The following is a 57,259-nucleotide window of genomic DNA, read 5'->3' on the forward strand; positions in this document are numbered from 1 at the left end:
TCGTCCTCGATGCCGCACCAGTCCGACGTCGCTTTCATGAGCTGGTTCATGCCGACGCTCCACCCCGCAAGCGTCAGCGAATATCTCGAATTCGGTGAATATGGCTACGCGCTGAGCCGCTTCACCGGCATGTGGGTCGGCTTCAAGGCGATCTCGGAGATCGTGGAATCCGGCGCCTCCGTCGCGCTGCGCCCGCTACGCGCCTTCCATACGCCGGACTTCACGCCGCCACCCGGCGGCCTGCACTATCGCTGGCCCGATCTGCCGGGGCCGCAGATCGAGGAGCGGCTGGAGGCGAAGAAGCATGCGGTCTACGCCTTCGCAAAGGCCAATCCGATCGACCGTCACATCTACGACATCCCGGACGCCACCTACGGCATCGTCACCACGGGCAAAGCGCATCTCGATCTGATGGAAGCGCTGCGGCTGATGGGTCTCGACGAAGCAGCCTGCCGCAGCATCGGCATCGACATCTACAAGGTCGGCATGGTCTGGCCGCTGGCGCTGCACGACGCAATGGCGTTCGTGAAGGGCAAGCGCGAGATCCTCGTAGTCGAGGAGAAGCGCGGCATCATGGAAAGCCAGTTCAAGGAATATTTTTACGATTTTCCGGGCGAAAAACCCGAGCGCATGGTGGGCAAGCACGACGAGACCGGCGCGCGGCTGATCTCCTGGATCGGCGAATTGTCACCGCGCGCGCTCGCTGGGGTGCTCGCACGCCGACTCGATCCGATGTTCCCAAGCCTCAATCTCGGCGCACGCGCAGCCGGCTTGATGCCTGAGGCCGCGCGCACGATCAACGTCAGCGGTGCGACGCGCACGCCGTATTTCTGCTCCGGATGCCCGCACAACATTTCGACCAAAGTGCCGGAGGGGTCGAAGGCGCTGGCCGGCATCGGCTGTCATTTCATGGCGAGCTGGATGGACCGCGAGACCTCGTCGCTGATCCAGATGGGCGGTGAAGGCGTGAACTGGGCCGCCTCGTCACGCTTCACCGGCAACAAGCACGTTTTCCAGAATCTCGGCGAAGGCACCTATTACCATTCGGGTTCGATGGCGATCCGGCAGTCGATCGCGGCCAAAGCCAACATCACCTATAAGATCCTGTTCAACGATGCCGTCGCGATGACCGGCGGCCAACCCGTCGACGGCCCGATCAGTGTCCACGCCATCGCGCACAGCGTCCGCGCCGAGGGCGTCGCGCGCATCGCGCTGGTGTCGGACGATCCAGCGCAATTTTCGCCAGGCGATCTTCCGGTCGGCGTGTCCATCCATCGGCGCGAAGAGATGGACAGTGCGCAGCGCGAGCTGCGCGATATCCCCGGCGTCTCGGTGCTGATCTATCAGCAGACCTGTGCGACAGAGAAACGGCGTCGCCGTAAGCGTGGACAGATGGCTGACCCCAAACGCTTCGCCTATATCAACGATCTCGTCTGCGAGGGCTGCGGCGACTGCTCGGTCGAATCCAACTGCCTCAGCGTCGAGCCCAAGGAGACACCCTTCGGCCGGAAGCGGCGGATCAACCTCTCATCCTGCAACAAGGACTTCTCCTGCCTCAACGGGTTCTGCCCGAGCTTCGTCACCGTTGAAGGCGCGACGCGCCGGAAGAAGGGCGCAAGCCGGATTGACGCGGTCGGCCACGCGGCCACGCTTCCCCTGCCCGCGCCCGCAACGCTCGACCGGCCATATGACCTGCTCGTCACCGGCGTCGGCGGCACCGGCGTGATCACTGTCGGCGCGCTGATCGGCATGGCGGCGCATCTCGAGCGAAACGGCGTCTCGGTGCTGGATTTTACCGGCTTTGCGCAGAAATTCGGGCCGGTGCTGAGCTACATCCGGCTGGCCGCATCCCCCGATGCATTACACCAGGTCCGGGTCGACCAGGGTGCGGCCGATGCGCTTATCGGTTGCGACCTCGTCGTCAGCTCCTCGCCGAAGGCGTCCGGCACCTATCGAAAAGGCACGCGCGCCGCGGTCAACACCGCCGAGATGCCGACCGGCGACGTCGTCCGTTTCCGCGACGCCGACCTCGCCTCACCCGCCCGCCTGCGCGCGATCGGCCAGGTGATCGGCGACGGCAATCTCGACACCATCAACGCCAACGCGCTGGCCGAGCGCCTGCTCGGCGATGCCGTCTATGCCAACATCGTCATGCTGGGTTTTGCCTGGCAGCGCGGGCTGTTGCCGATCTCGCTGTCGGCGCTGTTGCGCGCGATCGAGCTCAACGGAGTCGCGGTCGAAAGCAACAAGCAAGCCTTTGCCTGGGGCCGGGTCGCGGCCGCCGATCCGGACTTCTTGCCCAAGGTGCATGAAGCGCCCAAGGCCGAGACGCTCGACCAACTGATTGACCGCCGCGCCGACTTCCTCACGGCCTATCAGAACGATGCCTATGCAGCGCGCTATCGAGCACTCATTGCAAATGTTCGGCATGCCGAAGCCAACCTGAATAGCGAGGCATTGACCGAGGCGGTCGCACGCGCCCTGTTCAAGCTGATGGCCTACAAGGACGAGTACGAGGTGGCGCGGCTGCACATGCAGAGTGGTTTCCTCGACGAATTGAAAGGCGAATTCGAAGGCGAATTCAGCGTCCGATATCACCTCGCCCCACCGTTCCTGCCCTCAAGGCGCGACGACCGCGGTCGTCCGCGCAAACGCAGCTTTGGGCAGTGGATCCAGATGCCGCTGGCCATGCTGGCGCGATTGAAGGGATTGCGCGGCACGCCGTTCGATCCGTTCGGCTACACGGCGGAACGGCGCGCCGAGCGGGAACTGATCACCTGGTACGATGGCGTCATCGAGCGGCTGCTCGGCGGGCTCGACGCGGCGCATCTGCCAAGTCTGGTCGCCATTGCAAAAACGCCGACGGAGATCCGCGGCTACGGGCCGGTTAAGGACGCCGCGATCGGGAAGGTGAAGGCCGAGGTCGAACGGCTGTTCGCCGAGCTCGACGCCCCATCACCTGCAAAGATGCAAGCCTACGGTTGACGGAGCGCCGACGAGGCTTCAGCCTCTGGAGCCGAAGGCGCGCCCTGATGGCGCTCCTGCAACCGGGTGACGCCTCATGGATTTCGACCAGTTGACCCTGACCCAGGCTGTGGCCGACCTCCGCGCCGGAAAAATCACCAGCACCGCGCTCACGACGGAAGCTCTCGCCCGTGCCAAGGCCAATGCCGATCTGAATGCTTTCGTCATCCTGCACGAGGCCGGCGCCCTGAAGGCTGCGGCCGCATTCGACGCGAACGACAACAAGTACAAGCCGCTCGGCGGCGTTCCCATCGTGATCAAGGACAATATCGAGGTCGCGGGGCTCCCCTGCAGCGCAGGAACGCCAGCGCTGAAACATTACGTTCCGAGGGCCGACGCGCCGGTGGTCACAAAGTTGCGCGCGGCGGGCGCGGTCATCATCGGCAAGACCAGCATGCACGAGCTCGCCTTCGGCATCTCCGGCTACAACACCGCGTTCAAGACCGGCGCGGAGTTCGGCGTGCGCAACGCCTATGACCGTGCCCTGATCGCGGGCGGCTCTTCCTCCGGAACGGGCGCCGCGATCGGCGCGCGGATCGTCGCGGGCGGTCTCGGCACCGACACTGGCGGATCGGTCAGGGTGCCGGCTGCGCTGAACGGATGCGCGTCGCTGCGCCCGACCATCGGCCGCTATCCGCAAGCTGGCATTGTGCCGATTTCGCACACCCGCGACACCGCGGGCCCGATGGCCGCGACCATGGCGGATGTCGAACTGCTCGACCGCATCATTGCGGGTGGCGAAGCCAATCAGCCAGCCGATCTGAAGCAGATGCGCATCGGCATCGTGCGGTCGATGCTGATCAATCTCGATACCGACACCGATGCCGCGTTCCAGGCGGCGGTCGCGAAACTGAAAGCGCAGGGCGTCACGGTGGTCGAGATCGAAATGCCGCATTTGGCCGAACTCAACGGCCAAATCGGCTTTCCCGTCGCGTTGTACGAGGCCTATGACGACATGGTGGCCTATCTCGCGCACACCGGCACCGGCATCACCATCGACGCACTGGCGCGGGAGATCGCGAGCCCCGACGTCAAGGGCACCTATGACGGCCTCGTGATCCCGCGCAAGCTGCCTGGTCCAGACAATACGCTGGTCGACGCCGCGCCGATCTATGACGCTGCCGTCAGGACCGCGCGCCCCGCCATGCAGGCGCTCTACAGCAGGACTTTCGCCGACAACCGGCTCGATGCCATCGCCTTCCCGACCACGCCGCGCGTGGCGATTGCTTCCAATCCCGACTCCAGCAGCCTCGAAAATTTCGGCCTGTTCATCCAGAACACCGATCCCGGCAGCAATGGCGGAATTCCCGGAATCCAGATCCCGATTGCGCTCGGCGCGGTCAGCAAACTTCCGATCGGGCTCGAACTGGATGGCCCCGCGAGCAGCGATCGCCGCCTGCTTGCGCTCGGCATGGCTCTTGAAAAAGTATTCGGCCGGCTGCCGGCGCCACCCCGATCATGAATAGGGATTGATCAGCTTCTGCTGCTCGGCGCTGTGATGCACGAGCACGTCGATGAAGGTCCTGACCTTCGCCGACAGATGATGCCGGTGCGGATAAACCGCGTTCATCGACATCTCGACGCGGAGTATTGGCTCGCCCGCCTTTCGCGGGCGAGGACACCGGGTGTGTGCTTAAACCGCCGTCGCCTTGGCGAACTCCACGTAGATCTCGCGCAACCGCGCGGCAAGCGGGCCGGGCTTGCCATCGCCGATCTTCTTGCCGTCGATCGCAACCACCGGCTGGACGAACAGCGACGCCGAGGTGGCAAAGGCTTCCTTGGCGGCGAGCGCCTCGGCGACCGTGAAGGAACGCTCCTCGACGCGGAGCTGACGCTCTTCCGCCAGCGCCACCACCGCCTTGCGGGTGCAGCCCGGCAGGATCGCGTTGGAGTTCTTGCGGGTCACGATGACGTCGTCCTTGGTGAGAATGAACGCCGAGGACGAGCCGCCTTCGGTGACGTAGCCGTCCTCCAGCATCCAGGCTTCGCCCGCACCCGCTTCGGCCGCGGCCTGCTTCGCGAGCACCTGCGCCAGCAATGCCACGCTCTTGATGTCACGCCGCTCCCAACGGATGTCAGGCACGGTGATCACGTTGATACCGCTCTTGGCCGAGGCGGCGTTGATGATGTCCTTCTCCGACGTGAACATCACCAGGCTCGACTTGACGTCGCCCTTGGGGAAAGCGAAGTCGCGGCCCTTGTCGGCGCCGCGGGTGACCTGGAGATAGACGAGGCCGTTCTCGACCTTGTTGCGCGCGATCAGCTCCTTCTGGAGCTCGGTGATACGCTCGACCGTCTCGGGCAGCTTCAGCTGGATCTCGCCGACCGAGCGCTCAAGCCGCGCCAGATGCGAGGCATTGTCGACCAGCTTGCCGTCGAGCACGGCCGAGACCTCATAGATGCCGTCGGCAAACAGGAAGCCGCGATCGAGGACCGAAATTTTGGCGTCCGAAAGCGGGACGAATGAGCCGTTGACATAGGCGATCGGATCCAAGGCAGGTCTCCTGGGGGAAAAGGGATTTTGTGCGCTTATACGCCAGTTGCCGCGGCCGATCACCCCTCTATTCGTCATTCCGGGGCGTCGCGAAGCGACGAGCTTTGATACGCAATTGCGCATCTGAGAATCCATAGCCACCAGTCTGGGATATGGATTCAGGGCCCGCGCCAAGAGGCGCGCGTCCCGGAATGACGACAGGGTTAATGCGACAGGATCTTCGACAAGAACTTCTGCGCGCGGTCGCTGCGGGGCTTGCCGAAGAAATCGTCCTTCGGGGCGTCCTCGACGATCTCGCCCCGATCCATGAAGATCACGCGGTTGGCAACCTTGCGGGCAAAGCCCATCTCGTGGGTGACGACCATCATGGTCATGCCCTCATGGGCGAGGTCCACCATGACGTCGAGCACCTCGCTCACCATTTCGGGGTCGAGCGCCGAGGTCGGCTCGTCAAACAGCATGACAATGGGGTCCATTGCGAGCGCGCGAGCGATCGCCACCCGCTGCTGCTGGCCACCGGACAGGTTCGCGGGATACTTTTGCGCCTGTTCCTTCAGGCCGACGCGCTCCAGCAGCTGCATGCCTTTCACCATCGCCTTGTCGCGCGACCGGTCGAGCACCTTCTGCTGTGCGAGGCAGAGATTGTCGATGATCTTCAGATGCGGAAACAGCTCGAAGTGTTGAAACACCATGCCGACACGCGAGCGCAGCTTGGGCAGATTGGTCTTGGGATCGTTGACCTTGGTGCCATCGACGCTGATGTCGCCTTTCTGGAACGGCTCCAGCGCATTGACGCATTTGATCAGCGTCGACTTGCCTGATCCCGACGGGCCGCAGACCACGACCACCTCGCCCTTGGAGACGCTCGTGGTGCAGTCGGTCAGCACCTGGAAGCTCGGGCTGTACCATTTGTCGACGTGGCTGATCTCGATCATGACAGACTCTATCGAATGATGGCGATGCGCGCCTGCAGGCGGCGAACGCCGAAGGACGCGACACAGGAAATGGTGAAGTAGACGATTGCTGCGAACAGATACATTTCGACCAGACGGCCGTCGCGCTGTGCGACCTTGCTTGCCGCACCGAGGAAATCGGTGATCGACAGCACGTAGACCAGTGAGGTGTCCTGGAACAGCACGATGGTCTGCGTGATCAGGACCGGCAGCATGTTGCGGAAGGCCTGCGGCAACACAACGTAGCGCATGGTCTGGGCGTAGGTCAGGCCAAGCGCGTTGGCTGCGGCCGGTTGGCCGCGCGAGATCGACTGGATGCCGGCACGCATGATCTCGGAAAAGTACGCGGCCTCGAACATGATGAAGGTGATGAGCGAGGATGCGAACGCGCCGACGCTGATCGGGCGCGACGCGCCGGTCACCCACTGCCCGATATAAGGCACCAGGAAGTAGAACCAGAAGATCACCAGCACCAGCGGCAGCGAGCGCATGAAGTCGACATAGACGCCCGCGATGCGGCCTAGCACCTTGTAGCCGGACAGCCGCATCAGCGCGATCGCCGTGCCGAAGACAAGGCCGCCGAGTGCAGCAAGCCCGGTCAGCATCAGCGTGAACGTCATGCCCTCATAGAATAGATAGGGCAGCGTGCGGATGATGACCCCGAAATCAAAATTGCTGAACATGGCGCTATTTCCCCGTGATGTAGCCGGGGATCGCGACGTAGCGCTCGAGGAAGCGCATCGCGGTCACGACGACGGCGTTGACGAGGAGATAGAGAAGGGTCGCGGCGGTGAAGGCCTCGAACACCTGGAACGAGAATTCCTGCATGGAGCGCGCTTGTCCGGTCAGCTCAAGCAAACCGATGGTGATGGCCACAGCCGTGTTCTTGATGGTGTTGAGGAACTCGGACGTCAGCGGCGGCAGGATGATGCGGAACGCCATCGGCAGCAAGATGTAGCGATAAGCCTGCAGGGTCGTCAGGCCGAGCGCGGTCGCCGCCATCTTCTGCCCGCGCGGGAGCGATCCGATGCCGGCCTGCAATTGCACGGCGACGCGCGCCGACATGAAGAAGCCGATGCCGATCGCCGCCGTCCAGAACGGCGCATTCGGCAGTTGCTTCAACCACAATCCCGCGGACCTTGGCAACACTTCCGGCAGCACGAAAAACCACAGGAAGAGCTGCACCAGCAGCGGCATATTGCGGAAGAACTCGACATAGGCAAAGCCGAACCAGTTCGCGCCCTTGGACGGCAGCGTGCGCATCACGCCGACGATCGAGCCCATGATCAGCGCGATGATCCAGGCGAGCGCACCCGTCTTGAGGGTCAGCACCAGGCCCGACAACAGCATGTCGAGATAGGTGCCGGTCCCCATCGGGTTCGGCTCGAAGAAAATTCCCCAGTTCCAGTGGTAGTTCACGTGTCCCCCGCGCGAACGCGCCAGTCATGGATGTCCTGGCGCCTATGCAAATGTCCGGCCACTCTCCCTCCAGAATGGCTGGAATATGCTGCCTCTCCCCGCAAGCGGGGAGAGGCGAACAACTCAGCTTACTTATAGTCGTCCGGGTTTGGCGAGTCCGAAGGTTTCGCGAACTCGTTCTTCAGCTCGGCCGAGATCGGGGTGTTGAGGTTAAGCCCCTTCGGCGGAATCTTCTGGGTGAACCACTTCTCGTAGATCTTCTGGCCTTCGCCGGAGGTGTAGAGCGCGGCGGTCGCCGCATCGACCACCTTCTTGAACGGCGCGTCGTCCTTGCGCAGCATGATGCCGTAGGGCTCAGGCTTGGAGAACGCGTCCTTGGAGATGACGTAGTCGTCGGGCGACTTCGAGCCGGCCACGAGGCTCGCGAGCAGGATGTCGTCCATCACGAAGGCGACGGCGCGGTCGGTCTCGACCATCAGGAAGGATTCGGCGTGGTCCTTGGCCGGGATGATGTTGGCGCCGAGGCTTTTCGCAACATTGGCTTCGGTGAGCTGCTTGATGTTGGTGGTGCCGGCGGTCGAGACCACCGTCTTGCCCTTGAGATCGTCGATCGACTTCAGGCCGCTCGACTTCTTGAAGACGTAGCGGCTGGCAGTCAGGTAATGGGTGTTGGTGAAGGCGACCTGCTTCTGGCGCTCGGCGTTGTTGGTGGTCGAACCGCATTCGAGGTCGATGGTGCCGTTCGCCATCAGCGGAATACGCGTCGCCGAGGTTACCGGGTTGAGCTTGACCTCGAGCTTGTCGAGCTTGAGCTCCTTCTTCACGGCGTCGACGATCTTGTAGCAGATGTCCATCGCGAACCCGATGGGCTTCTGGTTGTCGTCGAGATATGAGAACGGGATCGAGGAGTCGCGGAAGCCGAGCGTAATGGCGCCGGTGTCCTTGATGTTCTTGAGCGTGCCGGTCAGCTCCTGGGCCCCGGCCTGGCCGACGGCGAAGGTCGCGGCGAGCGCGAGGCCGATGCTACGGAAATGTTTCACTTTTTGGTCCCCTTTCAGGATGATGCCGGCGGGATGCAAGCACAAATTGGGTTGGAATAGAATGTGACTTTTGGCTGGATCGCGGCTCCGGTTAACGGCTCAGGCCAGCGGGTGTGTTAGCGGTCCCGGCAATTCCCCGAGATCCCAGAACAGCCCGGCCATCACCGTCAAGGCCTCTTCGGTCAATGGCAGCAGGATGTGCTCATTGGGCGCATGCTGGGAGCAGCCGGGATAGGAGTGCGGCACCCAGATCGTGGGCAGGCCCAGGATCTCGGAGAACACGTCGTTGGGCAACGAGCCGCCGAAATTGGGCAGCACCGCCGGGACCCTGCCAGTGGTCTGACGCACCGAATCCGCCGCCCATGCGATCCAGGGGCTGTCGAAATCCGTGCGCGAGGCGGCAAAGCTCTGCGCCGCCCGCACCTCGACCATCGGAAAGCCCTTCTGCACCAGATGCGCGCGGATCGCCTCGATCAGCCCATCGATCTCAGTACCGACCACGAAACGCAGCTGCAGCACGGCATTGGCGTGGCCGGGAATGGCGTTGGCCGGCTTCTCGATATTGCCCGACGACATAGCCAGCACTTCGAGCGTGTTCCAGGCATAGAGTCGCTCGGCCGCCGAAAGACCCTCCTCGCCCCAGTTCTCGGCCAACGCCGGCTCGTCCTCGGTCGGCACCACCTGCACGTCCGCAAGATAGCTGCGGATCTGGTTGGTGAGCCGGGGCGGCTTCAACGCATCCAGCTGAAGGCGGCCGTGGCCGTCGACCAGCGTCGAGATCGCGTTGACCAGAATGGTCGCGGGGTTGGCGAGCACGCCGCCCCAATTGCCGGAGTGATTGCCGCCGTCGCGAAGGTTCACATCGAGATGTATGCGGATGCCGCCACGGCAGCCGAGGAACAGGGTCGGACGGTCGGCGGACAGGCGCGGCCCGTCGGAGGCCATGAACAGATCGGCGTTGAGTGCATCGCGATTGAGATCGCAGACCTTGCCGAGATCCGGCGAGCCGATCTCCTCGCCCATCTCGAGGATGAACTTGGCGTTGAAGCCGAGCTTGCCGCCGCGGGCCTCGCGCACCGCGCGGAGTGCGGCCATGTTGATGCTGTGCTGGCCCTTGTTGTCGGCCGTGCCGCGACCGTAGAGACGCGTGCCCGAAACCGTGGTGCGCCAGGGATCGCGGCCGTCGCGCCACTCGCCTTCCATGCCATCGACGACGTCGCCATGGCCGTAGATCAGCACGGTCGGGGCCGTCTCGCTCTCGTGGTGTTCGGCGAACAGGAACGGCGCCTTGCCGCTGGGAGATTCGACCATGCGGCTTTCGAAATCGAGCGCGGCGAAAGCGGGCACCATCTCCTGTTCCAGATAGGCGCGCAGCTCGACGCTCCGGTTCGGATTCTGGCTCTCGGTCCGGTAGGCGACGCGACGGTCGAGTTCGGCGAGGAACGCGCCGGATTTGAAATCGTCACGGGCGCGGGCGATGGCATCGGCTCTGGTCATTATTTTCTTTTTAGGTTGTCAGACGAAGGAGCATACCCGATACGGGCAGGCCTTCGAAAGTGGCGGGGACTTCGATAGTCTTGGGATTTCGTTCTTGCTCTCTTGAGATTGGCTTGCCAAGCGCGGCAGCGCCGCTGATTTTGGCCTTGCCAACGTCGCGCTATATGCAAGAACTTCGCCAAGTTCGGGCGCAGCTCTATCATTCGAAGAGCGCCCGGTACAGGGCGCCGGGGGACCATCATGGCCAAGCAGATCAGGCTCAATGCATTTGCGATGAATTGCGTCGCGCACCAATCACCGGGCTTGTGGACCCATCCGCGCGACCGCACTGCCGAATATAACCGCCTGCCCTACTGGATCGATCTTGCCAAAACGCTGGAGCGCGGCCGTTTCGACGGGCTGTTCCTGGCCGACGTGCTCGGCGTCTATGACGTCTACGGCAACAGTCCTGACGCAGCCTTGCGCAATGCAGCCCAGTCGCCCTCGAACGATCCGCTGCTGCTGCTGTCGGCCATGGCGGCGGTGACGCAGAATCTCGGCTTCGGCGTCACCAGCAATCTCTCCTTCGAGCCGCCCTATCCGTTCGCGCGGCGGATGTCGACGCTCGATCATCTCACCGAGGGACGTATCGGCTGGAATGTCGTCACGGGCTATCTCGACAGCGCCGCGCGCGGCGCCGGCAAGGACAAGCAGATCGGGCACGACGACCGCTACGAGATCGCGGACGAATATATGGAGGTCGTCTACAAACTCTGGGAAGGGAGCTGGGAGGACGACGCCGTGCTGCGCGACCGCAAGCGCGGCATCTTCACCGATCCCACAAAGGTCCATCGCGTCAACCACGAGGGCGCGAACTGGCGCATCAACAACACCATTCATCTCAGCGAACCGTCGCCGCAGCGGACGCCCGTGCTGTACCAGGCCGGCACCTCGCCGCGCGGACGGAAGTTCGCGGCACAGCACGCCGAATGCGTGTTCATGTCGGGGCCGTCGGCCAAGGTGATCGCGCCGCGCGTGTCGGCGATCCGTCAGGAGGCCGCCGCGTTCGGCCGCAATCCGGCGGAAATCCTGATGTTCTCGATGATGACGATCATCCTCGGGCGGACAGAGGCCGAGGCGAACGAAAAATATGCCGACTATCGCCGCCACATCAGCCCGGAAGGCGCGCTGGCCCTGATGTCGGGATGGACCGGCATCGACTTCTCCGGCTACGAGCTCGATCAGCAGGTGCGTCATGTTCAGAACGATGCCGGCCGCAGCGCACTCGACAACGTCACCCGCGCCGATCCCGATCGCGTCTGGACCGTGCGCGACGTCATCGAGCATGTCGGCGTCGGCGGCGCCGGTCCCGTCGTGGTCGGCACGCCGGAGACGGTCGCGGACAAGATCGAGGCGTGGTTCGAGGCGACCGACGTCGACGGCCTCAACGTCGCCTTCGCGATCTCACCCGGCGATTTCGAGGACATCGCCGACATGCTGGTGCCGGAGCTGACGCGGCGCGGGCGGTACAAGGCGGAGTACGCGCAGGGCACGTTGCGGGAGAAGCTGTTCGGCGAGGGACGTGCGCGGCTAGGTGCGCCGCATCCTGCAGCGGGGTATCGGGTGGGGAAGAAGGGGTAGGCGGAAGATCGCGCCACACCCTCAGTGTCGTCCCGGCGCAGGCCGGGACCCATAACCCCAGGGAGCAATTTGGCGAAGACTGGTTGTTCGGGACCGGCACCACCTGCGATCGATAAATCACGCGGTATGGGTCCTGGCCCCCGTGCGCAATTGCGCACTAGGCCAGGACGACGAGTTGAGACAGCGTGCCCTACACCTTCCCGTCCACCATCACCTCGATCAGCTTCGTCCCCGGCCGGCCAAACGCCGACGCCAGCGTCGCCGTCAGCTCCCGCGGATCGCTGACCTTGATCGCCTCGCATCCCAGCGCCTTCGCCACGCCCGCGAAATCCACCGGCGGATCGACGAAATCCATGCCGACGTAATTATTGTCGCCGTGGAAGGCGAGCAGACGCTGCTTGATGATGCGGTAGCCGCCATTGTTGGCAATGACCACATTGAGCGGCAGCTTGTGATGCGCTGCCGTCCACAGCGACTGGATCGAATACATCGCGCTGCCGTCGCCGGAGAAGCAGACCACGGGACGATCGGGATTGGCGATGCTCGCGCCGACGGAGGCCGGCAGGCCCCAGCCGATGCCGCCGGAGGCAAGGCCGTGATAGCCGAAGCGGTCGCGGTGCGCACGCAGTGCCGTGATCTGGCGGCTCGAAGTGAGGCCCTCGTCGACGAGGATGGCATTGGCGGGCATCGCCTCCACCATTTGCAGCACCAGCCAGTCTGGATCGATGGGGCTGCGGTCTGCGGCCTTGCCGATCTGCTCGACCAACGCGGTGCGCCGTGCGGTCCAGTTCTTCGGCGCGAGCTCGGCGAGACGTTGCCTCGCACGTTGCGCCAGGGCAGCGCCGCCCATCTCCTTCAACACCGGGATCAGCGCACGCAGCGTTTCCTTCAGATCCGCCTTCAGCGCGATCTCGGCACCGTAGTTCTTGGCGATCTCCCAATCGCCGAGGCCGATCTGCACGATGCCGAGGCCCTCGGGCAGCGCATCGACCTCGCTGTAGACTGACATCCGCAGGGGATCGCCGCCGAGCGCGATCAAGAGATCGTACGGCGCAAGCGTGTCGCGCGCGACTTTCTGAACCCGTGCCAGCGCGCCGACGAAGCTCGGGCTCTCCGAGAGGAAGTGCGAGCCGTAGGGCGTCGAGGATTGGTACGCAGCCGCGCCCAAAAGCTCGGCGAGTTCGGCCGCCTCTTTCAGTGCGTCGCTCTTCACCACCTCGTCCATGGTGACGATCACGGGACGCTCTGCCTTGAGCAGCCGCGCGGCGAACGCGTTTAGTGCCTCATCCGATGGCCTTGTGCGGGCGTCGATGCGGGTGGAGCGGCCGAGGTCGATGCCTGCTTCGCTGTTGAGGATATCGCCGGGCAACGAAATGAATACTGGCCCGGTCGGCGGGGTGGTCGCGACTTTTGCGGCGCGGCGCACGATGCGCGGCAGATCCTCGAGCCGCGTCACCTCGACCGCCCATTTCACCAGCGGCTCGGCCATGCGCACCAGCGGGCCGTAGAGCACCGGCTCCATCAGGCCGTGGCCCTGCTCCTGCTGGCCCGCTGTCAGGATCATCGGCGTACCCGTGAACTGGGCGTTGTAGAGCGAGCCCATCGCGTTGCCGAGGCCGGGCGCGACATGGACGTTGCAGGCGACGAGCTTTCCGGAGGCGCGGCTGTAGCCATCCGCGATCGCCACCACCAGGCTCTCCTGCATCGCCATCACATAGGTGAGATCAGGGTGGTCCTTCAGCGCATGCATGATCGGCAACTCGGTGGTGCCGGGATTGCCGAACAGATGCGTGATGCCCTCGTCCTTAAGCAGCGCGAGAAAGGCGGAGCGGCCGGTGATCTTGTTCTTCATGTTTCCTCCAGGAGCGGACGTTGCCGCAAGGACGAAGGCATGATGGCCGAAATCGCGGGAGGCGCCAAGGAAGCACGGTCATGGCTGCGTTGCGTACGCGAGGCGTTACATTTCCTCGCGCCCCAGCTCGAACGGGTCCTCTCCGCCCGCCCGCTTCTTCTTCTTCGAGCGCTGCCAGACCACACCGGGAAAGCCTTTCAGCGGCACCAGCGGCTCGCCGGTATAGGTCCATTCCTGCAGCTCCCCGATCGCGATGTGATAGAGCGGCTGGCGGCCGGTGCGTTCCCTAAACAGCGCACGGGGGATGTTGACCATATGCGGCCCGCGCGGGCGCTCATATGCGATCGGCGTGCCGCAATGCGCGCAGAAGCTGCGTGCGGTCTTCGTTGCCTTATCCTCGTAGCGGGTCAGCGCCGTCTTGCCTGCGGTGATGCGAAACCGTTTCTTCCAGCTTCCGACATAGGTCGCATAGGCAGCGCCGTGGGCGCGACGGCTGGCGGCGGAGTGATCGTGCCAGGCCCAGCGTGCGGGGACGTCGATCTCGAAGGTGACCTTGCCGCAGAGGCATTGGCCCGTTGCGACTCCTGCGGCGGCTGCGGCTTTGGCCATGGTGAATTCCCTGAATTGTCGTCGTGACCACGACAATACATGATTGTCATTCCGGGGCGCGACGAAGTCGCGAGCCCGGAATCCATCGCACGGCATATCTGAAGGCGGAATGGATTCCGGGCTCGATGCTTCGCATCGCCCGGGAATGACAGACGAGAACGCTTACGCGGGCGTCGGCTCGTCATGCACCGGATAATCCGTATACCCCTTTTCCTCGCCGCCGTAGAACGTCGCACGGTTATACGGCGTCAGAGGGTAATCGTGCTGCAGGCGGCGCGGCAGATCGGGGTTGGAGATGAAGATGCGACCGAAAGCGATGAGGTCGGCATGCCCCTCTGCTATGGCGGCGTTCGCCGTCTCGCCCGTAAACCCGCCGGCGGTCATCAGCACGCCGCTGTAGAGCGGGCGGAACAGCAGCATTGCCGACGGCACGTTCTGCCAGTTGACTTCGGCGCGCCCCGAGCCGCTGGAGCGCGGTTCGATGAAATGCAGATAGGCAAGGCCGAGTTCGTCGAGCGCCTTCACCACGTGCGTGTAGAGCGGCATCGGATCTGGCTCGCCGGAATCATTGGCAATGCCGTGGGGCGACAGCCGCACGCCGACGCGGCCCGCGCCCCAGACGTCGATCGCGGCCTGGGTCACTTCGAGCAGAAGCCGCGCGCGGTTCTCGATCGAACCGCCATATTGATCGGTGCGCTGGTTGCTGCGTGATTGCAGGAATTGCTCGAGCAGATAGCCGTTGGCGCCGTGGATCTCGACGCCGTCGAAGCCGGCGGCGAGCGCGTTCTTCGCGCCCTGCCTGAACGCCTCGACGATTCCCTTGACCTCGTCCGTCTCCAGCGCGCGGGGCGTCTCATAGTCGGAGATCTTGCCGTCGGCGGTCATTGCCTTCATGCCTTCGACCCTGATCGGGATCGCCGAGGCCGAGACCGGCAGCTCCCCGCCGTGGAAGGAGGAATGCGAGACGCGGCCCACATGCCAGAGCTGGAGAAAGATGATGCCGCCCTTGGCGTGCACGGCGTCGACCACCTTGCGCCAGCCCGCGATCTGCGTCTCCGAATAGATGCCGGGCGTCGCCGGATTACCGCGGCCGTGCGAGAGCACGGGCGAGGCCTCGGCGATGAGCAGGCCGCCTTGGGTAGCGCGCTGACCGTAATATTCGGCGTTGAGCTGGCGCGGCGAAAAGCTCTCGCGCTCGGCCCGCATGCGCGTCAACGGCGCCATCGCGACGCGATGCGCGAGCTTGTACGGACCAACCTGCAACGCTTGAAACAATGCCTCGAATTTCATGCCGGCCCCGAAATCATCGATGAGAGGACGAGGATCATAAGAGAAAGGCTCGCAGCTCGGAAGCTGCATGGGGGAATGGCTGGCCAGCCAAAAGAGGCGGGGAATAAAAAAAGCCCCGGGCCAGGCCCGGGGCTTTTTGTCTGTTCAGAATTGCAGGTCAGTATTTTGCGACGACCGCGCCTGCGCCGAACTTGTAGTTCAAACCGACGCGCGCGATGTGGCCCGAGAAATTCGCGGTTGAGTCAAAGCCGCGCGCCGGGCCGGGCGTGAACGGGAACAGCGGATTGAAGATCGTGTATTTCTCGCTGCCGAGATCGTAGTAGAGATATTCGAGCTTGACGCTCCAGTTCGACGCAAAATGGTACTCGCCACCGCCGCCGACCGTCCAGCCCACGCGCCAGCTTTCCACCGCGCCGGCGCTACAGATCACATTGAGGCACGGCGTGCCGCTCGCACCCGTGGGATCCACGATCGAGGTCGACGCCTTGACGTGCCCATAGGCAAGACCGCCGGTCGCGTACAGCATCAAGTCGGGCATAACGGCGGCACCGATCCGGCCGCGCACGGTCCCCAACCAGTCGACCTTCTGATCTTGCGTGGTCATGATCGTCGGGAAGACCGGCAAGGTTCGGGTCACCGTTGAGCTACCCTTGATGTCGGTCGCCGCGATATCGGCTTCGACGCCCCACACCAACGAGCCCGTCTGCACATTGTAGCCGGCCTGCAAGCCGCCCATCACGCCACGCGCGTTTGTTGCCAGCGAAGCCGGGACAAGGCCGCCCGCCAGTGCGACGTCGAGCACGCCCGCGGTGAACACCGGATCATGCGGCACGAGATCGTTCGCACCATCGCCCCACCCATACCCGACATTCACGCCGGCGTAGAAGCCCGACCAGTTGTAGGCGACGGGCAGTGGCGACGCCTTGTACGCCGGCGCACGTGCGGTCATGTCGGCCGCGAGCGCGGGGTACGCCGAGGCGACGCCCAAAGCCACAAACAGGATCGGAGCAAAGCGAAGCATTATCGATATTCCAATTCCGAAGATTGACGGTGACCAGAACTAACCGGCCAACATTCGAAATGGGATAGCAAGTCTTGCAAAAGCGCGGACGACGCGCGCTTTCAAAATCGCATGTAGCGTCCGGGCAACAACCTCAAGTCGCTGCAAGCGCTCTGTCGTCGCCGCAAGCAGGACCGATCGCTGAAGTCCGGACGCGATGGCGCGTTAGGCCGTCTTGATCCACACCGCCTTCACGTTGAGATATTCCTCGACGTGCTGCTTGCCGGATTCGCGGCCGTAGCCGCTCATCTTGTAGCCGCCGAAGGGGACGGCCGGGTCCATCGCCTGGTAGCAGTTCACCCACACCGAGCCGGCACGCAGGCGCTTCGCGACCGCATGCGCCTTGCTGACGTCCCGCGTCCACAGGCCCGAGCCGAGACCGAACGTGGTGGCGTTGGCGCGCTTGACCAACTCGTCCATGTCCTTGAACGCGATCGCGGAGATGACGGGACCAAAAATCTCCTCCTGCGCGATCCGCATATCGTCCTGAACGCCCGCGAACACTGTCGGCGACACGAAGAAGCCCTTTGACAGCGCGCCTTCGGTGACGCGGCCACCGCCGGCGAGCGCCCGCGCGCCCTCCTTTTGGCCGATATCGAGATAGCTGGTGACGCGCTCGAGCTGCTGCTCGGATACCAGCGGTCCGATCTGGGTGTTGGGATCGAGACCGTTGCCGACCTGCAGCTTCTTGCCGAACTCGGCGACGCGGCCGACGAATTCCTCGTAGATCGACTGCTCGACGAACAGCCGGGTGCCGGCGCTGCAGATTTGCCCCGAATTGGCGAACACCGCCATGGCGGCGCCTGGCACGGCCGCATCGAGATCGGCATCCGCGAACACGATGTCCGGCGACTTGCCGCCGAGCTCGAGCGAAACGCGCTTGAGGTTGCCGGCCGAGGCGCGGATGATCGACTGACCCGTGACATGCGAGCCGGTGAAGGCAACCTTGTCGACGTCGTGGTGCGAGGCAAGCGCAGCACCCGCGGTCTCGCCATAGCCAGGCACGACGTTGATGACGCCGGGCGGCACGCCCGCTTCCATCGCGAGCTCGGCGATGCGCAGCGAGGTCAGCGGCGCTTCTTCGGCGGGCTTGAGCACGACGGTGCAGCCGGTCGCGATCGCCGGACCGATCTTCCAGATCGTCGCAGTCAGCGGTCCATTCCAGGGAATGATGGCGCCGACGACGCCGATCGGCTCCTTCAGCGTATAGGAAAAGATTTCGCCAGGCAGCGAGTTCTCGATGGTCTCGCCGTGAATCGCGGTGGTCTGGCCGGCATAGTAGCGCAGCATGCCGACGGCGCGCAGGCGATAGGCGCGGGTCCGGCTGAGCGGCGCGCCCATGTCGAGCGTGTCGAGCTGCGACAATTCGTCGAAATTTTTCTCGACGAGGTCGGCAAGCTTCAGGAGCAAGTTCTGCCGCTCGAAGGGCTTGACCCTGCTCCACGGCCCTTCGAAGGCGCGGCGGGCGGCAGCGACCGCACGATCGATGTCTTCCTTGTCGCCCTCGGCAACGGTTGCGAGCAGTTCGCCGGTTGCGGGGTTGTGGGTCTCGAAGCGCTTGCCGGAGGCAGCATCGACCCACTTCCCATCGATCAGCATCTGCTTGTAGGACCCGTTGGCGAATGGATGGCGCGTGATCGGAATAGCCTGCGACACAGCCATGGCTGAACTCCCTGTCAATGATTGATTGGTTCGATCTGGGCGGGATCGTTGGTCGAGAGAATACTGCGATGCCGGACAGGCGTAAAGGAGAGGCGTAAAGTCGACGCGGAACGAAGACCTCCCATGCCGAGTTGTGCGGGGTCGCGCGAGTGCCATGTTATAGCACGACCGAGCCCCCCGGAGACCGATCCATGCCCCACCCCGCGATCGTCAAGGACAATGTTGCCGTGATCACCGGCGGTGCGTCCGGCATCGGATTTGCCGCCGCTTTGGCCTTCGCACGCGACGGCATGAAGGTGTGTATCGCCGATGTGGATCAGGCGCGGCTGGCGGAAGCCGCAATAAGACTCTCATCCGTCACGTCCGCCACAGACGTGATGACCTTCGCGATTGACGTCAGCAAGGCCGAGAGCGTGACGGAACTGGAGCGCGCCGTGCGCGAGCGCTTCGGTCGCACCGACATCCTCATGAACAATGCGGGTATCCAGCCCGGCAGCACGCTGTTCGGCGAACCCGACAACTGGCAGCGCATCATCGGCGTCAACATGTGGGGCATCATCAACGGCTCGCGCATCTTCGCGCCCAACATGATCGCGCGCGGCGGAGCCGGCCTCATCATCAACACCGGCTCGAAGCAGGGCATCACCACGCCGCCTGGCGATCCCGCCTACAACGTCTCCAAAGCTGGTGTGAAGGCTTTTACGGAAGCGCTCCAGCACGAGCTGCGCAACACTGCGGGTTGCCGCATCACCGCGCATCTGCTGATTCCAGGCTTCGTCTTTACGGGCCTTACCGCGAAGGGCCGGACGGAGAAGCCGGCCGGGGCCTGGACCGCCGAGCAGACCGTGGACTTCATGTTGACGCGGCTGGAGGCCGGCGATTTCTACATCCTGTGTCCGGACAACGACGTCCCGCGCGCGCTCGACGAAAAGCGCATGCTGTGGGCCGCCCGCGACATCGTGGAGAACCGCCCGCCACTGTCACGCTGGCATCCGGACCATGCGGATGCATTCGCGAAATTCGTGAAGGGGGATTAGGCTGTTTAATCCTCATGGTGAGGAGCGCGGAACGCGCGTCTCGAAACATGCAGGCCCGGGTGGGGCCTCGATCCTTCGAGACGCCCGCTTGCAGCGGGCTCCTCAGGATGGGTTACACAGGGGGCGCTCTACAGCGTCTCTTGCTGGTGCCCGCAATTCTTGCAGGCGAACTTGATGCGGGTCTGGCCCTTTGGCGCCTGCACCCGGTTCGGGGCGCCGCATTTACCGCAGACGGCCTCGATGCGGGTATCGCCCTGCTTGACGACGACGGTCTTCTTTTCCATCGATTCGCGGATCAGGCGCTCGGCCTCCTCACGCAGGGATTGTTTCGACAAAGCTCGTCTCCGCGATAAATGCGGGCGAGGCTTATCCCACCTGCGGCGAAATCACAATCCGAAACGGCTGCTCAGACCTCGACAATCACGTAGCTGTCCTCGACATGCACCGGAAACGTCTCGGCAACATACGGCCCTTTCTGGAGTTCCTCGCCGCGCTCCACAGCGACCGGATATGACCTTATCTTGACGCGCTTCGGATCGAACCAGGATTGGCCGTTGCGCATGTCGAACTCCCAGCCATGCCAAGGACAGCGCAGCATCTCGCCGACGCGCGAGCGCTGATAGATGCCGGGCTCGGGGGAGGTCAGCCGCGCCACGCAGGCCGCTTTCTCCAGCGGCGCGCCTTCATGCGGGCAGCGGTTCAGCAGCGCGAAGAACTCGCCATTGACGTGGAACACGACAATGTCGCGGCCGTCGACATCGACGACCTTGTTGCCACCAGGCGGGATCTCCGAGGCGGACGCGACGATGTGACGGGCCATACCGTGCAGACCTTCTCAGAACTTGTAGACGGCGCGGGCATTGGTGCTGAAGATCTTCTTTCGCTCGGCTTCTGTCAGCGGCGTCTTGAAGGCAAAGCGCGGATCGTCGAAATCCCAGTGCGGATAGTCCGACGAAAACAAGAGACGATCGATGCCGACCCATTCGATCAGCGAGCGCAGCTGCCGGGCTTCGTCAGGCTCGTCGATCGGTTGCGTCGTGAACCAGAAATGCTCACGGACGTATTCCGACGGCTTGCGCTTGAGATGCGGCACCTCGCTGCGGAAGCGCTCGAAATGCTGGTCCATCCGCCACACCGCGGACGGGATCCAGCCGAAGCCGCCCTCGATGAAGACGAACTTCAATTTTGGAAAGCGCTCCGGCACGCCTTCGATCACGAGACTGGCAAGCTGTGCCGCAATAGTGTGCGCGTTGGACTGGTGCTCCTCGACATAATAGGACGGCCAGCCGCCACCGGTCGGCGCATGCCCGCCATAGCCGCCGACATGGATGCCGAGCGGCAGACCCAGTTCTTGGGCACGCTCGTAGATCGGCCAGTAGCGGCGACGACCCAGCGGCTCGTTGGCGCGGGGCGAGACGTTGATCTGGACGTATTCGCCGATTTTCGCGCAGCGTTCGATCTCGGCAATGGCGAGATCAACACCATCCTGACCGACCAGGATCGAAGCCTTCAGGCGCGGGTCGCGATGCGACCAGAACGCCAGTTGCCAGTCGTTGATGGCGCGCTGGATCGCGGCGCCGAATTCAAGGTTCTGCTGCGAGAAGATGAAGAGATCGAGCACCTGCAAGATCCCGAACTCGACGTCGAGCGGATCGAGATGCTGCTTCTGCATGAAAGCGAGATCCGAGCCGGGCGGCCCGCCCGTCGGCGGCCAGGCATCTCGCCGCGCGATCAGCGGCGAGGAGCGCGGATAGGGCGTGGTGAACAGATAGGGCGTGCGCAGATGGCTGCCATATTCCTTCAGATGCTGCTGCCAGCGCTTCGGCAGGAACTCGTTGAGATCGTCGGGCGAATGCAGGCTCGGATGGACGTCGCAATCGACGATGCGCAAACGCGAAGCGGCGGGCTTCTCGTCTTCCCGCAGCGGGCGGTCGATGACCTCACTCATGCGAAACCTCCAAAGTCAGTTGGCGAGCGACAGCCGCGGAAACGTCTCCAGCGGGTTGTCGACGCACATCTTCGAGATGATGCTGTTCGGCAGGTTCGGCGGGATCGGATCGTCGCCGTCGAACTGCCAGTGCGGATAGTCGGACGCGAACAGGAACATCTTTTCGGAGCCGATCTGGTCGATGATGTCCTCGACGCTTTTGGCGTCGCCCGGCGCATCGAACGGCTGCATGGTGACGCGGAAATTCTCGCGAATGATCGCTGCCGGCTCGCGCTCGACCCAGGGCACCTCGACGCGCACCCCCCGCCAGGTCTTGTTGGCGCGCCACATGAAGGCCGGCAGCCAGCTCACGCCGGATTCCATCAGCACGACCTTGAGGTTCGGAAACTTGCCGAACACGCCCTCATAGATCAGGCTCAAGATCTGCGCCTGAAACGCCTGCGCCTCGACGAAGTAATATTCGTAGCGGTGCGACGGCCAGCCGGCCGAGCTCGGCGCCTGCCGATATTGCGTGCCGGCGTGGATCGCGAGCGGCAGCTTGTATTTCTCGGCGAGTCGATAGACCGGCCAGAAATGCCGCCGTCCCAGCAGCGTCTCGCCCTGCGCCAGCACGAGGATCGAGACGAAGCGGTGATCGCCCGCGCGGCGCTCGATCTCCTCGACCGCCAGATCCGGGTCCTGCATCGGCACCACGATCGAGGCACGCAAGCGCGGATCGCGCGACAGCCACTCAGTAGCGATCCAGTCGTTGATCGCCTTGCAGAAGTCGGCCGCCATGTAGGGGTCAAACACGGCCTGCGCACCATAGAGCACGTTGAGAATCGCGTGGCTGGCACCCAACTGCTCGAATGCGCCCTTCTGCACCATCGCAAGGTCGGAACCAGGCTTGGCGCCATTCGCCGGACGCCAGTCGGTACGGCCCGCCAGCGGCATGGCCGGCGGATAGGAGGTGAGATCGAGCCCGTCGATGGCTCGGCTCACGACCTGCTCTTTCCAGTGATCGCTGAGGTACGGCAGTAGCGTCGTGCGCGTGCCACCGACCGCCGGGTGGATGTCGCAGTCGATCCGCATCGCTGCCATGAGGTTCCTCGCCGAGATCTTGTAATCACATCTTATTGGCGGCGTTCTTGTGCGCCGCCTGTGAAGACTGCCCCTGCCCGTGCGGTTGCGCAAGAGCGCACACCCGCGCGATCCGTCATGGCTCGGTTGCATTTCGCAAGCGCGATATAAAGTTGGCGGAATGTGTTCCAGCGCCAATGCAGCGGAGCGAATTGCTCCGCTGCTTTCTTGCGTATTGCCTATGCTTCTCAAGCCGCCTTCGAGACTTCCATCAGCAGACGTTCCGCCTTGGCATCCTCGATGCGGTTCACCATCCGGCTGCTTTCATGGTTGTCGCGAACCGTCTTGGTCAGGGTGATGCAAGTCTGGATCAGCATGACGATGCCCATGGTGAGATAACCCTTCATCCAGAGGTCGATCGGCAGGAAGAAGATGCCGATGGCGATGAGGAAGGCGGAGGCTGCGAAGGACAAGTATGTGAAAGTCACCCAGGCGCCGCTGTGGGGCTGGCCATTCTGGTTCATGATGGTCTCCTGTTGGTTCGAATGATTGGGTTGGAATCAGGCAGTCGGCGTGCGCTTGGACTTCAACCGTGCCAGCACGTCGTCCGCGGTCGTCTTGAGCCGGGGGCCAAAACCCTGCTCGGCGAGTTTTTCGGCGGTGGCGAGCGGACCGCTGGCGGCATCGAGCTCGACCAGCGCGTCGTCGGCGGCCTGGGCTTCCATCTGCCGCTCACGAAGACGTCTCAAGGTGCTCTCCGCCTCCGGCAGCGTGGATTCGTAGGGACGTGCTGCCTCGATGCCGCTGCGGCGAAGCGAGCGCACCGCTTCCGAGGCACGGGCGACGCGGCGGCCGCGATCGAGCTCGGTGATGCGGGCCTGCGCGCTTGCGACGTGCCGCTTCAGCCGCGCAATCTCGGTTGCGAACAGCGCGCGTGCCGTCAGCGCCGCGTCGCGATCGGCCTCCAGGCCCGCGATGGCTTCAGCGGCATCGTTGGCGAGATCCTCGCGGCCGCCGTCGAGCGCCGCCACGGCGCGGGTCTCGAGATCGGCGATGCGGGCGACAGTCGCCTCGAGCTTGCGGCCTTCTTGCTGGTCCTGTGCGATCGCCAGCGCCAGGGTCCGTTTGCCGCGCTCGAGGGCGGCTGCGGCGTCGCGCATCTGTTGATCTAGGATCAGAAGGGCCGTCCGGTCTTCCAGTTCTTCGCCCGCGGCGGCCACGCTGCCGCGGAAGAGTGTCACTACGGTCTTGAACATCTGAAGCTCCCTGTTATGAGCGTTGCTCACAGATGGTTTGTAGCAACAAACTTGAACATCGTTCAATAAATATTTGAGCGACGCTCAGAAATTTGGCCGCAGATGACTAAGGCATTGGAACGCCGAGAGAAACTTCGATCCGATCTGATCCTGGCAGCGGAACGAATGATCGCCGACAGGGGATTGGCGGGTCTGAAAACCCGCGATCTCGCCCGCGAGATCGGCTGCGCCAACGGCGCCGTCTACAATCTCGTCGCCGATGTGGACGAGCTGATCCTGCGCGTGGGCTCGCGCACTTTGCTTCGGCTCGACCAAGCCCTGAGCACAGCAGAAAGCGCGGGCGAGCCATCGCCGCAGGAGACCCTGGTTCGCATCGCCCTCGCCTATTGCGATTTCGCCGCGGAAAATCTCGAACTATGGCGTGCGCTGTTCGAGCACCGTATGGCAGCCGACAAGCCCCTCCCCGACTGGTCCATCAACGACCAGATGCGGCTGTTCCGCCACGTCTACCAGCCGCTGGCCGCGCTGTTTCCAAAACGCAGTCGGGAGGAGCTCGGCATCACCGCGCGCAGCCTGTTCTCGGCGGTGCATGGCATGGTGACGCTCGGACTGGAGCAGAAGCTGGTCGCGGTACCGCTGCCGGCGCTGCAGAGGGAAATCGCAGGCCTGGTGCGCGCGATGATCGACGGGCTGATCGCGCGGGCGGCGTAGAGGCCGCGAGCACAGCTCAACTGTCGGCGATGCCTGACTAGAATTTCACCTGTCGCGTCGCATGCAGCGCGCTTAGCTTCGCGAGGTTCACGCCTCACTCCGGAGCCTCCAATGCCTCTCCTCATCCGCGGCGGCATCGTCGTCAATCATGATCATTCGCGCCGCGCGGACGTGCTGATCGACGGCGCGACCATCGTCGCGGTCGGGCAGTCGCTCGATGCGCCGACGAGGTGCGAGACCATCGATGCCGGCGGCGCCTACGTCATCCCGGGCGGCATCGATCCGCACACCCATCTCGAAATGCCGTTCATGGGCACTGTCACCGCGGACGATTTCGAATCGGGGACCAAGGCGGCACTGGTCGGCGGCACCACCATGGTGGTGGATTTCTGCCTGCCCGATCCCGGCCAGTCGATGCTCGCGGCCTATCAGGAGTGGCGGCACAAATCCGAGAAGGCGGCCTCCGACTACGGCTTCCACATGGCGGTAACGTCGTGGTCGAAGCAGATCCATGACGAGATGGAGACCGTGGTCAAAACCTACGGCATCAACACCTTCAAGCACTTCATGGCCTACAAAGGCGCACTGATGGTGAACGACGACGAGCTCTACAACTCGTTCGCCCGCTGCGCCCATCTCGGCGCCATGCCCGTCGTGCATGCGGAGAACGGCGACGTCGTCGCCCTGATGCAGGAGGCGCTGATCGCGCGCGGTGTCACCGGCCCCGAGGGACATGCTTATTCACGGCCGCCGGAGGTCGAGGGCGAAGCCACCAACCGCGCCATCATGATCGCCGACATGACAGGGACGCCGGTCTACATCGTGCACACGAGCTGCCGCGAAGCACATGAGGCGATCGCGCGCGCACGTGCGGCGGGCAAGCGCGTGTACGGCGAGCCGCTGATCCAGCACTTGCTGCTGGACGCCGGTGAATATCAGAACAAGGACTGGGATCATTCCGCGCAGCGCGTGATGTCGCCGCCGTTCCGCGACAGGTCGCATCAGGATAGTCTTTGGGCCGGTCTGCAAGCCGGCTCGCTGCAGGTGGTCGCGACCGACCACTGCGCCTTCACCACCGAGCAGAAGCGGTTCGGGCGCGGCGATTTCAGAAAGATCCCGAACGGCACCGGCGGCCTCGAAGATCGCCTCGCGCTGCTGTGGACCGCGGGCGTCACCACGGGACGGCTGACGAAGGAGGAATTCGTCGCAGTGACCTCGGCGAACATCGCCCGCATCCTCAACATCTATCCGCGCAAGGGCGCGGTCGCCGTCGGCTCGGACGCGGATGTCGTGGTTTGGGATCCCAAGGCGAGCAGGACTATCAGCGCGAAGCGGCAGATGAGCCGGATCGACTACAATGTGTTCGAGGGCTTTTCCTGCACCGGCGGACCGGCGGCGACGCTGTCGCGCGGCCGAATCGTCTGGAAGGATGGCGATCTGCGCGCCGAGTCCGGCGACGGCCATTATGTCGAGCGCCCGGCGTTCTCGCCGGTGCATGTCGCCAATTCCACCTGGAAAGACCTGACTGCCCCGCAGGCCGTGAGCCGCGGAGCGGTGTCGCCGTAGAGCTGAGATGCGCACAGGATGCGGCGCCGTGAAGCGCGGCCGGTGGCATGCGCCTTGCCTCTTTAGGGTGCAAATCTCTCAAGAGTGAGGCACCCATGAGCGCATCATCTTTCGACCTAAACCGCCGCGGCGTGCTCGGCGGCCTCGGTCTTGCCGGAATGACCGCTCTCGCTCCGGGCTTCGCATGGGCTCAGGGGCGCAGCGAGACGCTGCTGGTGGTGCAGGAATTGGGTCCGAACTCGCTCGACATGCAGGGCGTCGGCTCCAATCAGACCGTGAACGGGCTGTCCTGGAATTGCTACGATCGCCTGCTGAGCTATGCCTCCAAGACGCTCCCCGACGGCACGCTGTCTTATGACCGCGAAAAGCTCGCACCTGAACTCGCCGAGAGCTGGGAGGTTGCGGCCGACGGCATGTCCTGCACTTTCAAACTGCGAAAGGACGCAAAATTTCACGACGGCACACCGGTCACCGCAAAGGACGTCAAATGGTCGTTCGACCGCGCGGTGAAGGTCGGCGGCTTTCCGACCTTTCAGATGTCGGCGGGGTCGCTGGAAAAGCCCGAGCAGTTCGTCGTAATCGACGACCACACCTTCCGCATCGACTATGTGCGCAAGGACAAGATGCTGCTGTTCAACGTCGCGGTGGTCGTGCCCTTCATCATCAACTCGGAGCTCGCGAAAAAGAACGCGACGGCGGAAGACCCATGGGCACTGGCCTGGCTCAGGAACAACGAGGCCGGCGGCGGCGCTTACAGGATCGAAAGCTGGAAGCCGGGCAGCGAGACCGTGCTGGCGCGCTTCGACGATTGGAAGAGCGGACCTCTCCCGAAGCTCAAGCGCGTGATCGCGCGCGACGTCCCCTCCGCCGGCACTCGCCGCGCCATGCTGGAGCGGGGTGATGCGGATATCTCCAGCGGCTTCGCGCCGCGTGACTTCGAGCAGATCATCAAGGAGGGCAAAGTCAAGGTCTCGGGCGTGCCGATCCCGAATGCGCTCTGGTCCGTCGCGCTCAACACCGCAAAGCCGCCGTTCGACAATGTAAAGCTGCGCCAGGCCGTCGCCTGGGCGATGCCCTATGAGCAGATCCAGAACAGCGCGTTCTTCCGACGTGCCGTTCCCATGTATGGCGGAGCAGCAGACGTCTCCAAGCCGGTCTGGCCGCAGGCGTTTCCCTATGTCACCGATCTCGACAAGGCCAAAGCCTTGATGAAGGAGGCAGGCTTCGAGTCAGGGCTAGAGACGACGTTGTCGCTCGACACCGGCACCGCCACGGTCGGCGAGCCGACCGCGATCCTGATCCAAGAGAGCCTCGCCAAGATCGGAATCAAGGCGGCGATCGAAAAGATTCCCGGCGCGAACTGGCGCACCACGCTGAACAAGAAGGAGCTGCCGCTCGCGCTGAACCGTTTCAGCGGCTGGCTCGATTACCCCGAATACTACTTCTACTGGAATTTTCATGGCAACAACTCGATCTTCAACATCTCCTCGTACCAGAACAAAGAGATGGACGCGCTGATCGACAAGGCGCGGTTCACCACGGATGCCGCCGAGTACGACAAGGCCGTGAAGGATTTCATCGCGCTCTGCATGCGCGATGTTCCCGTCGTCCCGCTTAATCAGCCGATCCACGACGTCGCGATGCAGAAGGCCATCACCGGTTACGAGTTCTGGTTTCATCGCGAGCCTGACTACCGGCAGTTCGCAAAGGGCTAGTTTTGACCCGCGATGCTCACAGGGCGTGAGGCGGCTCGCGCCTGCTCGGACGGGAAACTGCGCGCGAGCCGCGCCTCGCTCACGCGCAGCATCGCCGTATCGAGCTTGCCTTGCCGCGATCCATCCAGGGCACAAGCGAAAATCCGGTAGAATTGCGCGCCATCATAGGCGACCAGCAGCAGGTCGACGCCCGCGTTGATGGCTTCCACGACGGCCTGGCAGACGTCGTGCTGGTAGATCGCGCCCATCACGAGATCGTCGGTCATGACGATACCCTGATAGCCCCATTTGTCGCGAATGATCCCCTCGACGACACGCTTCGAATGCGAGGCAGCGCGGTCGGAATCGACGGCCGTGAGCGTGACATGGCCAACCATGAGCGCGCTGCGCGAATGCGACAGCACCTCCCGGAACGGGAGCCAGTCGGTTGCCTCCAACTCCTTCACCGGCGCGTCGAGGTTGGCGCTGAAATGGTGCGTGTCGGTGCGCACGCGCCCGATGCCGGGAAAATGCTTGAGCGTGCCGCCGACGCCGGATTCCTCCAGCCCGCGCACATAGGCGCTCGCGATCGCGCCGACGACAGCCGGATCGGCCGCAATCGCGCGCTGGCCGATCAACGTGTGAAAATCGAGGCGATTGCGCCGGACCGGTGGCTTGAGATCGAGCACCGGTGCGAGATTGAGGTTGACGCCGAGCCCGGCGAGTTCACGCCCGTGGATGCGGCCGAACTCTGCTGCTTTGGCCTGCTGGTCATCGGGGGCAAGCCCGGCAAGCGTCGCCAGCGCCGGCAGCTTCGTCAACGGCGGCGCAAGGTGCCCGACGATGCCGCCCTCCTGGTCCGCGGCGACCACCAGCGGCGGCAACCCGGCGGCTCGCCGCTTGTCCTGGAGCGCCGCGATCTCGGCACGCAGCGCCTCGGCGGTCCGGCCCCGGATGTTGTGCCGGGTGACGTAGACACCGCCGATCAAACCCTGCTCGGCAAGGCGCGCGACCTCCGGGAAGGAGGAATAACCGACCATGAAGTGAGGCCCGAGCTGACGCGCCTCGGCCGTACTGGCGGCAAGCACATCGTGCTTGCGCAGTTCGAATTTCAGATGCGCCGCCGACATCAGGAGCGGCGGAGCGCACCAGAGCATGACGAGCAGCTTGCCCGCGGTGCTGCGCCAACGCCCGCGGCGCAGCAGCACGATGACGATCACGATGCTTGTGACGACAACCGCGATGTTTCCAGCGCCGCGCAGCACGAGCAGATAGGGATCGTTCTTGTTCGCGGCCGCAAATGCGACGAGAGGCGCGGCAAGCCAGAGCAGAATGAGACCGATGCGGTTGAGGGATTGCATGATGCGTCACGCCCAATGTGATGAACGCATCGCACCTATCAAAGCGATTTGCGCCGCGTAAGGACCAAAAGCGCGCCTGCACGAAATCTGCAAAAGACTCCTGAAACCGTGCAGACGACGATCTCACCTTCTGCACGAACGACGTTCAGACTTCGTGATGCCACCATTCACGAAAGGTCTTCTGGACATGACGAGCCTGGCTACGACGATAGCAGCGGACCTCCAGCCGATCAGGCCCTCCTCCATTCCTGCCAAGCTTGGTCTCGCACTGGCACTGGCCGCGGTCGCCGACTGGCTGTTCTATGGCCCACGGATCGGCCTATCGCTGACGCTCTTTGCGATCGCGACGGCTTGCGTGTCGATGCTGTTCAATCATGCGGCGCTGGACCTGCGACGCGGCATCACCGGGGCGGCCATTCTCGTCGCCGGTCTCGTGCCGGCGACAGAGGAGCTCAATGCGCTGTCCTTCCTGATCCTCGTCGCGGCGCTGCTCATGGCACTGCTGCTCGCGACCAATTCGGAGACAACGGGCTTCGCGGACCGTGCCCGGGCGATACGAAACTTTGTCCTGTTCGGGCCCTTCAGGGTCTTCCCCGAAGCGCTTCAAATCTTCAACATGTCGGCACTCACTCGGAGCATCGCACTCTGGCTTCTGCCTGCAGCGCTGAGCACTGTCTTCATAGCACTGTTCGCCGCAGCCAATCCGCTGATTGAGCAGTGGGTGTTCCTGCTCAATCCAAAGCTCATCCTCGACTATGTCAGCATCCCGCGCGTGCTGTTCTGGACCATGATGCTGTCGCTGGTCTGGCCGTTCATCCATGTGCGCTGGCGGCGCAGAAAGATTGTCACTACGACCATCGCAGATATCCCTGTGCCGCCGCCGCTGCAGTCGCAAGTCTCAGCTGAGTTCATGGGCCCGTCCACCATCCTGCGTTCGCTGATCCTGTTCAATCTGCTGTTCGCGGCACAATCCATTCTCGACGGCATCTACCTCTGGGGCCATGTCGCGCTGCCGGCCAACATGACTTATGCCGCCTATGCCCATCGCGGCGCCTACCCACTGATCGCACCGCCCTGCTCGCCGCCGCCTTCGTGCTGGTGGCGATGCGTCCGGGCGGCCCGGCGGAGAAATCGAAGATCATCCGGCCGCTGGTCTATCTCTGGGTGGGACAGAACGTCCTGCTGGTCGCCTCCTCCATCCTTCGCCTCGACCTTTACGTCGACATCTACATGCTGACCTACGGGCGCATCGCAGCGTTCATCTGGATGGGGCTGGTGGCGCTCGGGCTAATCCTGATCGTCGCCCGTATCGTGCTGGACAAGTCCAACCAATGGCTCGTCGGCGCCAATCTGATCGCGTTAACGATCGCGCTGTATGGCTGCTCGCTGGTGAACTTCGATGCCTTCATCGCCGACTATAATCTGAGCCACAGCAACGAAATGTCCGGTAAGGGCTTGAACATCGACGCCGACTATCTCCTCACACTCGGGCCGCAGGCGCTGCCTGCCCTCGACAAGGTCATCGCTCATCGCCCGGGCGACAACTGCCTTGTGTCGCGGCGCGATCGGCTTGTAGAAGTCCAGCGTCAGGATCTGGCCTGGCGGAGCTGGGGCTTCCGGAATTGGCGGCTCCAGCGCAGGCTGGACGCGCTGGCGAAAGCTCGGCCGGCGGGCTGACGAGGCAGCGGAGAGGTTCTTGGCGCATCGCATTCTCATCGTCGACGACGAAGGCCATATCCGCGAGGTCATCCGCGTCGCTTTGAAGAAAGCCGGCATGGACGTGATCGAGGCGCGCGACGGCAAGGAGGCGCTGAGCCGCTTTGCCGCCGACAAGCCTGACCTGATCGTACTCGACATCGGCATGCCCGAATTCGACGGCCTCGACGTCTGCCGCGAGGTGCGCAAGAGCTCCGACGTGCCAATCCTGTTCCTGTCGGCCCGCGACGAGGAGATCGACCGCATCCTCGGCCTCGAGATCGGCGGCGACGATTATGTGACGAAGCCTTTCAGCCCGCGCGAGCTGGTGGCGCGGGTCAACGTCATCCTGCGCCGTCTCGGTCCGCGCAATGGCGAGGCCAAGCCGGGGCCGTCGGCACTCGCGCAAGGCGGCCTGCTGATCGACCCCGAGCAGCATGTCGCGTCGTTCGCCGGCACGCCGCTAAAGCTGACTGCGATCGAGTTCGGCATCTTGCGCGCGTTCCTGACCCGGCCGACCTCCGTGTTCAATCGCGAGCAACTGATGCGGGCCGCCTACCAGCTCAACATCCAGGTCTCCGACCGCACCATCGACAGCCACATCCGCAACATCCGTGCCAAGCTCGCGTCACTGGCCTGTGACAACGTCATCGAGACCATCCACGGCGTCGGTTTCAAGCTCGGCCGCTGCGAGAAGGAGGCATGAGCGCCGCGCCCGACAAATGGCGGCCGTCGCTTACCCTCGTGATCTTCACGGTGCTGGCGACCGTCGGCGTGCTGCCGCTGGTCGGCCTGTTCTTCTTCCGCCTCTACGACAACCAGCTGATCCGCCAGACCCAGGCCGAGCTGATCGCACAGAGCCGCGTGCTCGCGACGATCTACGCGCAGGAGGTCACAACGCGGCTCGACAGCGGCCTGACGCTCGGCGCCGAGGTGCCGCCGAACGTGCTGCCTGATCCGGGCGACCAGGTCACCCCGATCCGCCCTGCGCTCGACCTCACCGCCAACGATTTGTTGCGGCGGCGGCCCGAGGCGCAAGCAGCAATCCGGCCGGCGCAGCCAGCCTATGTCGATATTGGCGCAAGACTGACGCCGATCATCCGCGAGACCCAGAAGGTGACGCTGGCAGGCTTTCGCATCCTCGATCCCCAGGGCGTGGTGATCGCCGGGCGGCAGGAGGTCGGGCAATCGCTCGCTCATATCGAGGAGGTCGCTGACGCGCTGCATGGGCAATACCGCGCCACCTTGCGCAACCGCGTGCCCGACAAGCCGCCGCCATCGATCTATTCCTTTAGCCGCGGCCTCGGCGTCCACGTGTTTTCGGCAATGCCTGTCATCGTCAACAACCGCGTTGCCGGGGTGATCTACACGACGCGGACGCCGAGCAACATCTTCGACCATCTCTACCAGGAGCGGGCCAAGTTCGTGCTGGCGGGGCTCGCCGTGATTCTCGGCACGATCGCGATTGGCCTCGTATTCTCGCGCACCATCACGCTGCCGATGCGCGAGCTGATCGATCGCGCCACCAGAATAGGCCGCGGCGACCGCGAGGCGTTCAGGCCGCTCCGACATTACGGCACCCGCGAGTTCGCGCAGCTCTCACACAGCTTCCTCGGCATGGCCGAGCAGTTGGCGCGGCGCTCGGATTATATCGCGACGTTCTCGGCCCATCTCACCCACGAGCTGAAATCGCCGCTGACCTCGATCAAGGGCGCGGCCGAGCTGTTACAGGATTCGGTTCAGGGCAAAGCAGGCAGCCTGACGCCGGCCGAGCAGGAGACGTTCATCGCCAACATCCTGTCCGACACAAAGCGGCTGGAGGCGATGGCGCAGCGGCTGCGCGAACTCGCGCGTGCCGAAAGCCTGCCGCAAAACGAGCGTACGGAACTGGCGCCCGTGATTGCCGAACTCAGGAGCCGGTTTCCGGTGAGCTCAATCAAGGCCAGCGGCGGCCTCGACCTGATGATCGGCATGTCAGCTGAGAAGGCACTGATCGTGCTGTCGCATCTCGCCGACAATGCGATGCGGCACAAGGCTGGGACAATCAGGCTGGAGGCGATCGATGAGCGTACGACCCTGCTTCTGACTGTGAGTAACGACGGCGAGCCGATCTCGGCGCCGAACCGCGACAGGATCTTCGATGCGTTCTTCACCACTCGCCGCGACCAGGGCGGCACCGGGATGGGGCTGGCGATCGCGCGCGCGGTGATGGCGAGCCATGGCGGCTCGATCAGGCTCAAGCCGACCGATCAGGGCGCGGCGTTCGAGCTCCAGTTTCCAATGGGCTAGATCGCGAACACCCACGCGGCGACGATGGTGCCGATGGTGACCAAGCCGGCGATGGTCCAGCCGGCGGCGTATTCCAGCTCAGGATGACCGGTCGCCCGCATGATCTCTGCCGGATCGGCGGTATGCTTCTCTGCCATGACAGCCTCGCACGTTACTTTCCGCGTCATATGTAAGTCGCATCAGCCACCATTAGGTTCCATCACGGAAATGCGAGGGATGACGCAGCTTGGTTTGTTCGCTGATCCGCAAGCAGCAGGGCCAGCCGGCCTTCGCTACACGGATGAATTCGTCGAGGCCGCCGTCGAGCAGGCGCTGATCGGCCGCATCGCAGCATTGCCGCTCCAGCGCTTCCAGTTCGGCGCCTTCGAGGGCAACCGCCGGGTGGCGTCCTTCGGTTATCGCTATGACTACACAGCGCAGCGGCTGGCCGAGGCCGAGCCGATCCCGGACTGGGTCCTCCCCGTCGCGCGGCAGGTCGAGGCATGGGCGGGTCTCGCCGGCGGCAGCGTGCGGCAGGTGCTCTGCACCGAATACGAGGCCGGCGTCGGCATCGGCTGGCATCGCGACAAGCCGCATTTCGACAAAATCCTCGGCCTGTCGCTGGGCTCGTCCTGCAAATTCCGCTTCCGCCGCCGTAGCGGCGACAAATGGGAGCGCCACACGCTCGAAGCCCGGCCGCGCTCGCTTTACATGATGGACGGCGAGGCGCGGTCGCAATGGGAGCACAGCATCCCGCCGGTCGAGGCGCGCCGCTATTCCATCACCTTCCGGACGATGAAGCAGTCCTGACCGGCCGGCCAAACAAAAAAACGCGAAAACAACCCCATGCACAGTAGAACGGCGTGTCGTCGCGAGGCTCGGTCCCGCGGGGTAACCGTTCGACGCGTCGGGGCAAAACAGCCGCACCGCGCAAAGGCGCAAGGCCCGGCGAACTTGCCTTCCAATTCGTGTTTACATGCTAAACTGGTTCCACGCGCCGCGCGGGAGGGAAGCCGCGATTGCAGGTCCAGGGAGGCAAGATGAAAGCCGGTCGATTGATCCTCGCCTGCGCCCTCGTCGTCGCAACCGCCTCCGGCGTCGCCGATGCCTCCGACGCGACGCCCGCAAAAGTCTCGGGCGCGACGGCGCTGGCGCTCGCAGGGGTGATCGCGCCGCTGTCCTCTGCCCTGTCCGGCGCCGAGAAGAAGGCAATGGCGATGCTGTTCGCCGCCAACAGCGACATTCCCTACAAGAAGCCGATCGTGGTGACCGCCGATCGAATCGTCTGTCGCGCCGGCAATGTCGACATCACCGTCCGGAACTGCGAAGTCACATTCGGCAAGAAGACCAGGACGGTGAACGGCTCCACGGCCAACGAGATCTTCGCCACCGAAGCACTGGCCGGGATTCCGCCCGACGGCGCCGCGGGATCGAATTTCGAGAGCCTGACCAAGCTGAGCTGCACGATCGACCCCAATGCCATCCGCCGGAAGGACGGCAGCGGGGCGGATTGCACCTTCCAGCCGGGCAATTGAACCACGCGTGGCGGACGGAGCCGGAAGAGAACCGCGGGTGCCGTGAAATCGCCTCATGACCAACTAACTAATAAGGCGAATTGAAAAGACGGGCCAAACGCGCGAGCCCATATCGGGCACGCAGGGCCGACACCGACATGAAGAATTTTCTCGCATTTTTTCTAATTCTGGGCATCACGGCAGCCTCCGCACACGGTCCCCTACCGATGCTGCCGGCCGCGCCGTCCGATCTCGTGCGGGTCGGCCTCACCGACAACGACACCGCCGCGGGCGGAACCGCGCGGCTGTGCGAGCAGGTCACCTTCTCGCGCGGCCTGCGCTACGGCGAGAGCGAAGCCAATGTGCTCGATGTTGCCACCGCCACGACCAAGGCGGATACGCCGCGGCCGGTGCTGCTGTTCGTGACCGGCGACACCTTCACCGGCGACCGCGCCGCGCCGGAGCTGTCGCGCCAGATCCAGGACCAGGCCATGTGCTTTGCCGCCCGCAACGACATGATCGGCGTGCGCGTCAACTACCGGCTGGCGCCCTCGGCGACGTGGCCGGCGGGTGCGACCGACGTGGCGGCGGCGCTGTCCTGGGTCCACGGCAATATCGACCTGTTCAACGGCGATGCCCGCGAGATCGTCGCGGTCGGCTACGGCGCCGGCGCCTTCCATGTCGCCACCCTGCTGGCCCATCCCGAACTCCAGACCGACCGCGCCGACGTCGCGGCTGTCGTGCTGGTCTCCGGGGTCTACCGCGCCGGCAAGGACGCGAGCGACAGCGAGAAGGCCTATCTCGGCAGCGACGCCAGCCAGTACAACAAGCGTTCGGTCTTCCCCGGCATCCTCAATGTCGACGTTCCGATCGTGCTGGCCTGGGCTGCGGATGATTCCGCCGGCATCACGGCGCAGGGCGAAACCCTGAAGAAGACGCTCTGCGGCGCCGGCCATTGTCCGCGTAGCGCGCTGCTGCGCAGCCGCGACGGCATAGCGAGCGCCTTCGGCCTCGACGGCTCCGGCGACAGCCTCGCCGAGCCGACCCTGCTGCTGGTGCATCAGCTCGAGGCGCGCGGTCTGCCGTAGGGGGTTGCGGACACAGCTCCTGCAAGGTCATGGCTCGGCCGGATATCACTGCACCATACCGGGTACGCATCCTTCCGCGGCCACCCGTTCATCACCGTCATCCTGAGGTGGCCGCTTCTTCGGCGGCCCTCGAAGGACGACGGCCCAACTCTCTCCGCGCGGTAGCAGCGGTGGCCGTTCATCGTTCGAGGCCCCCGGCGCGATGCTTTTCGCATCGCGCCACTCGCACCTCAGGATGACGGAGTTAGATGCACAGGGCACGTCAATACGCTTGCCGTTTCCGTTCGGGTGGCAAGAAGCGCGCCATCCGGCCATAGCTTTGACAAACGCTTGACGTAGATCAACTCCTCTTGCTGCGGAGTGAGCCGACCTCGTTGGGGGCCAACGACAAGGTGTTGAGCATGGGCGTCACCGGCAGAATGCTGTTCGTTTCGATGATCGCGTTCGCGTCGCTCGGCGCGATGTCCGAGCAACGCGCCGATCAACCCACCGCCGACAACGAAATCCGCATCGGCAATGTCATGCCGTATTCGGGACCGCTCTCGGAGTTCGGCGCTATTGGCCAGGCGGAAGCGGCCTATTTCGACATGGTCAACGCGCGCGGCGGCATCAACGGCCGCAAGATCCGCTTCATCACCCGCGACGACAATTCCGATCCGACCACCGCGCTGGAGCTGACCCGCAACCTGGTCGAGACGGACGACGTGCACTTGATGTTCGGCTCGTTCGGCACACCGGGCAATCTCGCCGCGCGCTGGTATCTGAACGCGAAGAAGATCCCGCAGCTGTTCGTCGCCTCCGGCGACGAGGAGCTGAGCCAGGCCAAGGCGTTTCCCTGGACCATGGGCTGGCAGCCGTCGTACCGGTCGGAGGGGCGCATCTACGCCAACTATCTCCAGGCCTATTATCCCAGGAAGAAGATCGTGGTGCTCTGGCAGAACGACCAGTTCGGGCGTGCGCTTCTCAAGGGCATGGAGGAAGGTCTTGGCGATCTGAACCGTCTCGTCCTCGTCGACATCGCTTTCGACATTGCCGACGAGCATCTCGACGGACACGTGTCGATCCTCAAGCGCGCCGGCGCCGATATTTTCGTCTTTCTCGGCGTGCCGTCGACGGCGTCCAAGGTGATCAAGCTGGTGGCGGCAATGAAATGGCGCCCGGTCTTCATCGTCAACGACGCCTCCGCCTCGATCGCCAACGCGATGGCGCCCGCAGGCCTGGAGAATTCGTCCGGCGTGATCTCGGCGGCCTTTCTGAAGGACCCGAGCGATCCCGCATGGAAGGACGATCCTGCCATGAAGGACTGGTTCGCCTTCATGGACAAGTACCATCACGTCGAAAGCACCAACAGCAGCGCTGCGCTCTATGGCTATGCCGCAGCCGAGGCGCTGACGCAGGTGCTGAAGCAATGCGGCGACGATTTCTCGCGCGAGAACATCATGCGTCAGGCTGCTTCGCTGAAGAATTATCAGCCGTCGGTCGCCCTGCCCGACATCAGGATGAACACCTCGCCAGCCAGCTATTTGCCGATCAGGCAGATGCGGCTGGTGCAGTTCGACGGCCGTTCCTGGCAACCCTTCGGCGAGGTAATCGAGACGGCGTTTACGGAAGGCGCGGCGCGGTGAGTTGACGTGAGGCGCGTGAGTGAAGCAACAGCGCCGCGGCTAAAACCTCTCCCGCTTGCGGGAGAGGTCGGCGCGAAGCGCCGGGTGAGGGCTCTCTCCGCTTGGGGGCTCTCCCATTGAGGAGACACCCTCTCCCCAGCCCTCTCCCGCAAGCGGGAGAGGTGGCAGACCTTCCTCGCGGCCACAACGGGGGCTCAATCAGGAAAGCCTGTTCGTCCTCACGCCGGCTTCAGCGAGGCCAGCGCGTTCTCCAGCAGCGAGCGTACCCGCGCCGCGTCGCCGGATTTCACCACCGCGGGGTCGAGATAGAGCTCCAGCCCGGGCGCACGCTCGGTGATGATCCCGCTCCTTTCAGCCGCCGCGTCGTTCAGCGCGTCGACCGAATAGGGAATCACTTCGCGGCTGATGCCCTTCATCGTGATCGCGGGCAGCGCGTGGGCGCGGACAATGTCGCTGACCAGCGCGAAGGTTTCGTAGCTCAGCACGATGCCGCCGGGCTCGGCGATCGATTGCAGGCGCGCGGCGAGGTTCGCCTCGGCACCGATGATGGTGTAGTCCATGCGGTCGCTGCTGCCGAAATTGCCGACATTGCAATAGCCGGAATTGATGCCCATGCGGGCCTTGAACGGCAACTCGATGCCAGAGGCGCGCCATTTCGCATTGAGCTCAGTGAGGCGGTGCTGCATGCGCCAGGCCATCTGGAGGCAAGCCTGCGCGTCGGCCCGGTCGCCCTTGGTCTCGGGATCGCCGAAGAAGATCAGCATGGCATCGCCGATGAACTTGTCGACGGTGCCGCCATATTCGTGGGCGACCGCCGACATCTCGGTGAAATATTCGTTGAGGAGCTGCGTCAGTAACTCCGGCTGGAGTCGCTCCGCCGTCGCGGTGAAGTTCTGGATGTCGGAGAAGAAGATGGTGAGCTTCTTGCGCTCGGTGTGGATAGTGACGTCCTTCTGGCCGGAGAAGATGCTCCGGTAGACCTGCGGCGGAATGTAGCGCGAGATCTTCATCGAGAGCGAGGCGAGGAAGTCGTTGGCGGATTCGAGTTCCTTGTTCATGCCCTTGATGCGGCTGGCCTGGCGGCGCTGCAGCGAGAGGAACGACAGGCCGCTGCCGGCGGCGATCAGAAAATAGGCCAGCAAAAACTTGAACGAGAAGATGTTGGCGGCGATCGGCTGGGCGATGATCACCTCCTGGATGCCTCTGACGTCCCCGACCTTCCAGTCCTTCTTCGGGCTCTCGGGGTGGCTGTTGTGGCAGCTAACGCAGGCCGGGCCCATCGTCACCGGAGCGATCAGCCGGACCTTGTCGTTGAACAGCGAGGTCTCGGTCTCGACGATCTTCTGCTCGGGATCGTTGCGAAGCGATTCGAGCGCATCCTTCTCGAACTTGTCGAGCTGGTGCGGGGCGCGGTTCTGGAACGGGAAGTCCGAGACGAAACGGTAGGTGATGTTTTCCTGCTGCGCCCCGATCACCCGCCCGAGTTCCAGCGACAATGTCGCCGGGATCGGGATCGCGCCGGGAACGGATTCGTAGTTGTGAGCGACCTTTGTCGAGCCATTTTGATTGGCGAGGATGCGACCGACCACGTTGGACGCGTAGTAGCTGCGCACGCTGGTAATGACCGAATTGAGATCGACGGCCTGCCGGCGCAGCCCGGTCTTGCTCAGCTCCGTCAGATCCAGCCATACGGCCAGCGGCAGGGCGAGCAGCAGGAAGACGATTGCGGCACCGGTCAGGATACCGCTCTTGCGCTGTTCTTCGGAGATCTCTTGCTTCACTCTTTGGCTCCGTGATGAGCGCTCTTGTCTTGATCTCGGGGGATTTGCGGCACAGAGCCAATAAACGCGCTCCCGCGCAACCCCATTTTATGGTGGTCGCGCCAAGCGGCTTTTCGTTTCATGGCGAATGTTTAAGATCGGCATTGACTTCCATTCACTTCGCCGGGAGATCCACCAAATGACCGAGACCATCCGTATCAAGCGCTTCAATGCGCGCGCCGTCATCGTGCCGATGAACCTCCCGCTCAAAACCTCGACCGGGGCTGTCGCAAAGGCGCCGCTGGTGCTGATCGACTGCGAGACTGACCTCGGCGCAACCGGGCACGCGTATCTGTTCTCGATCACCCCATCGGCCTTGAAGCCGCTGACGGCGATGGTCGCGGAAATGTCGGAGCTCGTCGCCGGCGACGAGCTCCTGCCGTTCGAGATCGAGCGCAAGCTGACCCAGCGCTTCACGCTCCTGGGTTTGGCCGGCCTGCAGCGGCTGGCGCAATCCGGCATCGACATGGCGGCATGGGACGCGCTGGCACGCGCTCGAAGCCTGCCGCTGGCGCGCCTGCTCGGCGGCACGCCGAAACCGGTCAGGGCCTACAATTCGAAGGGGCTCGGCATCATGCCGGCTGGTGCCGCGGTGGAGGAAGCCCACAAGCTGCTGGCCGAGGGCTTTCAGGCCGCAAAGATCCGCGTCGGCCGCCCCGATGCGCGGGAAGACCTGAAGGTGGTGCGCGCGGTGCGCAAGGCCGTCGGCGACGACGTGACGCTGATGTGCGACTACAACCAGGCGCTGACGGTCAGCGAGGCGATCCGCCGCGGCGAGATGCTCGACGATGAGGGGCTGACCTGGATCGAGGAGCCGATCCGTCACGACGATTATGAGGGCAACGCCCGTATCGCGGATGCGCTGCGCACCCCGGTCCAGATCGGCGAGAATTTTGATAGCGCGTTCGCGATGCAATCCGCGCTCTCCGCCGAGGCCTGCGACTACGTGATGCCCGACGTGCAGCGCATCGGCGGCGTCACCGGCTGGCTGCGCGCCGCCGCGCTGGCGCACGCCGCCGGGATCGAGATGTCGACGCATCTGTTCTCGGAAGTCAGCGCGCATCTGCTCTGCGTGACGCCGACCGCACATTGGCTGGAATATGTCGATTGGGCCGATGCGGTGCTCGCGACCCGTTTGCAGATCAAGAACGGCTTTGCGCTGCCGACCGAGGAGCCCGGCAACGGGATCGCGTGGGACGAGGTGGCGGTGAAGAAGTATCTGGTCGAATAGGCCGCGTTTCGTCGCGACGCATCAAAGTGCGGACGTCGGAGCCTGACGATCGCCGAGCGACATGCCGTCCTACGACCGAACAGCGGCAATCATACTCAGCTCGACCGGTGCGCCCCGCGGCAACTCGGCCACGCCGACGGATGTACGCGTGTGACGACCGCGATCACCTAGGCGCTCGATCAGCCGGTCGGAGGCGCCGTTCATGACTTGCGATTGCTGCGTAAATCCAGGCGCCGAGGCGATGTATCCGACGAGCTGCAAGACCTGGGCGATCTTGTCCTCTCCGCCTGCTGCGTGGTTGATGGCCGAAATGCAGAGATCAGCGCAGAGTGCAGCGGCCTCCTGTGCGGCGGCGACATCGACACCTGCGCCGACTTTGCCTGAGTACAGCAGGTCTTCGCCGCGACGCGGCAGCTGACCACTGACATACGCAATTCCACTATGGATGATCACCGGCAAGTAGTTGCCGCCGGGCTTGTTCACGCTACTCATTTCGGTAACCTGCCTTCTTTCCACGTCCCGCTAAGCGATAGAGTTTCGCCGAATGCCAGGTTCGTCGCCGCGGTGAAGGATCGGACAATGGCAGGCGGCGAGTCACGGATCAAGGCTGCGCAGCTTCGCAGTAGGCGGCGGTGCGGATTCAGCCCGACAAGATACGCTCCCGCGAGGTCATGGAAGGACCTGCTACGCGGGCCGAAGAAGGCGTCCCCCTGAGAGGTGCCCGCGCTACCACGTCTCCGCGCCGGGGATTTTCTTGCGCACCGCCCGGCGCTGGATCCAGATGCAGCGACGCACGGATCTGTTGGAGCGGCCGACCGCGGATATTCCTTGGCCGGCCTGCAGCAGTGGCGCCACGTTTTCGCGTAGCGCGCGGCAGCGCTGGAGCTCGGCCTGCCAGTCGATGGTCGCGGCATCAGCGCGCGACGTAATCAGCGCCAGCGCGGCCACCGCAAGACAGCCCACCCGCATCATCTGGAGTTCCTCACTGTGACCCCTCTCCATCGCGCCGGTAGCGGAAGTCGCAATGACCGGCTCCCTGCATGATCGTTTGCGTCCGCGTGAGCTTGATGTCGGAGCCGAAACCTTCCGCGGTCGCGAAGTCGGCGGTGCAGATCAGGAGAAAGCCGAGTTCGGGCTCGCCGAGCGCCTTGTAGAACTCGGCATAGGCGCAGCGCGTGACGTCAAACGCGAATGAATCCTGCGACTGTTCGATGACTTCATAGGCGAGCGCATCGTCGCGGGCGTAGGTTTTGAATGCCGACGAAACCGCCTTGCCGAGATCGCTCTCGTTCTTGGCTTTCCAGAATTCCTCACCGAAACCGCGATAGAGATTGCCGAGCGCCTTGCGCACCAGCGCGTTGGCGCGCACCTCGCCGAGCTCGGCCTGAAGCGCCTTGACGAGGGGCACGAGCACCTGCGCCTGGATCTTTGCTTGCTCGATGACGGAAATGCTCATGGGCGGCCCCGCGTCCGAGACGACGGTAGCACATCAGTGTTGCTATAGGAGATTGTGGCTTGCCGGACCGAGGTCTCGACGAAAAGTCCGTGTACGCTCTTCGAGCTACGCCGGACACGCTTCTCAACGAGATTGGTGGCTTGCCTGGCCGTAGCTCGCGGCGGCAGCCCGCCTGCGCCCTTTGGGCTTCGGCGTGGCATCCTTCTCTCGCTTCGCGAGCGAAGGATGGTGGGCGCGACAGGGATCGAACCTGTGACCCCTACCATGTCAAGGTAGTGCTCTCCCGCTGAGCTACGCGCCCTAGATGTCGTCTAGATCGGGTCGGGTCCCTATAACGGCTCAGGGGAGCCGGTGCAAGGACGGAAGGGGGCCGATTTAGGCCGCCAGCATCTTGTTCACTTCGCTGACCAATTCGCGCAAATGCACGGGCTTGGACAGCACCTTGGCGTTCTTGGGGGCGTCCGAATCCGAGTTCAGGGCGACCGCGGCAAAGCCGGTGATGAACATGATCTTGATGTCGGGGTCGAGTTCCGAGGCCCGGCGGGCGAGCTCGATGCCGTCCATCTCCGGCATCACGATGTCGGTGAGGAGCATCTCGAACGGCTCTTCCCGCAGCCGCTGATAGGCGGCCATGCCGTTATCATGGGACGAGACCTGAAAACCGGCGTTTTCCAGCGCCTTGACCAGGAAACGGCGCATGTCGTTGTCGTCTTCGGCGAGCAGGATCTTTGGCATGGCGGAAAGTCGAATCCCCAGAGGATATCAGCAGAGGTCACTAAGCCCGACGGAGGGTAAATTTGGGGTGAAAATCTTTACCCTCCGCAGCTCGCGCTGCCGGACTCTTGTGAACCGGAATACGGTACGAAGCAATCGAGCCGGACCTGCCGGTCCCCACCTCGCTGCCCGCAGGGTTAAGACATGTTCCAGAGCAGATCTCATCTTTTCGCTTGGCAGGATGGTTGCGATTCCGGACAATGACGACACATAAGAGCCGCCCGATCGGCCGAATCAATGTGTTGAGGCCTGTGCCGGGCTTGTTGGATCGTGCGGCGCCGAGGGCGAAGCCTGATTACCAAGGGACGAAGCCTGACACCAAGGGACGAAGCCTGAGAAGATGACCCGGTTTGACGGCGACAAGTCGCCAGCCTTCGAGATCGTTGAGCCCGCGCAATGGCGCGCGCCGCTTATCTTCAACTCGCCCCATTCCGGCTCGACCTATCCGGACGAATTCCTCAGCGCCTCCAGGATCGACCTGCCGACGCTGCGGCGTTCCGAAGATTCCTTCATGGACGAGCTAATCGGCCATCTCAGCGAGCGCGGCTTTCCGACCGTGCGGGTCAACTTTCCGCGCTCCTATGTCGACGTCAATCGTGAGCCCTATGAGCTCGATCCCCGGATGTTCACCGGGCGCCTGCCGAGCTTTGCCAACACCCGCTCGATGCGGGTGGCGGGCGGGCTCGGCACCATTCCGCGCGTGGTCGGCGACGGCCAGGAGATCTATCGCGAACGTATCCTGGTCGACGATGCGCTGGGACGGATCGAGACGCTGTACAAGCCCTATCATCGCGCGCTGCGCCGGCTGATCAACAAGGTGCACCAGATGTTCGGCACCGTCGTGCTGGTCGACTGCCATTCGATGCCCTCGGTCGGCGTCTCCCGCGACGAGCCGCGCCGGCCCGACATCGTGATCGGCGACCGCTACGGCACCAGCTGCACGCCGCTATTGCCCGACCGGGTCGAGGAGACCATGGCCGGGCTCGGCTATTCGATCGGCCGTAACAAGCCCTATGCCGGCGGCTTCATCACCGAGCATTACGGCAACCCGGCCAGCGGCCTGCATGCCGTGCAGCTCGAGCTCAACCGCGCGATCTACATGGACGAGCGGCGGCGCGAGCGCAGCCCGCGCTTTGCGCAAGTGGCGTCGGACTTCGGCGTGCTCGCCGACGTGCTGGCGACCACGGTCCCGTTCGGCGATCTCGGCCCGTTCCAAGCCGCAGCGGAATAGGCGCGACGTTTTCTTCGAACAGATTGTGTTGGGTGCGATCAGCGCGAGCGCGTTTCGCGGCGCGCATTGAAATGAAAGCCGACGCTGAAAGACATTAGAGGCTGAAAGAAAAAAGGGCCGCTTCTAATGAAGAAGCGGCCCAAGTCTAGGGAGGAAACGCCCAAGGAGGGCAGCAGTAACGCGAGAAGCGCTACCGCACCGCAACAATATGCGGCCGCGACGCACAAAGTGCAAGGGCTTTCGAGCGGTTTCCCATGCAATGAGGACATAGCTCGGTTGCTTCCAGAGAAACCCAGATTCAGTTCCTTTGATAAGGAAATTCAATGGGTTGATAGTCATTTGCATACGAACGAGGCAGATCCGGAACTAAGGTTTCAACTCAATGATCGATATTTGCCCAGCGGGTGGTCTTTGACGAGGCGAACGCTTCCCGCATCCAAAATACCAGGGTGCAAAAGCAAGACAGCGCTGCACGATCCTTCCGATTTGAGCTAGGCAGGAGCGAGCTTCACCCGACTTTCGCTTTTTGAGGATACGCCGTGACGGTGATCGATTTCTCCGCCTTCATCGGACGGCTCGCCACCGCCTCCGGCGAAACCATCCTGCCGTTCTTCCGCACCTCGCTGTCGATCGAGGACAAGAGCAAGACCAAAGATTTCGACCCCGTGACCGAGGCCGACCGCGCCGCGGAGGCGGTGATGCGGCGTCTGATCAAGGCCAACTTTCCCCAGCACGGCATTGTCGGCGAGGAATTCGGCAACGAGCGCGAGGATTCGGACTACGTCTGGGTGCTCGATCCCATCGACGGCACCAAATCCTTCATCGGCGGCTTTCCGATCTGGGGCACGCTGATCGCGCTCCTGCACAAGGGCACGCCGGTATACGGCATGATGCACCAGCCCTTCATCGGCGAACGCTTTTCCGGCGACAGCGGCTCAGCTCATTATAAAGGCCCCTCCGGCGAGCGCCGGCTCCAGGTCCGGCGCTGTACTTCGCTGTCGGAGGCGACGACCTACACCACCAGCCCGCTGCTGATGAACGAGCGCGACCGCGCCATCTTCGGCCGCATCGAGAAGGGCGCGCGGCTGTCGCGCTATGGCGGCGACTGCTACTCCTATTGCATGCTGGCGGCGGGTCACGTCGATCTCGTGGTCGAGACCGAGCTGAAGCCTTACGACATCGCAGCCCTGATCCCGATCGTGACCGGCGCCGGCGGCGTCGTCACCACCTGGGAAGGCAAGCCGGCGCAGGGCGGCGGCCGCATCATCGCAGCCGGCGACGCCAGGGTTCACGAAGAAGCACTGAAACTGCTCAACGGATAAGCGATACAGGAGCCTGCATGACCAACCCGCGCACGCTCCTTCTCGCGGCGTTGCTTCTGTTTCCGACGCTCGCCTCCGCCCAGAATTTCCCGACCAAGCCAATCAAGCTGATCGTGCCGTTCCCGGCTGGCGGCCCCAACGACATCATCGCGCGAGTGATCGGCCAGCGCATGTCGGAGCTATCAGGGCAGCCGGTGCTGATCGACAATCGCGGCGGCCAGGGCGGCGTGCTCGGGACCGATGCCGTCTCCAAGGCTGCACCTGACGGCTACACCATCGCGATCTCCAGCGCTGGCGCGCTGGCGATCAGCCCGAGCATGGAGCGGGTCGCCTACGATACGCTGAACGACCTCACGCCGGTGACTCTGGTTGCGACCGTGCCGGAAATGCTCGTTGTCGCCACCAACATCCCAGCAAAGGACATCGCGGAATTGACCGCGCTCGCCAAGGCGCAGCCGGGAAAACTCAACTTCGCCTCCTCCGGACCCGGCAGCCTGCCGCATCTCGCCGGTGAATTGTTCAAGCTGACGGCGAAGATCGACATCGTGCACGTGCCCTATCGCGGCGCGGCGCCGGCCGTGAACGATCTGCTGGGCCAGCAGGTGCAGATGACGTTTCTGGATCTCCCCGTGCTGCTGCCGCAGGTCAAGGCGGGCGCCCTGCGACCGATCGCGGTCGGCTCGGCCGAGCGCTCGCCGACGGCGCCTGACGTGCCGACCACGGCCGAAGCCGGCTTTCCTGATCTCCGCATCGAGAACTGGTATGGCATGGTCGCGCCAAAGGGCACGCCGAAGGAGATCGTCACCGCGCTGCATGATCTGGCCACGAAGGCGATGGCGGATACTGCGGTGAAGGAAAAGCTCGCCGCCCAGGGCGCAACCCTGGTCGGCGATGAACCGGAGCATTTTCGCACATTCATCGCGGACGAGATGAAGAAATGGGCGAAGGTGATCAAGGACCCAGGCGTGGAGACTGCGAAGTAGCGCAGAACTCACACAGCCGCAGCCCGCAGATGCTCCACCAGCATCTTGGCCGGGCGCGGCAGCGTCTTGAAGCTTCGCGCGCAGATCACGAGTTTGCGGTTGGCCCAGCTATCGCGCAGGCGGACCATGGCGAGCGGCATCAGCTTTGCGCAGCGGCGGGCGGCAGCTTCGGGCACCAGCGCGACGCCGACATCGGCGGCGACCATCTGGCAGATCGCATCGAAGTCGCGCAGGCGCGCGCGGTAATGCGGCCGCATGCCGAGCCGCGCCGCGTGCTTCGAAATATGCACCTGAAGCGCGGTGGCGCTGGTGAGCCCGACGAAGTCGCAAGCGCCCGCCTCCTGGAAATCGATCGCGCGGCGGCCGGCGAACGGGCCGCGCCTAGACGTCACCAGCGTCAGGCGATCCTCGCTGAAGGCGAAGCGCTCGATATGATCGGGCAGCGCGTGCTCGGCGGCGAATCCGAGATCGGCCGCGCCCGCAGTGATCGCGGCCGCGATGTCGGTGCTCTCGCGCTCCTCGATGTCGATGGCGACGTCGCGGTGCTCGCGCAGGAAGCCGGCGAGCGCCTTCGGCAGATGCTCCGAAAGGCCGGAGGTATTGGCGAGGAAGTGCACGCTCGCGCGCACGCCACTGGCAAAGCCAGCGAGATCGCCGCGCAGGGCGCCGATCTGGTGAATGACGAGACGGGCGTGATCGAGCAGGCTCTCGCCGGCCGAGGTCAACTCAACGCCGCGGCGCCCGCGCTTGAGCAGCGCGACGCCGAGCGCATCCTCCAGCCCTTTGATGCGCGCGCTGGCCGAGGCCAGGGCCAGATGCGACCGCTCCGCGCCGCGGGTGATACTGCGCTGGTCGGCGACCGCGATGAACAGTTGGAGGTCGACGAGGTCGAAGCGCATCCGGGTCCCTTCAGCCTTCGCTCCGAACGAAGGCTATCTCCGTAACCTACAGATTGTGCCGACGCGCGGCATCGGTCAATGTGCAGATATGATCGACCCGCTCCTCATTCTCATCGCCGCCGTTTTCCTGCTCGCCGGATTCGTCAAGGGCGTGGTCGGGCTCGGCCTGCCGACGGTTTCCATGGGCCTGCTCGCGGTGAGCATGGCGCCCAGCCGCGCGATCGCCATCGTGATCGTGCCCGCCATCGTCACCAACATCTGGCAGACTTTCGTCGGCCCCCATTTGCGCGACATCCTGAGGCGGCTGTGGCCGCTGATGATCGGCACCGTGATCGGGTGCTGGCTCAATGCCGGTGCGCTCACTGGCCCGCATGCGCGCTACGGCACGATCGTGCTCGGTATCCTGCTCGTCATCTACGCGATCATCGGGCTGAAAAAATTCCAGTTTCACGTCGCGCCAAAGAACGAGAAATGGGTTGGCGGCGTGGTCGGCGCGGTCACCGGCGTGATCTCGGCCTCGACCGGCGTGCAGGTGATCCCCTCGATGCCGTTCATGCAGGCGATCGGCATGGAGAAGGACGAGCTGGTGCAGGCGCTCGGCGTGTTCTTCACGACAGCGACACTGGCGCTCGCCTTCAACCTCACCGCGGGCGGATTGCTGACGCCGGCCAATGCAGTGCCGGGCGCTGTGGGCATGGCTTGCGCGTTTGCCGGCATGTACATCGGCCAAACGGTGCGGGCGCGGATGCCGGCGGAAGCGTTTCGCCGCTGGTTCCTGATCGCCATGATCCTGCTCGGCCTCTATCTCGCCGGCAGCGCGCTGCTGAAGGAATTCGCGTAAAAGAAGTTACCGCGTCTCCAGCATGGCGACGCGGACGCCGAGATAGACGAAGAGGCCGCCGAGGACACGGTTGACCCAGGCGACCGCGCCTTCGGAGCTCCGCAAGCGGTGGGCGGCCTTTGCCGCGAACGCCGCCAGCACCAGGCACCACAGCGTTCCCGTGCAGATGAAGATCAGACCGAGCGTCAGGAAGGCGAGCGGCTTGTGCGCCGAGTCGGCTGCGACGAATTGCGGCAGGAAGGCCAGGAAGAACAGCGCGACCTTGGGATTGAGCGCGTTGGTGAACACGCCCTGGAGGAAAACCCGCCGCAGCGAGCTGTGCACCGGCTCGTCGATGGCTGAGGCCAGCACCGGGCGCGACCACAGCATCTGAAGCCCGGTCACGACGAGATAGGCCGCGCCGACCAGCTTCAGGATCGAGAACGCGGTCGACGAAGCCATCAGCAGGGCCGAAAGGCCGATCGCGGCGCCCGCGACGTGGAAAAAGCAGCCGCAACTGATGCCCAGCGCCGCCGCGGCGCCACCTCGCCAGCCCAGCTGCATGCTGCGGCCGATCACATAGACCGTATCTGGCCCCGGCGTGATGTTGAGCAGCACGCCCGACAGGACGAAAAGCCAGATTTCGTGAATGCCCAGCATGTGTGACGTGCCTCCGCCGCCCAATCGTCGCCCCCAGAGCTCGGCTTAGTGGGTTCGCTCGTCGCCGTCCACCGCCGGGATTGCCGAGGATTTACCTCGAATTTGCAATGCGGATCATACTTTCGCTCGGCCTCATCTGCTCTATAAGGAATGCTTCTTGAATGCGGGGATTCGAGGCGACTGCCACGCCGTGGCCGGTCCTCGGTCTCTTCCAAGTCTCTTGCAAGTCTCTTGGAGCTCCGGAATGGAAAGACGTCTGGCTGCCATTGTCTGCGCCGATGTCGCCGGCTATTCGCGCATGATGGGCACCGACGAGGCCGGCACCCATGCCGCCTTCAAGGCCCATCGCAGCGCGATCCACCCCATCATCCTCAATCACGGCGGCCGCGTCGTCAAAAACACCGGCGACGGCTTCCTGCTGGAGTTCCCTTCGATCGTCGGCGCCACCGAGGCCGCGATCGCGATGCAGACGCTGATGGCGGAGCGCAATCACCATCTGCCCGCCGATCGCGCCATGCAGTTTCGCCTCGGCATCCATATGGGTGACGTCATCGCCGACGAGGACGAGGTCTTCGGTGACGATGTCAACATTGCCGTCCGCCTCGAAGCCGTGGCGAGCCCCGGCGGCTTCGCCATCTCGGCCAAGGCCTACAAGGAGGCCAGCAAGCATCTCACCGTGCCGCTGGTCGATGCCGGCAACCACCGCTTCAAGAACATCAAGGATCCGATCGGGGTCTGGACCTGGACGCCTGAGGGTGCACCGGCGCTTGCGCCCGCGCTGAGGGAGGCATCCGCCCTCTCGCAGCAGTATCGCACCGCGATCGTCGGCGTGCTGCCTTTCGCCAATCTCAGCGACGCACAGGACGAGTATTTCTCCGACGGCCTGACCGAGGATCTGATCCACGCGCTGTCGCTGCAATCCTTCTATCGCGTGCTGAGCCGCAACTCGACCTTCGCCTTCAAGGGCAACAACGTCAGCACCCGCCTGATCGCGCGGGAGATCGACGCTAGCTATCTGATCCAGGGTTCGGTGCGGCGTGCCGGAGCCAAGATCCGCGTCACCGCCGAGCTGATAGCGCCGGAGACCGGCGAGCAGCTCTGGACAGGCCGCTACGACCGCGACATTGGCGATCTCTTCGCGATGCAGGACGAGATCACCACCAACCTGTCCGCCGCCATCGCTACCGAGATCGTCCGGGCCGAGGCCTCGGCGCCGGCGCGGCTCTCGACCGACGTCACCGCCTGGGACCGCTTCCTCAAAGGGCTGTCGCACTATTATCGGCAAACCAAAGAAGACCTGGCCATCGCCGTCGACCTGTTCCGGGAGGCCATCAGGCTCGAGCCCAAGCTGTCGATTGCGCATGCCTATCTCGCCACGATCCAGATCCAGAGCATCCAGTTCGGCTGGGTCAAGGGCACGCGCGAGATGTGGGCCGAAGCGATGAAGCTTGCCGAAACCAGTGTCCGGCTCGACCCACGCTCGTCATTTGCGTTCTCGATTCTGTCCTGGACCCACGCGCTGGAGGGCCATTACGAGGCCGCGATGGACGCCGCCAAGCGCGCCGTCGCGCTCAACCCCTACGACAACGGCGCGCGCGGCGTGCTCGGCATCTGCCATTTCGCCATCGGCGAGCACCGCGAGGCGATCGAGCTGTTCTCGATGGCCGCACAGCGCGACAACAGCGATCCGCGCTACCAATGGGCCGCACTGAACGCCTTCAGCCATTATCTGCTGGGCCAATATGACGCGACCCTGTCATGGGCTCGAGAACAGCTCTACATCAACCCGAACCATTTGCAGGCGCTGGCGATCCGCGCCGCGGCGCTGGCGCAATTGGGGCGGGCCGACGAGGCGGTCGAGGCGACCCGCGTGCTCATGGGTAACTACCCGACTCTCAATGTCGACCGCCATTTGCGCAATTTCCACTGGAAGCGGCCCGAGGACCTCGCCCATTACCGCGCCGGACTCTTGAATGCGGGCGTGCCGCTCGGCAAACTGACCCTGGTCTCGAGCGACGTCAAACGCATCGCCGAATCCTGAGGGCCAGCCGCGGCCACGCGGCAATGTCCCCTCTGCCTTTATTGACACGACAGTGACTTCAGCCACACTCCACTACACGCTGAAGTAGTATAACGTGTTGTCGGTTTGTCAGGACTTTCCGCGCTCTATCGCCGCGTCTTTATTTCACGATTCGCCGTTTTCAGGATTTTGGGCCATGCATGACTCCGCTCCGAAGCCCCCCTTCGACCCCTCGATCCAGGTCTCGCCGAACAATCCCTGTCCATTCCTGCGCGGCCTCGTCGGCGAAGGGTTTGTTGACGGCGGAACCGTCCCGCTCGGCACGCTGTCGCAAACGATCGCGAATGCTAGCGGCGAGACCGGGCTGAAGAATGTCTCCGCCCGCATCCAGGTCCGCGGCGTCGCGCTCATCGCCAACGGTCTCGGTCACATCCTGAAGAGCATATTTTCGGGCGCGCAGCTCGACGCGTTGCGTGGCGGCCCCCTCGACAAGCGCGGTGCCGGCTCGCGAGTCCTCGGCGTCGACGGCAAGGTCGACGAAGACGAGCTCGCGCGGCTTGCGAGCTTCGGCCGGAACTACCAGGATCCGAACGGCGGCGGCTCCGAGCCGGGTCTCAACGCCTCGGAAATCGGCGTCTTCATGCGCGACAACCTCAAGCGCGCCGGCAGCGCCGTGCGCTGGTACTACCCCCTGCTGATGAAGTTCGAATGGCCGATCCTCCTGAAGATCGTGGGCAAGGGCGCGGGTGAGGACCGCTATCTCAGCGTGGCCGACGTGCGCACTCTGTTCAACGAGCGGCAATTCCCTGCTCGCATCAACCAGCGGCTCGAATCGCAGCCGGTGCTGTCGACCTGCCAGCGCGTGGTGCGGGGCGCGCTCAAGATTACGGCCCTGCTCGTCGCCCTCGGTCTCGCCTTGCTCGTTGCGGTCGCCGAATTCCCCGACCAGGTGCGCGCCATGCTGCCGCAAAAGGGAATTCTCGTGAATCTCCTGCCGCCCCCCTTGCCCACGGCCCCCGAGACGAAAGCGGCCTATTGGCTCGAGCAAAACTGGTCGCTGAAGGACAGGCACTGGTTTCACCATGCCAGCCAGGGCACCGCGACCTTCCCGGTGCCCTATGAATGGTTCATGGCCCTGGAGCAGCCGCGCCTGCATCTGTTCTCGCGGCCGGGCATGATGACGGACAGCGCCTATCTCGAGCGCTTCGGGTTCATCCCGAGCCCGCAGTCGATCCAGACCGACGCGACGTCACTGCGCCGCTTCGGCTACGCCAATGTCTACGAGACGACGCAGGTGCCGGACTGGTCGACCAGATGGACGCCGGCGGAGAACGTCGACGGCCTGCCGGTCGGCTTTGCACGAATGACCGGGGTCAGCGATCCCGCGACCGGTCGTCGCGAAGAGGACAAGATCGGGCTGACCTGCGCGGCCTGCCATACCGGCCAGATTCATTACCAGGGCGTCGACGTGCGTTTCGACGGTGGGCCGGCCATGACCGACCTGAAGAAGCTCGAGCTCTCCACCGGCCTGTCGATCGCCTACACGCTTTACGTGCCATTCCGCTTCCAGCGCTTCGCCGATCGCGTGCTCGGCCTCGATGCCAGCAAGGCTGACCGCGACGCGCTCAAGCAGAAGCTCAGCGCGATCGGCAACTTCCTGATCGACTGGGCGCAAACCCAGCAAAAGACGATTGAAGGCAAGAAGACCTGGAACGGCAGGCAGCAGAGTGACACCGAGGAAGGGTTCGGTCGCCTCGACGCTCTCAATCGCATCGGCAACCAGGTCTTTTCGCAGGATCTCGCGCTGAGCGGGATCAAGGGATTCGAGAAGAACCTGCACGCCCAGGACGCCCCGGTCAGCTATCCCCCGATCTGGACCGTGCCCTGGTTCAAGTTCGCCCAGTACGACGCCTCGATCGAGCAGCCGCTGATCCGCAACGCCGGCGAAGCCCTCGGCGTGACAGCGCTGCTCAACCTGTCCGACGCCTATCCGGAGGACAGGCTGTGGCGCTCCTCGGTCCATATCAACACGCTCGGCTGGATCGAGGACATGCTCAGGGGGCCAGATCCGTTCAAGACGGCAGATCCCTCCACCGGTCCGAAGTTCGGCGGCCTGCTTGCGCCGAAATGGCCCTCGCAGATCCTTGGCGACAATTGGAGGCTCGATCAGAAGAAGGTCGACAATGGCCGCAAGATCTACGCCGAGATGTGCTCCGGCTGCCATCTGCCGGCGATCGACACCCCGGCTTTCTGGTCGTCGAGACATTGGGAGCCGAGCGGCGACAGCAAGGTGCTGAACGCGGTGACGATTCCCCTCGACGAGATCAAGACGGATCCCGAACAGTCGCTCGTGCTCAGCAACAGGATCGTCGATGTGCCCGGCTTCCTGAAGGTGAATACGGCCGACCTCCAGAAATGGTGGCAATGCGACGTCTCGACCGCGAGCTCGCCGACTGAGATGGTGTATGCGCTCGGGCTCATGACTGTGGTGGATCTCGTCGCCCGCAAATGGATGGACGACGAGAAGACTCCGGACGCCGAGCGGGCGAAATTGTGGAATCTCGCGCGCAAGAACTGCCTCAATCCGGTGGGGGGAGCGCGCTATCGGGCACGGCCGCTGAACGGCATCTGGGCAACGGCGCCCTATCTGCACAACGGTTCGGTGCCGTCTCTCTACTGGCTGCTGAAGCCTGCAAGCGAGCGCCCGCAAAAATTCTGCATGGGCCGCCGCGACTATGATCCCGTGACCGTCGGCTTTGCGGTCACCGCCGACGAGAAGTGCAAGACGGGTGAAACCGAGTTCTCCGCGGGGTCGGAGAAGGATCCGATCCAGGGCAACAGCGTGCTCGGCCATTCCTTCGAGCGCAAGCCGGGTGAGGAAAAACGTCCGGGCGTCATCGGCCGCGTGTTCAAGGACGACAACGAGCGCTACGACCTGATCGAGTACCTGAAGACGCTGTAGTGGGTGATGCTACTTCCTCGTCATGGCCGGGCTTGTCCCGGCCATCCGCGATCTTCGTCACGGCGCGAAGAACGTGGATGCCCGGGACAAGCCCGGGCATGACGGCGTGTGGTCGCAGGGAAGCATCGCTCCCCCTCACTTGAACAGCGGCGTGCCCGGTACGAAGGCGTCGAAGGCTGCCCAGAATTGGGAACGGTAGCGGTCCTGCTCCTGGAGAATCTCGTGCTTGGCGCCGGCGATCACGAGATGGGAGCCGGCGCGTAAATGATAGGCGAACTCCTCGATCGCCGCGATCGAGACCACGGTGTCGCCGGAGGCCGCCAGCATCAGGATCGGCTGACGGATCTCGGACGGGTAGTTTTTGCCCCTGAAAGTGTGCATCGCGCGGAAGGCGGTATCGGCCCAGGCGATCGTCGGTGACGCGAGCCCGAGGGTCGGATCCTCCTCCAGGATCGCGGCATTGCGCGCATAGCGCACGGGATCGCTGGTCAGCGGATTGTTAATGAAGGGATTGAGCCCGGTGATCTGGTCGCTGCCGCCGGGGACATAGCGGCCGCCCGTCCCTAACACCCGCATCGTCTTCAGCAGAGCCCGCGCCGGAAACGAGGTGGCGCGGCCGGGCAGGTCGATCATCGGCGCAGACAGCACCATACGGTCGAACCAGCGCTTGCCCGCATGCGCAACCCGCAGCATCACCGTGCCGCCCATGGAGTGGGCAAGCGCGAAGAAAGGCGGCGGGCAATCCGGCAGCACCACCTGCTGCACGAAGGTCTCGACGTCGATCTCGAAATCGGCGAAGTCGCGAACATAGCCCTTGCGCGGATCGCGCAGGCGGCGCGAGGAGTGGCCCTGCCCGCGCCAGTCGATCATCGCCACCGCAAAGCCGCGGTCGCGCAAATCGCGCACGGTCTCGAAATACTTTTCGATCTGCTCACTGCGTCCGGTGAAGACGCAGACGGTGCCCTTGCGGTTCGCCGGCGGCGCCCAGCGCGCAAAGCGCAGCTCGACGCCATCAGGGGTTTTGATGGTGCCGCTGACGACGTCTTCGGGAACGGGATTGGATGGTATCGAGACCAGCGTCATGATGGGGAAGGCTTGGGCACGAAGTGCTGCAAATCAGGGGGCGGGAGCGCCGAAAAGGCCAAGTATCCGCCCTCTTGAACGCCGTTCTCCTCAACCCATATCACCTTGGTGCAGGCCGCTACCAGTGTTTCGGAACCGGAACATCAGGCTGCACACAGACGAAAGCCCGGCCCGATTGGCGGGCGGGTTACTCAAACAGTCGCTCAACGGAGGACTTGACCATGCGTACCTACGACCTGACCCCCTTCTACCGTTCCACCGTCGGCTTCGACCGCCTCTTCAACCTGCTCGACCAGGCCGGTTCGGACGGCAGCCCCGGTTATCCCCCCTACAATATCGAGCGCACCGGCGAGAACGACTACCGCATCACCGTTGCGGTTTCGGGCTTTGCCAAGGATGAGCTCTCCATCGTCGCGAAGGAAAACACGCTGACGATCAAGGGCGAGAAAGTCGCCAACGAGAACTCGAAGGCCGAAGTGCTGTACCGCGGCATCGCGGCGCGTGCGTTCGAGCGCGCCTTCCAGCTTGCTGACTTCGTGCAAGTGAAGAACGCCTCGCTTGAGAACGGCCTGCTTCACGTCGACCTCGTCCGTGAGATTCCCGAGGCGAAGAAGCCGCGCCAGATCGCGATCAACACCGGCGCGCAGGGCGCACAGGTGATCGAGAACTCGGTAGCTGCGTAAATCACTCACGCCACTTCCAGGTTGTAAAAACGCCCCGGTGCCCCGGGGCGTTTTTTTGTTTGTTCGGCTCTCTTCGTCCCCACGAAACCAGGAAATCCTACTGCGAGACCTAGAATCGTGCGGGGACGGAATACCACACGAGGGATCCGCCATACCTTCCCTGCGATGATGGTCTCGGCCTTTGCCAGGACGTCAGCGATTGTTGGACTGCGTTGCTGGAGTGTCCCGCCGCATCACAGAGCGGTGAATTGGCGTAACGCCGTCGCCCCGCGCGTCGTCCTTTGGCTATCGAACCCAAAACAAGACGGAGAACGATCATGACTTTCTGGCGCAGCTTTTTCGTCGCCGCGAGCCTGCTGGCGGCCCCTCTCAGCCTCGCTCATGCGCAGACGCCGCAGACCGTAAAGGCCAAGAACGTCGTGCTGGTGCACGGCGCCTGGGCCGACGGCTCGAGCTGGTCGGAAGTGATCCCGATCCTCCAGGCCGCAGGGCTCAACGTAACCGCCGTGCAGAATCCGCTGTCGTCGCTTGCGGATTCCGTCGAAGCCACCAAGCGCGTGCTGGCCGAACAGGATGGTCCGACCGTGCTGGTCGCGCATTCCTGGGGCGGCACCGTGATCAGCCAGGTCGGCACCGACCCGAAGGTTACCGGCCTCGTCTATGTCGCCGCACGTGCGCCCGATGCCAACGAGGATTTCGTCGCGCTGTCGAAGCAATTCCCGACCGGCCCCGTGCGTGCCGGCATCATCGAGCGCGACGGTTACACAAAACTCTCGGAAGACGCCTTCCTGAAGTATTTCGCCAATGGCGTGAAGCCGGAGCAGGCCAAGGAGCTCTACGCCGTGCAATGGCCGACCGCCGCCTCGATCTTCGCCGGTCGCACCACCGAGGCGGCATGGCGCTCCAAGCCGAGCTGGTACGCGGTGTCGAAGAACGACTACACCATCAATCCCGATCTCGAACGCTTCCTCGCCAAGCGCATGAACGCAACCACGATCGAGCTCGACGCCGGCCACCTCTCGCTGGTGTCGCATCCGAAGGAGGTGGCGAATTTGATCCTGGAAGCGGCGGGGTACGGCCGGAGCTGAGTGGCGCTTGTCACAGATGCAAAAGGCGCCTGAGTTCTCAGGCGCCTTTTGTTTGCTCCACTCTCTCCCCAATGTCGTCCTGGCGAAGGCCAGGACCCATTACCACAAGGGGATGTTTGGCGAAGATTAGTCATCCGGTACTCACACCACGCACAATCGACAGACCTCGCGGTATGGGTCTTGGCTTTCGCCAAGGACGACACCGTTGGTGTGATGCGGGCCATTGCATCAAACGCTCACGTTTAGTCCAGCCCCTGCGCTGCCGGCATGTCCTGTGTCGGCAGGATCGTTGGAGCAGGTTTGGCCAGACCGACGGTTGGAGCAATGACCTGCGGCGCGGCCTCGGCGGGCCTTGCCGGCACGACTGCCACGGTCTGCGTGGCAGGTTGAGCCTGCGCTGCCTGCGCCGTCGCAGGCTCGGCCGGCTTCGCCGCGGCGACCGGCGCCTCGCGCGGCGGGGCGGCCTTCGGGAGCGGGACGGTGCGGCTGGCGACATGCGGGATCGGGGCCGGTGGGCGGGGCGGACCACTGCGGACCATGGTCGGCGGCGGCAGCGCGCTTTGCGGGCGGTAAGGTGCAACCGCAGGCTGCTCGTAGCCCGGCGCCATGCCGTAAGCGTCAGCAGCTGGCATGAAGCGCAAAATCCTTCCGTCGCGGGCGTCGATCACCAGCCGGCCGTCCTCGCCGCGGCGGTCGATCACCGCGATGGTGTAGACGCCGCCGCCCAGGCGCGGGATGCCCAGCGGAGAAAACCCGTTTTCGCGCAGCACCGCGTAGACCTCGGTCGATGGCAGCAGCACCGGGGCCGGCCCGCGTTCCTCGTAGCCCGAGCCGTAGCCATAGCGCGGCGGCGGGGGCGGCGCGGCGTCCGATGGCGCATAGGGT

General features: G+C 64.0%; 50 protein-coding genes, 1 tRNA gene and 2 pseudogenes (2 of these 53 cut by a window edge). 23 read left to right on the top strand and 30 right to left on the bottom strand.

Going from position 1 to position 57,259, the window contains the following annotated elements; genetic code table 11:
- Positions 1-2,985: the 3' portion of an indolepyruvate ferredoxin oxidoreductase family protein gene (locus ABIB66_RS19365; RefSeq protein ID WP_354255231.1), read on the top strand. Its footprint begins 465 nt before the window's first position; 2,985 of the gene's 3,450 nt are visible here — the last part of the coding sequence; the start codon falls outside the window, past its left edge; the stop codon is at positions 2,983-2,985.
- Between the two features lie 76 nt (positions 2,986-3,061).
- Positions 3,062-4,486 (top strand): indoleacetamide hydrolase, encoded by a 1,425-nt coding sequence (gene iaaH, locus ABIB66_RS19370; protein ID WP_354208290.1) that lies wholly within the window; start codon positions 3,062-3,064, stop codon positions 4,484-4,486.
- On the opposite strand, the pseudogene ABIB66_RS19375 reads toward iaaH, so the two are convergent.
- The 7 genes and pseudogenes from ABIB66_RS19375 to ABIB66_RS19405 form a co-directional block, all read right to left on the bottom strand.
- A pseudogene (locus ABIB66_RS19375) lies at positions 4,481-4,606 on the bottom strand (LysR family transcriptional regulator); the annotation flags it as partial. The gene iaaH and the pseudogene ABIB66_RS19375 sit on opposite strands and share 6 nt — an antisense overlap.
- 51 nt (positions 4,607-4,657) lie before the next feature.
- Complete coding sequence (locus ABIB66_RS19380) at positions 4,658-5,518, bottom strand: D-amino-acid transaminase (RefSeq protein WP_354255234.1); 861 nt, start codon at positions 5,516-5,518, stop codon at positions 4,658-4,660.
- A gap of 203 nt (positions 5,519-5,721) precedes the next feature.
- Positions 5,722-6,453, bottom strand: coding sequence for an amino acid ABC transporter ATP-binding protein (locus ABIB66_RS19385; RefSeq protein ID WP_275171051.1), 732 nt, complete (start codon positions 6,451-6,453; stop codon positions 5,722-5,724).
- 8 nt (positions 6,454-6,461) lie between these two features.
- Positions 6,462-7,154: an amino acid ABC transporter permease gene (locus tag ABIB66_RS19390; protein WP_275171050.1), complete on the bottom strand. Its 693-nt coding sequence runs from the start codon at positions 7,152-7,154 to the stop codon at positions 6,462-6,464.
- Between the two features lie 4 nt (positions 7,155-7,158).
- Positions 7,159-7,890, bottom strand: coding sequence for an amino acid ABC transporter permease (locus ABIB66_RS19395; RefSeq protein ID WP_354061372.1), 732 nt, complete (start codon positions 7,888-7,890; stop codon positions 7,159-7,161).
- A gap of 128 nt (positions 7,891-8,018) precedes the next feature.
- Complete coding sequence (locus ABIB66_RS19400) at positions 8,019-8,930, bottom strand: amino acid ABC transporter substrate-binding protein (protein ID WP_275171048.1); 912 nt, start codon at positions 8,928-8,930, stop codon at positions 8,019-8,021.
- Between the two features lie 99 nt (positions 8,931-9,029).
- Positions 9,030-10,427: a M20 family metallopeptidase gene (locus ABIB66_RS19405; RefSeq protein WP_354061369.1), complete on the bottom strand. Its 1,398-nt coding sequence runs from the start codon at positions 10,425-10,427 to the stop codon at positions 9,030-9,032.
- Between the two features lie 240 nt (positions 10,428-10,667).
- Between ABIB66_RS19405 and ABIB66_RS19410 the strand changes: the two genes are divergently transcribed.
- Positions 10,668-12,047: an LLM class flavin-dependent oxidoreductase gene (locus ABIB66_RS19410; RefSeq protein WP_275171046.1), complete on the top strand. Its 1,380-nt coding sequence runs from the start codon at positions 10,668-10,670 to the stop codon at positions 12,045-12,047.
- Positions 12,048-12,237: 190 nt separating this feature from the next.
- Here ABIB66_RS19410 and ABIB66_RS19415 read toward each other — a convergent pair whose 3' ends face one another.
- The 5 genes from ABIB66_RS19415 to ABIB66_RS19435 form a co-directional block, all read right to left on the bottom strand.
- Positions 12,238-13,899 (bottom strand): thiamine pyrophosphate-binding protein, encoded by a 1,662-nt coding sequence (locus tag ABIB66_RS19415; protein WP_354208291.1) that lies wholly within the window; start codon positions 13,897-13,899, stop codon positions 12,238-12,240.
- A 105-nt stretch (positions 13,900-14,004) separates the two neighbouring features.
- Entirely contained in the window at positions 14,005-14,508 is a 504-nt protein-coding gene (locus ABIB66_RS19420) for a GFA family protein (protein ID WP_275171044.1), read from the bottom strand.
- Between the two features lie 162 nt (positions 14,509-14,670).
- A complete protein-coding gene (locus ABIB66_RS19425) occupies positions 14,671-15,798 on the bottom strand; it encodes an alkene reductase (protein WP_275171043.1) in 1,128 nt (375 codons plus the stop codon).
- A gap of 157 nt (positions 15,799-15,955) precedes the next feature.
- Entirely contained in the window at positions 15,956-16,819 is an 864-nt protein-coding gene (locus ABIB66_RS19430) for an outer membrane protein (RefSeq protein WP_275171042.1), read from the bottom strand.
- 204 nt (positions 16,820-17,023) lie between these two features.
- The gene (locus ABIB66_RS19435; RefSeq protein ID WP_275171041.1) at positions 17,024-18,520 is read right to left on the bottom strand and encodes an aldehyde dehydrogenase family protein; all 1,497 of its coding nucleotides are present in this window, start codon (positions 18,518-18,520) and stop codon (positions 17,024-17,026) included.
- A 191-nt stretch (positions 18,521-18,711) separates the two neighbouring features.
- On the opposite strand from ABIB66_RS19435, the gene ABIB66_RS19440 reads away from it, so the two are divergent.
- A complete protein-coding gene (locus tag ABIB66_RS19440) occupies positions 18,712-19,557 on the top strand; it encodes an SDR family NAD(P)-dependent oxidoreductase (protein WP_275171040.1) in 846 nt (281 codons plus the stop codon).
- 128 nt (positions 19,558-19,685) lie between these two features.
- Here the strand turns inward: ABIB66_RS19440 and ABIB66_RS19445 are convergent, their stop codons facing one another.
- From ABIB66_RS19445 to ABIB66_RS19470, 6 genes are all read right to left on the bottom strand, one after another.
- A complete protein-coding gene (locus ABIB66_RS19445; RefSeq protein ID WP_007615092.1) occupies positions 19,686-19,892 on the bottom strand; it encodes a hypothetical protein in 207 nt (68 codons plus the stop codon).
- Between the two features lie 71 nt (positions 19,893-19,963).
- A complete protein-coding gene (locus tag ABIB66_RS19450; protein WP_275171039.1) occupies positions 19,964-20,377 on the bottom strand; it encodes a Rieske (2Fe-2S) protein in 414 nt (137 codons plus the stop codon).
- A 15-nt stretch (positions 20,378-20,392) separates the two neighbouring features.
- Entirely contained in the window at positions 20,393-21,505 is a 1,113-nt protein-coding gene (locus ABIB66_RS19455) for an amidohydrolase family protein (protein WP_354208292.1), read from the bottom strand.
- Between the two features lie 15 nt (positions 21,506-21,520).
- Positions 21,521-22,585 (bottom strand): amidohydrolase family protein, encoded by a 1,065-nt coding sequence (locus tag ABIB66_RS19460; protein ID WP_354208293.1) that lies wholly within the window; start codon positions 22,583-22,585, stop codon positions 21,521-21,523.
- Between the two features lie 227 nt (positions 22,586-22,812).
- The gene (locus ABIB66_RS19465; protein WP_354208294.1) at positions 22,813-23,088 is read right to left on the bottom strand and encodes a YiaA/YiaB family inner membrane protein; all 276 of its coding nucleotides are present in this window, start codon (positions 23,086-23,088) and stop codon (positions 22,813-22,815) included.
- Between the two features lie 36 nt (positions 23,089-23,124).
- Positions 23,125-23,820: a PspA/IM30 family protein gene (locus tag ABIB66_RS19470; protein ID WP_275171036.1), complete on the bottom strand. Its 696-nt coding sequence runs from the start codon at positions 23,818-23,820 to the stop codon at positions 23,125-23,127.
- Between the two features lie 102 nt (positions 23,821-23,922).
- On the opposite strand from ABIB66_RS19470, the gene ABIB66_RS19475 reads away from it, so the two are divergent.
- The 3 genes from ABIB66_RS19475 to ABIB66_RS19485 all read left to right on the top strand — a co-directional run bounded on the left by ABIB66_RS19475 (position 23,923) and on the right by ABIB66_RS19485 (position 27,812).
- A complete protein-coding gene (locus ABIB66_RS19475) occupies positions 23,923-24,531 on the top strand; it encodes a TetR/AcrR family transcriptional regulator (protein ID WP_354255238.1) in 609 nt (202 codons plus the stop codon).
- Positions 24,532-24,642: 111 nt separating this feature from the next.
- Entirely contained in the window at positions 24,643-26,097 is a 1,455-nt protein-coding gene (hydA, locus tag ABIB66_RS19480) for a dihydropyrimidinase (protein ID WP_354208296.1), read from the top strand.
- Positions 26,098-26,192: 95 nt separating this feature from the next.
- On the top strand, positions 26,193-27,812 hold the full coding sequence (locus tag ABIB66_RS19485; protein WP_354208297.1) for an ABC transporter substrate-binding protein: 1,620 nt from the start codon (positions 26,193-26,195) through the stop codon (positions 27,810-27,812).
- On the opposite strand, the gene ABIB66_RS19490 is transcribed toward ABIB66_RS19485, so the two are convergent.
- Positions 27,809-29,152, bottom strand: coding sequence for a glycoside hydrolase family 3 N-terminal domain-containing protein (locus ABIB66_RS19490; RefSeq protein WP_354208298.1), 1,344 nt, complete (start codon positions 29,150-29,152; stop codon positions 27,809-27,811). The genes ABIB66_RS19485 and ABIB66_RS19490 overlap by 4 nt on opposite strands.
- A gap of 187 nt (positions 29,153-29,339) precedes the next feature.
- Here ABIB66_RS19490 and ABIB66_RS43575 point away from each other — a divergent pair.
- From ABIB66_RS43575 to ABIB66_RS19510, 3 genes and pseudogenes are all read left to right on the top strand, one after another.
- Positions 29,340-30,829, top strand: a pseudogene (locus ABIB66_RS43575) (DUF4153 domain-containing protein).
- 19 nt (positions 30,830-30,848) lie between these two features.
- On the top strand, positions 30,849-31,553 hold the full coding sequence (locus tag ABIB66_RS19505) for a response regulator transcription factor (protein ID WP_354208300.1): 705 nt from the start codon (positions 30,849-30,851) through the stop codon (positions 31,551-31,553).
- Positions 31,550-33,136 (top strand): ATP-binding protein, encoded by a 1,587-nt coding sequence (locus tag ABIB66_RS19510; protein ID WP_354208301.1) that lies wholly within the window; start codon positions 31,550-31,552, stop codon positions 33,134-33,136. Before ABIB66_RS19505 ends, ABIB66_RS19510 begins: the two co-directional genes overlap by 4 nt.
- Here the strand turns inward: ABIB66_RS19510 and ABIB66_RS19515 are convergent.
- Entirely contained in the window at positions 33,133-33,273 is a 141-nt protein-coding gene (locus ABIB66_RS19515; protein ID WP_007597071.1) for a hypothetical protein, read from the bottom strand. The two genes, ABIB66_RS19510 and ABIB66_RS19515, sit on opposite strands and share 4 nt — an antisense overlap.
- 79 nt (positions 33,274-33,352) lie before the next feature.
- Between ABIB66_RS19515 and ABIB66_RS19520 the strand changes: the two genes are divergently transcribed.
- From ABIB66_RS19520 to ABIB66_RS19535, 4 genes are all read left to right on the top strand, one after another.
- On the top strand, positions 33,353-33,925 hold the full coding sequence (locus tag ABIB66_RS19520) for an alpha-ketoglutarate-dependent dioxygenase AlkB (RefSeq protein ID WP_354208302.1): 573 nt from the start codon (positions 33,353-33,355) through the stop codon (positions 33,923-33,925).
- 230 nt (positions 33,926-34,155) lie between these two features.
- Positions 34,156-34,650 carry a hypothetical protein gene (locus tag ABIB66_RS19525; protein ID WP_354208303.1) on the top strand — a complete coding sequence of 165 codons (495 nt, stop codon included), beginning with the start codon at positions 34,156-34,158 and terminating at the stop codon, positions 34,648-34,650.
- Between the two features lie 137 nt (positions 34,651-34,787).
- Positions 34,788-35,717, top strand: a complete 930-nt coding sequence (locus ABIB66_RS19530; protein ID WP_275171027.1) for an alpha/beta hydrolase — start codon at positions 34,788-34,790, stop codon at positions 35,715-35,717.
- Between the two features lie 401 nt (positions 35,718-36,118).
- On the top strand, positions 36,119-37,342 hold the full coding sequence (locus ABIB66_RS19535) for an ABC transporter substrate-binding protein (protein ID WP_354255263.1): 1,224 nt from the start codon (positions 36,119-36,121) through the stop codon (positions 37,340-37,342).
- A gap of 218 nt (positions 37,343-37,560) precedes the next feature.
- Here ABIB66_RS19535 and ABIB66_RS19540 read toward each other — a convergent pair whose 3' ends face one another.
- Positions 37,561-39,123 (bottom strand): adenylate/guanylate cyclase domain-containing protein, encoded by a 1,563-nt coding sequence (locus tag ABIB66_RS19540; RefSeq protein WP_275171023.1) that lies wholly within the window; start codon positions 39,121-39,123, stop codon positions 37,561-37,563.
- A gap of 178 nt (positions 39,124-39,301) precedes the next feature.
- Here ABIB66_RS19540 and ABIB66_RS19545 point away from each other — a divergent pair, with 178 nt between their 5' ends.
- A complete protein-coding gene (locus ABIB66_RS19545) occupies positions 39,302-40,393 on the top strand; it encodes an enolase C-terminal domain-like protein (protein WP_354208304.1) in 1,092 nt (363 codons plus the stop codon).
- Positions 40,394-40,462: 69 nt separating this feature from the next.
- Here the strand turns inward: ABIB66_RS19545 and ABIB66_RS19550 are convergent, their stop codons facing one another.
- From ABIB66_RS19550 to cpdR, 5 genes are all read right to left on the bottom strand, one after another.
- Positions 40,463-40,885 carry a RidA family protein gene (locus ABIB66_RS19550; RefSeq protein WP_354255245.1) on the bottom strand — a complete coding sequence of 141 codons (423 nt, stop codon included), beginning with the start codon at positions 40,883-40,885 and terminating at the stop codon, positions 40,463-40,465.
- Positions 40,886-41,119: 234 nt separating this feature from the next.
- The gene (locus ABIB66_RS19555) at positions 41,120-41,365 is read right to left on the bottom strand and encodes a hypothetical protein (RefSeq protein ID WP_354208306.1); all 246 of its coding nucleotides are present in this window, start codon (positions 41,363-41,365) and stop codon (positions 41,120-41,122) included.
- A 10-nt stretch (positions 41,366-41,375) separates the two neighbouring features.
- Positions 41,376-41,849 (bottom strand): L-2-amino-thiazoline-4-carboxylic acid hydrolase, encoded by a 474-nt coding sequence (locus tag ABIB66_RS19560; protein ID WP_354208307.1) that lies wholly within the window; start codon positions 41,847-41,849, stop codon positions 41,376-41,378.
- A 226-nt stretch (positions 41,850-42,075) separates the two neighbouring features.
- A tRNA-Val gene (locus tag ABIB66_RS19565) sits at positions 42,076-42,150 on the bottom strand.
- Between the two features lie 74 nt (positions 42,151-42,224).
- On the bottom strand, positions 42,225-42,584 hold the full coding sequence (gene cpdR / locus ABIB66_RS19570; RefSeq protein ID WP_007597092.1) for a cell cycle two-component system response regulator CpdR: 360 nt from the start codon (positions 42,582-42,584) through the stop codon (positions 42,225-42,227).
- Between the two features lie 379 nt (positions 42,585-42,963).
- Here cpdR and ABIB66_RS19575 point away from each other — a divergent pair, with 379 nt between their 5' ends.
- From ABIB66_RS19575 to ABIB66_RS19585, 3 genes are all read left to right on the top strand, one after another.
- Entirely contained in the window at positions 42,964-43,854 is an 891-nt protein-coding gene (locus tag ABIB66_RS19575) for an N-formylglutamate amidohydrolase (protein ID WP_354208308.1), read from the top strand.
- 539 nt (positions 43,855-44,393) lie between these two features.
- Complete coding sequence (hisN, locus tag ABIB66_RS19580; RefSeq protein WP_275171017.1) at positions 44,394-45,176, top strand: histidinol-phosphatase; 783 nt, start codon at positions 44,394-44,396, stop codon at positions 45,174-45,176.
- A gap of 17 nt (positions 45,177-45,193) precedes the next feature.
- Positions 45,194-46,159, top strand: a complete 966-nt coding sequence (locus tag ABIB66_RS19585; RefSeq protein ID WP_354255248.1) for a Bug family tripartite tricarboxylate transporter substrate binding protein — start codon at positions 45,194-45,196, stop codon at positions 46,157-46,159.
- Between the two features lie 8 nt (positions 46,160-46,167).
- On the opposite strand, the gene ABIB66_RS19590 is transcribed toward ABIB66_RS19585, so the two are convergent.
- Entirely contained in the window at positions 46,168-47,058 is an 891-nt protein-coding gene (locus ABIB66_RS19590) for a LysR substrate-binding domain-containing protein (RefSeq protein ID WP_354208310.1), read from the bottom strand.
- An 88-nt stretch (positions 47,059-47,146) separates the two neighbouring features.
- On the opposite strand from ABIB66_RS19590, the gene ABIB66_RS19595 reads away from it, so the two are divergent.
- The gene (locus ABIB66_RS19595; RefSeq protein WP_354208311.1) at positions 47,147-47,899 is read left to right on the top strand and encodes a sulfite exporter TauE/SafE family protein; all 753 of its coding nucleotides are present in this window, start codon (positions 47,147-47,149) and stop codon (positions 47,897-47,899) included.
- A 6-nt stretch (positions 47,900-47,905) separates the two neighbouring features.
- Here ABIB66_RS19595 and ABIB66_RS19600 read toward each other — a convergent pair whose 3' ends face one another.
- Complete coding sequence (locus tag ABIB66_RS19600; protein ID WP_354208312.1) at positions 47,906-48,538, bottom strand: LysE family translocator; 633 nt, start codon at positions 48,536-48,538, stop codon at positions 47,906-47,908.
- Between the two features lie 244 nt (positions 48,539-48,782).
- Here ABIB66_RS19600 and ABIB66_RS19605 point away from each other — a divergent pair, with 244 nt between their 5' ends.
- A complete protein-coding gene (locus ABIB66_RS19605) occupies positions 48,783-50,579 on the top strand; it encodes an adenylate/guanylate cyclase domain-containing protein (RefSeq protein ID WP_354208313.1) in 1,797 nt (598 codons plus the stop codon).
- A gap of 175 nt (positions 50,580-50,754) precedes the next feature.
- Positions 50,755-53,520: a di-heme-cytochrome C peroxidase gene (locus ABIB66_RS19610; protein WP_354208314.1), complete on the top strand. Its 2,766-nt coding sequence runs from the start codon at positions 50,755-50,757 to the stop codon at positions 53,518-53,520.
- Between the two features lie 135 nt (positions 53,521-53,655).
- On the opposite strand, the gene ABIB66_RS19615 is transcribed toward ABIB66_RS19610, so the two are convergent.
- Positions 53,656-54,603 carry an alpha/beta fold hydrolase gene (locus ABIB66_RS19615; protein WP_354208315.1) on the bottom strand — a complete coding sequence of 316 codons (948 nt, stop codon included), beginning with the start codon at positions 54,601-54,603 and terminating at the stop codon, positions 53,656-53,658.
- Between the two features lie 221 nt (positions 54,604-54,824).
- Here ABIB66_RS19615 and ABIB66_RS19620 point away from each other — a divergent pair, with 221 nt between their 5' ends.
- Both ABIB66_RS19620 and ABIB66_RS19625 read left to right on the top strand, forming a co-directional pair.
- Positions 54,825-55,286, top strand: coding sequence for an Hsp20 family protein (locus tag ABIB66_RS19620; RefSeq protein WP_007597127.1), 462 nt, complete (start codon positions 54,825-54,827; stop codon positions 55,284-55,286).
- Positions 55,287-55,603: 317 nt separating this feature from the next.
- Positions 55,604-56,374, top strand: a complete 771-nt coding sequence (locus ABIB66_RS19625; protein WP_354208316.1) for an alpha/beta fold hydrolase — start codon at positions 55,604-55,606, stop codon at positions 56,372-56,374.
- Positions 56,375-56,616: 242 nt separating this feature from the next.
- Here ABIB66_RS19625 and ABIB66_RS19630 read toward each other — a convergent pair whose 3' ends face one another.
- Positions 56,617-57,259 carry the 3' portion of a hypothetical protein gene (locus ABIB66_RS19630; protein WP_354208317.1) on the bottom strand. It continues 113 nt past the right edge of the window, so the window shows 643 of its 756 coding nt (coding positions 114-756); its start codon lies beyond the right edge, outside the window — the gene reads right to left on this strand; its stop codon occupies positions 56,617-56,619.

This window comes from Bradyrhizobium sp. F1.13.3 (assembly GCF_040548265.1).
Taxonomy (GTDB): Bacteria; Pseudomonadota; Alphaproteobacteria; order Rhizobiales; family Xanthobacteraceae; genus Bradyrhizobium.

What these genes read in the sequence shown, in the direction of transcription:
- iaaH (WP_354208290.1), top strand. Translation starts at nt 3,062, where the DNA reads ATGGATTTCGACCAGTTGACCCTGACCCAGGCTGTGGCCGACCTCCGC.
- ABIB66_RS19385 (WP_275171051.1), bottom strand. Translation starts at nt 6,453, where the DNA reads ATGATCGAGATCAGCCACGTCGACAAATGGTACAGCCCGAGCTTCCAG.
- ABIB66_RS19390 (WP_275171050.1), bottom strand. Translation starts at nt 7,154, where the DNA reads ATGTTCAGCAATTTTGATTTCGGGGTCATCATCCGCACGCTGCCCTAT.
- ABIB66_RS19405 (WP_354061369.1), bottom strand. Translation starts at nt 10,427, where the DNA reads ATGACCAGAGCCGATGCCATCGCCCGCGCCCGTGACGATTTCAAATCC.
- ABIB66_RS19410 (WP_275171046.1), top strand. Translation starts at nt 10,668, where the DNA reads ATGGCCAAGCAGATCAGGCTCAATGCATTTGCGATGAATTGCGTCGCG.
- ABIB66_RS19415 (WP_354208291.1), bottom strand. Translation starts at nt 13,899, where the DNA reads ATGAAGAACAAGATCACCGGCCGCTCCGCCTTTCTCGCGCTGCTTAAG.
- ABIB66_RS19420 (WP_275171044.1), bottom strand. Translation starts at nt 14,508, where the DNA reads ATGGCCAAAGCCGCAGCCGCCGCAGGAGTCGCAACGGGCCAATGCCTC.
- ABIB66_RS19425 (WP_275171043.1), bottom strand. Translation starts at nt 15,798, where the DNA reads ATGAAATTCGAGGCATTGTTTCAAGCGTTGCAGGTTGGTCCGTACAAG.
- ABIB66_RS19430 (WP_275171042.1), bottom strand. Translation starts at nt 16,819, where the DNA reads ATGCTTCGCTTTGCTCCGATCCTGTTTGTGGCTTTGGGCGTCGCCTCG.
- ABIB66_RS19435 (WP_275171041.1), bottom strand. Translation starts at nt 18,520, where the DNA reads ATGGCTGTGTCGCAGGCTATTCCGATCACGCGCCATCCATTCGCCAAC.
- ABIB66_RS19440 (WP_275171040.1), top strand. Translation starts at nt 18,712, where the DNA reads ATGCCCCACCCCGCGATCGTCAAGGACAATGTTGCCGTGATCACCGGC.
- ABIB66_RS19450 (WP_275171039.1), bottom strand. Translation starts at nt 20,377, where the DNA reads ATGGCCCGTCACATCGTCGCGTCCGCCTCGGAGATCCCGCCTGGTGGC.
- ABIB66_RS19455 (WP_354208292.1), bottom strand. Translation starts at nt 21,505, where the DNA reads ATGAGTGAGGTCATCGACCGCCCGCTGCGGGAAGACGAGAAGCCCGCC.
- ABIB66_RS19460 (WP_354208293.1), bottom strand. Translation starts at nt 22,585, where the DNA reads ATGGCAGCGATGCGGATCGACTGCGACATCCACCCGGCGGTCGGTGGC.
- ABIB66_RS19465 (WP_354208294.1), bottom strand. Translation starts at nt 23,088, where the DNA reads ATGAACCAGAATGGCCAGCCCCACAGCGGCGCCTGGGTGACTTTCACA.
- ABIB66_RS19470 (WP_275171036.1), bottom strand. Translation starts at nt 23,820, where the DNA reads ATGTTCAAGACCGTAGTGACACTCTTCCGCGGCAGCGTGGCCGCCGCG.
- ABIB66_RS19475 (WP_354255238.1), top strand. Translation starts at nt 23,923, where the DNA reads ATGACTAAGGCATTGGAACGCCGAGAGAAACTTCGATCCGATCTGATC.
- hydA (WP_354208296.1), top strand. Translation starts at nt 24,643, where the DNA reads ATGCCTCTCCTCATCCGCGGCGGCATCGTCGTCAATCATGATCATTCG.
- ABIB66_RS19485 (WP_354208297.1), top strand. Translation starts at nt 26,193, where the DNA reads ATGAGCGCATCATCTTTCGACCTAAACCGCCGCGGCGTGCTCGGCGGC.
- ABIB66_RS19490 (WP_354208298.1), bottom strand. Translation starts at nt 29,152, where the DNA reads ATGCAATCCCTCAACCGCATCGGTCTCATTCTGCTCTGGCTTGCCGCG.
- ABIB66_RS19510 (WP_354208301.1), top strand. Translation starts at nt 31,550, where the DNA reads ATGAGCGCCGCGCCCGACAAATGGCGGCCGTCGCTTACCCTCGTGATC.
- ABIB66_RS19515 (WP_007597071.1), bottom strand. Translation starts at nt 33,273, where the DNA reads ATGGCAGAGAAGCATACCGCCGATCCGGCAGAGATCATGCGGGCGACC.
- ABIB66_RS19520 (WP_354208302.1), top strand. Translation starts at nt 33,353, where the DNA reads ATGACGCAGCTTGGTTTGTTCGCTGATCCGCAAGCAGCAGGGCCAGCC.
- ABIB66_RS19525 (WP_354208303.1), top strand. Translation starts at nt 34,156, where the DNA reads ATGAAAGCCGGTCGATTGATCCTCGCCTGCGCCCTCGTCGTCGCAACC.
- ABIB66_RS19530 (WP_275171027.1), top strand. Translation starts at nt 34,788, where the DNA reads ATGAAGAATTTTCTCGCATTTTTTCTAATTCTGGGCATCACGGCAGCC.
- ABIB66_RS19535 (WP_354255263.1), top strand. Translation starts at nt 36,119, where the DNA reads ATGGGCGTCACCGGCAGAATGCTGTTCGTTTCGATGATCGCGTTCGCG.
- ABIB66_RS19545 (WP_354208304.1), top strand. Translation starts at nt 39,302, where the DNA reads ATGACCGAGACCATCCGTATCAAGCGCTTCAATGCGCGCGCCGTCATC.
- ABIB66_RS19550 (WP_354255245.1), bottom strand. Translation starts at nt 40,885, where the DNA reads ATGAGTAGCGTGAACAAGCCCGGCGGCAACTACTTGCCGGTGATCATC.
- ABIB66_RS19555 (WP_354208306.1), bottom strand. Translation starts at nt 41,365, where the DNA reads ATGATGCGGGTGGGCTGTCTTGCGGTGGCCGCGCTGGCGCTGATTACG.
- ABIB66_RS19560 (WP_354208307.1), bottom strand. Translation starts at nt 41,849, where the DNA reads ATGAGCATTTCCGTCATCGAGCAAGCAAAGATCCAGGCGCAGGTGCTC.
- cpdR (WP_007597092.1), bottom strand. Translation starts at nt 42,584, where the DNA reads ATGCCAAAGATCCTGCTCGCCGAAGACGACAACGACATGCGCCGTTTC.
- ABIB66_RS19575 (WP_354208308.1), top strand. Translation starts at nt 42,964, where the DNA reads ATGACCCGGTTTGACGGCGACAAGTCGCCAGCCTTCGAGATCGTTGAG.
- ABIB66_RS19585 (WP_354255248.1), top strand. Translation starts at nt 45,194, where the DNA reads ATGACCAACCCGCGCACGCTCCTTCTCGCGGCGTTGCTTCTGTTTCCG.
- ABIB66_RS19590 (WP_354208310.1), bottom strand. Translation starts at nt 47,058, where the DNA reads ATGCGCTTCGACCTCGTCGACCTCCAACTGTTCATCGCGGTCGCCGAC.
- ABIB66_RS19595 (WP_354208311.1), top strand. Translation starts at nt 47,147, where the DNA reads ATGATCGACCCGCTCCTCATTCTCATCGCCGCCGTTTTCCTGCTCGCC.
- ABIB66_RS19600 (WP_354208312.1), bottom strand. Translation starts at nt 48,538, where the DNA reads ATGCTGGGCATTCACGAAATCTGGCTTTTCGTCCTGTCGGGCGTGCTG.
- ABIB66_RS19605 (WP_354208313.1), top strand. Translation starts at nt 48,783, where the DNA reads ATGGAAAGACGTCTGGCTGCCATTGTCTGCGCCGATGTCGCCGGCTAT.
- ABIB66_RS19610 (WP_354208314.1), top strand. Translation starts at nt 50,755, where the DNA reads ATGCATGACTCCGCTCCGAAGCCCCCCTTCGACCCCTCGATCCAGGTC.
- ABIB66_RS19615 (WP_354208315.1), bottom strand. Translation starts at nt 54,603, where the DNA reads ATGACGCTGGTCTCGATACCATCCAATCCCGTTCCCGAAGACGTCGTC.
- ABIB66_RS19620 (WP_007597127.1), top strand. Translation starts at nt 54,825, where the DNA reads ATGCGTACCTACGACCTGACCCCCTTCTACCGTTCCACCGTCGGCTTC.
- ABIB66_RS19625 (WP_354208316.1), top strand. Translation starts at nt 55,604, where the DNA reads ATGACTTTCTGGCGCAGCTTTTTCGTCGCCGCGAGCCTGCTGGCGGCC.